52 protein-coding genes (2 of these 52 cut by a window edge) are annotated in these 57,671 nt (G+C 41.9%); 21 read left to right on the forward strand and 31 right to left on the reverse strand.

From position 1 onward, the window contains the following. The 3 genes from TY87_RS09995 to TY87_RS10005 form a co-directional block, all read left to right on the forward strand. Positions 1–408 carry the 3' portion of a helix-turn-helix domain-containing protein gene (locus TY87_RS09995; protein ID WP_100186970.1) on the forward strand. 498 nt of this gene lie to the left of the window's left edge, so 408 of the gene's 906 nt are visible here — the last part of the coding sequence; the start codon falls outside the window, past its left edge; it ends in the stop codon at positions 406–408. Between the two features lie 246 nt (positions 409–654). Beyond that, positions 655–1,077: a GlcG/HbpS family heme-binding protein gene (locus TY87_RS10000; protein WP_100186971.1), complete on the forward strand. Its 423-nt coding sequence runs from the start codon at positions 655–657 to the stop codon at positions 1,075–1,077. Positions 1,078–1,133: 56 nt separating this feature from the next. After that, positions 1,134–2,318 carry a multidrug effflux MFS transporter gene (locus TY87_RS10005; protein WP_100186972.1) on the forward strand — a complete coding sequence of 395 codons (1,185 nt, stop codon included), beginning with the start codon at positions 1,134–1,136 and terminating at the stop codon, positions 2,316–2,318. Between the two features lie 220 nt (positions 2,319–2,538). On the opposite strand, the gene TY87_RS10010 is transcribed toward TY87_RS10005, so the two are convergent. From TY87_RS10010 to TY87_RS10030, 5 genes are read right to left on the reverse strand one after another with little or no spacing between them, the layout of a single operon-like run. Beyond that, positions 2,539–4,023, reverse strand: a complete 1,485-nt coding sequence (locus TY87_RS10010; protein WP_100186973.1) for a tripartite tricarboxylate transporter permease — start codon at positions 4,021–4,023, stop codon at positions 2,539–2,541. Positions 4,024–4,032: 9 nt separating this feature from the next. Then, on the reverse strand, positions 4,033–4,560 hold the full coding sequence (locus TY87_RS10015) for a tripartite tricarboxylate transporter TctB family protein (RefSeq protein ID WP_100186974.1): 528 nt from the start codon (positions 4,558–4,560) through the stop codon (positions 4,033–4,035). After that, positions 4,550–5,062, reverse strand: coding sequence for a universal stress protein (locus tag TY87_RS10020; protein ID WP_100186975.1), 513 nt, complete (start codon positions 5,060–5,062; stop codon positions 4,550–4,552). The genes TY87_RS10015 and TY87_RS10020 overlap by 11 nt, the downstream gene beginning before the upstream one ends. A gap of 56 nt (positions 5,063–5,118) precedes the next feature. Beyond that, a complete protein-coding gene (locus tag TY87_RS10025) occupies positions 5,119–6,477 on the reverse strand; it encodes an aldehyde dehydrogenase family protein (protein WP_100186976.1) in 1,359 nt (452 codons plus the stop codon). Positions 6,478–6,529: 52 nt separating this feature from the next. Beyond that, a complete protein-coding gene (locus TY87_RS10030; RefSeq protein ID WP_100186977.1) occupies positions 6,530–7,486 on the reverse strand; it encodes a tripartite tricarboxylate transporter substrate binding protein in 957 nt (318 codons plus the stop codon). Positions 7,487–7,845: 359 nt separating this feature from the next. On the opposite strand from TY87_RS10030, the gene TY87_RS10035 reads away from it, so the two are divergent. From TY87_RS10035 to hpaR, 3 genes are all read left to right on the forward strand, one after another. Then, positions 7,846–9,015, forward strand: coding sequence for a p-hydroxyphenylacetate 3-hydroxylase oxygenase component (locus TY87_RS10035; protein WP_100186978.1), 1,170 nt, complete (start codon positions 7,846–7,848; stop codon positions 9,013–9,015). Positions 9,016–9,104: 89 nt separating this feature from the next. After that, positions 9,105–10,019 (forward strand): p-hydroxyphenylacetate 3-hydroxylase reductase component, encoded by a 915-nt coding sequence (locus TY87_RS10040; protein WP_100186979.1) that lies wholly within the window; start codon positions 9,105–9,107, stop codon positions 10,017–10,019. Positions 10,020–10,455: 436 nt separating this feature from the next. Beyond that, positions 10,456–10,878 carry a homoprotocatechuate degradation operon regulator HpaR gene (gene hpaR / locus TY87_RS10045; protein ID WP_072838336.1) on the forward strand — a complete coding sequence of 141 codons (423 nt, stop codon included), beginning with the start codon at positions 10,456–10,458 and terminating at the stop codon, positions 10,876–10,878. A gap of 23 nt (positions 10,879–10,901) precedes the next feature. On the opposite strand, the gene TY87_RS10050 is transcribed toward hpaR, so the two are convergent. After that, positions 10,902–11,852, reverse strand: coding sequence for a helix-turn-helix domain-containing protein (locus TY87_RS10050; RefSeq protein WP_100186980.1), 951 nt, complete (start codon positions 11,850–11,852; stop codon positions 10,902–10,904). A gap of 240 nt (positions 11,853–12,092) precedes the next feature. Here TY87_RS10050 and TY87_RS10055 point away from each other — a divergent pair, with 240 nt between their 5' ends. Both TY87_RS10055 and TY87_RS10060 read left to right on the forward strand, forming a co-directional pair. Continuing rightward, positions 12,093–13,679: a GMC family oxidoreductase gene (locus TY87_RS10055; protein WP_100186981.1), complete on the forward strand. Its 1,587-nt coding sequence runs from the start codon at positions 12,093–12,095 to the stop codon at positions 13,677–13,679. Positions 13,680–13,706: 27 nt separating this feature from the next. Continuing rightward, positions 13,707–14,930 carry an MFS transporter gene (locus TY87_RS10060; protein ID WP_100186982.1) on the forward strand — a complete coding sequence of 408 codons (1,224 nt, stop codon included), beginning with the start codon at positions 13,707–13,709 and terminating at the stop codon, positions 14,928–14,930. An 86-nt stretch (positions 14,931–15,016) separates the two neighbouring features. Here the strand turns inward: TY87_RS10060 and TY87_RS10065 are convergent, their stop codons facing one another. After that, positions 15,017–16,024, reverse strand: coding sequence for an MsnO8 family LLM class oxidoreductase (locus TY87_RS10065; protein ID WP_100186983.1), 1,008 nt, complete (start codon positions 16,022–16,024; stop codon positions 15,017–15,019). A gap of 132 nt (positions 16,025–16,156) precedes the next feature. Between TY87_RS10065 and TY87_RS10070 the strand changes: the two genes are divergently transcribed. Then, a complete protein-coding gene (locus TY87_RS10070; RefSeq protein WP_198432071.1) occupies positions 16,157–17,599 on the forward strand; it encodes an NAD-dependent succinate-semialdehyde dehydrogenase in 1,443 nt (480 codons plus the stop codon). A 265-nt stretch (positions 17,600–17,864) separates the two neighbouring features. Here TY87_RS10070 and TY87_RS10075 read toward each other — a convergent pair whose 3' ends face one another. The 15 genes from TY87_RS10075 to TY87_RS10150 form a co-directional block, all read right to left on the reverse strand. Further along, the gene (locus tag TY87_RS10075) at positions 17,865–18,611 is read right to left on the reverse strand and encodes an SDR family NAD(P)-dependent oxidoreductase (RefSeq protein ID WP_100186984.1); all 747 of its coding nucleotides are present in this window, start codon (positions 18,609–18,611) and stop codon (positions 17,865–17,867) included. Beyond that, on the reverse strand, positions 18,608–19,576 hold the full coding sequence (locus TY87_RS10080; protein ID WP_100186985.1) for an NAD-dependent epimerase/dehydratase family protein: 969 nt from the start codon (positions 19,574–19,576) through the stop codon (positions 18,608–18,610). Before TY87_RS10080 ends, TY87_RS10075 begins: the two co-directional genes overlap by 4 nt. A gap of 14 nt (positions 19,577–19,590) precedes the next feature. Next, the gene (locus TY87_RS10085) at positions 19,591–20,574 is read right to left on the reverse strand and encodes a fumarylacetoacetate hydrolase family protein (RefSeq protein WP_100186986.1); all 984 of its coding nucleotides are present in this window, start codon (positions 20,572–20,574) and stop codon (positions 19,591–19,593) included. Positions 20,575–20,585: 11 nt separating this feature from the next. Then, the gene (locus tag TY87_RS10090; RefSeq protein WP_100186987.1) at positions 20,586–21,164 is read right to left on the reverse strand and encodes a cupin domain-containing protein; all 579 of its coding nucleotides are present in this window, start codon (positions 21,162–21,164) and stop codon (positions 20,586–20,588) included. A gap of 89 nt (positions 21,165–21,253) precedes the next feature. Then, the gene (locus TY87_RS10095; protein ID WP_100186988.1) at positions 21,254–22,384 is read right to left on the reverse strand and encodes an FAD-dependent oxidoreductase; all 1,131 of its coding nucleotides are present in this window, start codon (positions 22,382–22,384) and stop codon (positions 21,254–21,256) included. Positions 22,385–22,416: 32 nt separating this feature from the next. Continuing rightward, entirely contained in the window at positions 22,417–22,779 is a 363-nt protein-coding gene (locus TY87_RS10100) for a Rieske (2Fe-2S) protein (RefSeq protein WP_100186989.1), read from the reverse strand. Further along, a complete protein-coding gene (locus TY87_RS10105) occupies positions 22,779–25,178 on the reverse strand; it encodes an efflux RND transporter permease subunit (protein ID WP_100186990.1) in 2,400 nt (799 codons plus the stop codon). Before TY87_RS10105 ends, TY87_RS10100 begins: the two co-directional genes overlap by 1 nt. Then, positions 25,175–26,260, reverse strand: a complete 1,086-nt coding sequence (locus tag TY87_RS10110; protein WP_100186991.1) for a WD40/YVTN/BNR-like repeat-containing protein — start codon at positions 26,258–26,260, stop codon at positions 25,175–25,177. The genes TY87_RS10105 and TY87_RS10110 overlap by 4 nt, the downstream gene beginning before the upstream one ends. 8 nt (positions 26,261–26,268) lie before the next feature. Next, on the reverse strand, positions 26,269–27,432 hold the full coding sequence (locus tag TY87_RS10115) for an MFS transporter (RefSeq protein ID WP_100186992.1): 1,164 nt from the start codon (positions 27,430–27,432) through the stop codon (positions 26,269–26,271). A gap of 237 nt (positions 27,433–27,669) precedes the next feature. Beyond that, a complete protein-coding gene (locus TY87_RS10125) occupies positions 27,670–28,623 on the reverse strand; it encodes a VOC family protein (protein ID WP_100186994.1) in 954 nt (317 codons plus the stop codon). A gap of 20 nt (positions 28,624–28,643) precedes the next feature. Next, entirely contained in the window at positions 28,644–29,801 is a 1,158-nt protein-coding gene (locus TY87_RS10130; protein WP_100186995.1) for an alpha/beta hydrolase family protein, read from the reverse strand. Positions 29,802–29,971: 170 nt separating this feature from the next. Then, complete coding sequence (locus TY87_RS10135; protein ID WP_100186996.1) at positions 29,972–31,333, reverse strand: DUF1329 domain-containing protein; 1,362 nt, start codon at positions 31,331–31,333, stop codon at positions 29,972–29,974. Positions 31,334–31,350: 17 nt separating this feature from the next. Beyond that, a complete protein-coding gene (locus TY87_RS10140; protein WP_100186997.1) occupies positions 31,351–32,961 on the reverse strand; it encodes a DUF1302 domain-containing protein in 1,611 nt (536 codons plus the stop codon). A 412-nt stretch (positions 32,962–33,373) separates the two neighbouring features. Further along, positions 33,374–33,775 carry a MoaF N-terminal domain-containing protein gene (locus tag TY87_RS10145; protein ID WP_157789891.1) on the reverse strand — a complete coding sequence of 134 codons (402 nt, stop codon included), beginning with the start codon at positions 33,773–33,775 and terminating at the stop codon, positions 33,374–33,376. 460 nt (positions 33,776–34,235) lie between these two features. Further along, positions 34,236–35,147, reverse strand: coding sequence for a LysR family transcriptional regulator (locus TY87_RS10150; protein WP_100186999.1), 912 nt, complete (start codon positions 35,145–35,147; stop codon positions 34,236–34,238). Between the two features lie 156 nt (positions 35,148–35,303). Here TY87_RS10150 and TY87_RS10155 point away from each other — a divergent pair, with 156 nt between their 5' ends. From TY87_RS10155 to TY87_RS10200, 10 genes are all read left to right on the forward strand, one after another. After that, complete coding sequence (locus TY87_RS10155; protein ID WP_100187000.1) at positions 35,304–36,410, forward strand: hypothetical protein; 1,107 nt, start codon at positions 35,304–35,306, stop codon at positions 36,408–36,410. A gap of 56 nt (positions 36,411–36,466) precedes the next feature. Further along, positions 36,467–37,672 (forward strand): MFS transporter, encoded by a 1,206-nt coding sequence (locus tag TY87_RS10160; protein WP_100187001.1) that lies wholly within the window; start codon positions 36,467–36,469, stop codon positions 37,670–37,672. Between the two features lie 76 nt (positions 37,673–37,748). After that, positions 37,749–39,209, forward strand: a complete 1,461-nt coding sequence (locus tag TY87_RS10165) for a carotenoid oxygenase family protein (protein ID WP_100187002.1) — start codon at positions 37,749–37,751, stop codon at positions 39,207–39,209. Between the two features lie 69 nt (positions 39,210–39,278). After that, entirely contained in the window at positions 39,279–39,938 is a 660-nt protein-coding gene (locus tag TY87_RS10170) for a glutathione S-transferase family protein (RefSeq protein WP_100187003.1), read from the forward strand. 44 nt (positions 39,939–39,982) lie between these two features. Then, positions 39,983–40,423, forward strand: a complete 441-nt coding sequence (locus TY87_RS10175) for a GlcG/HbpS family heme-binding protein (RefSeq protein WP_100187004.1) — start codon at positions 39,983–39,985, stop codon at positions 40,421–40,423. A 17-nt stretch (positions 40,424–40,440) separates the two neighbouring features. Continuing rightward, a complete protein-coding gene (locus TY87_RS10180; protein ID WP_100187005.1) occupies positions 40,441–41,886 on the forward strand; it encodes an aldehyde dehydrogenase in 1,446 nt (481 codons plus the stop codon). A gap of 91 nt (positions 41,887–41,977) precedes the next feature. Next, the gene (locus tag TY87_RS10185; protein WP_100187006.1) at positions 41,978–43,534 is read left to right on the forward strand and encodes a bifunctional 3-(3-hydroxy-phenyl)propionate/3-hydroxycinnamic acid hydroxylase; all 1,557 of its coding nucleotides are present in this window, start codon (positions 41,978–41,980) and stop codon (positions 43,532–43,534) included. Then, positions 43,531–44,442, forward strand: a complete 912-nt coding sequence (locus tag TY87_RS10190) for a VOC family protein (protein ID WP_100187007.1) — start codon at positions 43,531–43,533, stop codon at positions 44,440–44,442. Before TY87_RS10185 ends, TY87_RS10190 begins: the two co-directional genes overlap by 4 nt. 1 nt (position 44,443) lies before the next feature. Beyond that, the gene (locus TY87_RS10195) at positions 44,444–45,274 is read left to right on the forward strand and encodes a fumarylacetoacetate hydrolase family protein (RefSeq protein ID WP_100187008.1); all 831 of its coding nucleotides are present in this window, start codon (positions 44,444–44,446) and stop codon (positions 45,272–45,274) included. Between the two features lie 196 nt (positions 45,275–45,470). After that, positions 45,471–46,388 (forward strand): LysR family transcriptional regulator, encoded by a 918-nt coding sequence (locus TY87_RS10200; protein WP_100187009.1) that lies wholly within the window; start codon positions 45,471–45,473, stop codon positions 46,386–46,388. A 186-nt stretch (positions 46,389–46,574) separates the two neighbouring features. Here the strand turns inward: TY87_RS10200 and TY87_RS10205 are convergent, their stop codons facing one another. From TY87_RS10205 to TY87_RS10225, 5 genes are all read right to left on the reverse strand, one after another. Beyond that, positions 46,575–47,354: a cyclase family protein gene (locus tag TY87_RS10205; protein ID WP_100187010.1), complete on the reverse strand. Its 780-nt coding sequence runs from the start codon at positions 47,352–47,354 to the stop codon at positions 46,575–46,577. A 7-nt stretch (positions 47,355–47,361) separates the two neighbouring features. After that, the gene (locus TY87_RS10210) at positions 47,362–48,522 is read right to left on the reverse strand and encodes an alpha/beta hydrolase family protein (protein WP_100187011.1); all 1,161 of its coding nucleotides are present in this window, start codon (positions 48,520–48,522) and stop codon (positions 47,362–47,364) included. Between the two features lie 421 nt (positions 48,523–48,943). Then, on the reverse strand, positions 48,944–50,182 hold the full coding sequence (locus TY87_RS10215; RefSeq protein WP_100187012.1) for an anaerobic sulfatase maturase: 1,239 nt from the start codon (positions 50,180–50,182) through the stop codon (positions 48,944–48,946). A 22-nt stretch (positions 50,183–50,204) separates the two neighbouring features. Then, a complete protein-coding gene (locus tag TY87_RS10220; RefSeq protein ID WP_100187013.1) occupies positions 50,205–52,040 on the reverse strand; it encodes an arylsulfatase in 1,836 nt (611 codons plus the stop codon). 250 nt (positions 52,041–52,290) lie between these two features. Continuing rightward, a complete protein-coding gene (locus tag TY87_RS10225) occupies positions 52,291–52,563 on the reverse strand; it encodes a hypothetical protein (protein WP_100187014.1) in 273 nt (90 codons plus the stop codon). 140 nt (positions 52,564–52,703) lie between these two features. Here TY87_RS10225 and TY87_RS10230 point away from each other — a divergent pair, with 140 nt between their 5' ends. Then, positions 52,704–53,165 (forward strand): acyl-CoA thioesterase, encoded by a 462-nt coding sequence (locus tag TY87_RS10230; RefSeq protein ID WP_100187015.1) that lies wholly within the window; start codon positions 52,704–52,706, stop codon positions 53,163–53,165. Between the two features lie 142 nt (positions 53,166–53,307). Here TY87_RS10230 and TY87_RS10235 read toward each other — a convergent pair whose 3' ends face one another. The 4 genes from TY87_RS10235 to TY87_RS10250 all read right to left on the reverse strand — a co-directional run bounded on the left by TY87_RS10235 (position 53,308) and on the right by TY87_RS10250 (position 57,218). Next, entirely contained in the window at positions 53,308–54,228 is a 921-nt protein-coding gene (locus tag TY87_RS10235; protein ID WP_072838361.1) for a LysR family transcriptional regulator, read from the reverse strand. 274 nt (positions 54,229–54,502) lie between these two features. Further along, positions 54,503–54,841 (reverse strand): RidA family protein, encoded by a 339-nt coding sequence (locus tag TY87_RS10240; RefSeq protein ID WP_072838362.1) that lies wholly within the window; start codon positions 54,839–54,841, stop codon positions 54,503–54,505. 25 nt (positions 54,842–54,866) lie between these two features. Then, positions 54,867–56,120: an NAD(P)/FAD-dependent oxidoreductase gene (locus TY87_RS10245; RefSeq protein WP_072838363.1), complete on the reverse strand. Its 1,254-nt coding sequence runs from the start codon at positions 56,118–56,120 to the stop codon at positions 54,867–54,869. A gap of 63 nt (positions 56,121–56,183) precedes the next feature. Beyond that, complete coding sequence (locus TY87_RS10250; RefSeq protein WP_072838364.1) at positions 56,184–57,218, reverse strand: histone deacetylase family protein; 1,035 nt, start codon at positions 57,216–57,218, stop codon at positions 56,184–56,186. 265 nt (positions 57,219–57,483) lie between these two features. On the opposite strand from TY87_RS10250, the gene TY87_RS10255 reads away from it, so the two are divergent. Then, positions 57,484–57,671: the 5' end (the start) of an aminotransferase family protein gene (locus TY87_RS10255; RefSeq protein WP_100187016.1), read on the forward strand. Its footprint extends 1,132 nt past the window's final position; the window shows 188 of its 1,320 coding nt (coding positions 1–188); the start codon lies at positions 57,484–57,486; its stop codon lies off the right edge, out of view.

Consider the following 57,671-nt stretch of genomic DNA (forward strand, 5'->3'; position numbering starts at 1 on the left):
GCCATTGTTAAACTTATCCTAATAAACATGCTAAGACTCTCCGGATCTGAGCAACCCAAAAAACAGCATAATCAGACGGAAATCCTTTGTTTTAGAGAGTTTAGTACCCTACTTGAGCGTCATTTTCTAACAGAAAAACAAATTCAATTTTATTGCGATTCCTTACACATCAATGAAAGCAGATTGAACTATTTGTGCAATAAGATAACCAAACTAAGTCCCAAGAAAATGATAAATGGCCGAATTTTGCTCGAAGCTAAACGCCTGCTATCTCATACCAATAAGAATCTCACCGAGATTGCTTACACTTTAGGCTATATTGATCCTTCTTATTTCTCTCGGTTTTTCATCAAAAATACTGGCATGAGCCCTTCGGATTTTCGCAAACACCACAGAGCCGATGAATAGCCCACTAAGGCTACTCTATAAATAAAACGTTAAAATTTATTACTTTAAAATGTCTCATAAAAACAGGCGGAAAAACATTCAAAATAAAACTTAACATGTTAATCAAATTACTATAAGTTATCTTTATAAAAAAACAGTGCCCAGAAGTTATGCCATTCAGTGTAATTAAAGAGAAAATCATTATCGATTACTTCCCAAGCTCCGGTATAAAACTGGCAAATGCAATATTCCCATATAGGCTGATAAATGCTCATTAACACGATTACCAGACAGGATTTAACCACACAGACAGCACTGCATCTTTGTCGTGTTGCTATTGATAAAGCAGAACAGCTTGGTATCAATATCTGTATAACTATTGTCTGCTCTTCAGGTCGCAGCCTAGCCAGCGTGGCAATGAACAACGCACCACTTTTATCTCAAGCCATTTCCCATAAAAAAGCCTTTACTGCCGTGTCATTTGGCATACCGACCAAAGAATGGCAAACAAGACTCGCAGAAAGAAATAACACCTTACTCGCCTTACAGAGTGAACCTGACTTTACCTTTCTAGGTGGTGGGATTCCTATTTCGCATCAAGGCTCTGTTGTTGGGGCAATAGGTGTCTCTGGTGGCAGTGAGCAACAGGACATTGATTGTGCAACAACCGCCATAAACAGCCTTAGCTAATTAACTAAAAAATTACAAAAAATAAACGCCACAATATTTTTAAATCAGGAGCCTCCATGTCCTCTGCTTTGAGCAAATTAACCATCCCCTTGCTTGGATATTTGGTCGCTTTTGGACCACTTTCTATCGATATGTATTTGCCAAGTTTGCCTACCATAGCCAATAATTTGGGCACCTCGGATCAGCTGATACAAACAACGATTACTGTTTTTTTGCTTGGAATGGCAATAGGAATGCTCATTTTCGGCCCTCTATCCGATATGTTAGGTAGGAAGCGTTTACTGTTAATTGGTATTGGGTTTTATTTTTTTAGCAGCATTGGTTGCGCAATGGCATCGACTGGTGAAAATTTAATTCTGTTTCGTTTCCTACAGTCATTAGGTGGCGCTGCAGCAGCGGTTCTTGGTAGAGCCTTAGTTCGTGATTTGTATGAACTAAAAAGAGCTGCCAATATCCTGTCACACATGCACATCATATCAATGATGGTTATGCTGATATCTCCAATATTAGGCGCTTATATTGTTAGCTATTTTGAATGGCGCTGGATCTTTTACTTCTTAGCACTATTTTCAATGGTGGCTTTTATTGGTAGTGCTCTGTTATTGCCAGACGTAAAACAAAATATGATCGCAAAGCCTAGTGCTAGCCATTACTGTAAAAACTATATTGAATGTTTACGGGCGCCGTTGCTGATCCAATATGTGTTAACGAATGCTTTTTCATTTGCTGGCATGTTTGCCTTTATAGCGACATCAGCATTTGTCTATATCGAGCACTTTCAGCTTTCAGAAACCTATTATGCGGTTCTATTTTCTGCGAATATTTTCGCCATTATTATCGCAACTTTACTCAACTCGTATTTAAGCAAACGCTATAGCGTAAGTGCCGCATTAAGTACGGCTGTCGCTATTTCCTTTGCTGCGACGTTAATCATTTGGGGAATGATTGGCTTCAATAAAACGCCACTCGCCTTATTTGTCGTAGCCACAATGCTTTACATCAGCGTTACTGGTGCAATTGGTGCCAATAGCTTAGCGACGTTATTTGCACAACTACCAGAAAAAGCAGGCACGGTTTCAGGTTTACTAGTGGCAACTCAATTTGCAATGGGGAGCTTCATCAGTTATGTGGCGAGTTTACTGTTTGATGGCACTCCAGCAAGCCTCTTAATCATGATGGCATGCTGCGGCACTCTTTGCTCAATTCTCTATCTGAGCACACGCATAAATAAAGTCATTTAGCTTTCAAAACAATAAATGCAATTTAGAAGGTATTTTTACAGAGCCACAAAATCGGCTTCAATCTCTCTAATTATATTGTTCATATTATCAATGAAAAATTGCACAGCAGCGTACTCATGACTAAGCATTTCATTAAGCAACATTCCAGCGAATTCAAATAAAGCAAGATGTGGCGTGTGAATAGAAGGGCCTCTAATGAGGCCCTTCTATTATGTCTAAATCAAGCTACGCGGTGCTTTTCTCTCATTTTGCTAAAAATAAACACAAGGATGGATAAGATTGTTACGGTAAGCAGTGTCAATGCGATAGGACGCTCGATAAAAATACCAAACTCCCCGTTAGAAACACCCAATGCTTGACGCATACGGTTTAGAAATACTGGCCCTAGCACCAAACCTAAAATAATAGGCACAGCAGGAACATTATTTCGTTTCATAACGTAGCCAATCACAGAGAAACCTAGCGCAATGAAGGCATCACTAAATTGGTAATTCTGACTATAAGCACCCAAGAATCCGAGAACAAAAATCAATGCACCAATAAAACGACCACGAATTCGCGTGATATTAACGATAAATCTAGTCGCAAAAGTCAGATACAAGAAAATAAAGATATTCATCACGAACAGAGCAACATACAAACCAGAAATAAACTCAGGATGTTCAGTAAACAGTCGTGGCCCAGGCGTATAGTTATGAACCATAAATACAGACAACAACATCGCCATCAAGGCATCAGCAGGAATACCAAATGCGAGCAAAGGCACTAATACCGAAGCGGTTACCGCGTTGTTTGAAGTTTCTGACGCCACTATGCCGGCCTCTGCACCTTTACCAAACTCTTCTGGATTTTTAGAAAACTTCTGTGCCAAGGTATAAGAAAAGAATTGTGAGCCGAATTCACCAACCCCAGGTAACAACCCCATTACAACGCCTAATAAAGCTGAGCGAATTGCCGTTACCTTATTACGCAATAGCACTGTAATACCTTCAAAACGGCCAGAGCCTTCTAACTTGGTTTTGAAAGAGTCACCGCTTTTCGTAGAAATCAGCACATAGGCTTGAGACATGGCAAAAAGGCCAATAACAGCAGGCACTAATGGCACACCAGCTAACAACCAGGATTGATCAAAGGTATAAACTTGAGAGTTAAAAGACCGATCAATCCCAATCGAACCTAAAAACATCCCTAAGCCAATCATGGCTGCAGCTTCGAGAGCATACTTATTATGGGCAAGCACCACAAAAACCATCCCAAGTAGTGCCAACATAGCGAATTCAGCGCTGCCAAATAAGGTCGCCACCTGAGACAAGGTTGGCGCAAAAAACACCAAAGAGAGCACACTGACCATACCGCCAAAAAACGAAGAGGTATAAGCGATCGACAATGCCTTTTTCCCTTGTCCTTTTTGCGCCATGGGGTAGCCATCATAAGTCGTGAGTACCGCCACTGGGGTTCCGGGAGTATTCATTAAAATGGCTGGAATAGCGCCACCATACCAAGCACCACCATAGACACCTAGTAATAAAGTCACACCAAAAAGTGGCTCCATTGTGAAGGTCAAAGGCAACAAGATGGCCATAACACCAGCAGGTTCCAGCCCCGGAATGGAACCGATCGTGACACCAATAAGAGCACCTATTATAACGGCCCAAATGACACCGTTACCAAATACTTCGTGGATACCTAATGCAATTAAATCCATACAAAATCTCTAAAAATATTTGTTCATGAACCAAAGGGATTGATCGCTAAATAGCTTTTCATACAAGACCACATCTGGAATCCAGATATTCACCCCGACCCTAAAGATCAGAATAATGAGTGCGACCGCAACGAGGGTATTCAACACCCAGATTGGCGACAATAAACGACTTAACCAGACAATAGATAAGACAAATAGCGTCGTGGATATAGTAAAGCCTACTATCGTAATGATATTGACATACGCAAAAAATAGAGCAGCTGTAATAGCCACCATGCGATAGTCACTTAAGCTATCCACGAAACTATCTAACAAGCCCTTTTCTCCCTCTATTGGCCTAATTACCAACATAAGTTTGATAAAAGAAAAGAACGCCAATAAGCCCAATCCAAACAAAGGCGCAACATAAGGTTGAGTAAACCAACCATGGTCACGCTTAATGTCTACGGTATGGCTTTGATAGGAGAACATTAAATAGCAACTAACGAGGGTCATTACTAAGAAAAACAGCTTGGACTTACGGTTTTCATATTCCATTTTTATCCCCCGCTTTGCTGCTCGCAACAGTATTAGAAATGGGCACGATCAAAACAGGAACTGTGATATTGTGAATGACTTTTTGCGCTGTTGAGCCTAAAAACATTCGTGACAGAGCATTAACACGGCGGTCACCCATCACCACCATACTGGCTTCAACATCTTTAACTGTATCAACAATTTTCTTGGCTGGGTCACCAAAACGAACAACCACTTCAATGCTGTCTTCGTTAAACTCAACATCATTTAATTCTTCAGCAACGAAATTGTGGATTCGTTGTTTCATGTAAGTTCTCAGTTCCTCTTTCAATGACTCTAAGTGCGCATCGTGCGCCTTCTTTAATTTAAAGCCTACGAAAGAGTCATCATTACCACGATGAAACTGATCAGAAACATGTAGGAAAAAGATCTTTCCATTGGACATAGCAGCCTGCTCTAAAGCAGCTCGTAATACGACTCGACTACCCTGCTCTAAATCAGACGCGTATAAAATATTTCGCATTTATGGACTCCAAAAATACAGCCATCTATGAGATGACTGTATTTCAGTATTAGAACTTACTTCGCGCGGTTAATAACCTTACGAACAGTGTTCTCTAACAAGCCTTCCATACCAAACTCAACGCCTAATCCAGAAGACTTATTGCCTCCAAATGGCACGTGAGGTAGCACTTCTGCATGGTTATTAACCCATACTGTTCCTGAATCAAGTTGATCGACAACCCAATCAAGCTCAGCACAAGGCTCGCCCCAAACAGAACCGCCTAAAGCAAATTCTTCATGAATGGCTTTTGACATGACATCGTTAAGATCATCGTAAGGAATAACAGGAAGCACCGGACCAAATTGTTCATGACAAACAACATCAATATTATGCTGTGGGTTTTTGATAATAGTTGGAGCAATAAAGTAACCATCTAAACCAGACGGTAAATCTGCAGCAATCACTTCCGCACCAGATTCGCGAGCATCAATAATCATCGCTTTTACTTTTTCATACTGATTCACGTTTTGTACTGGACCGAACGTCACGCCCTCTTGCATTCCATTACCAACGACCTGCGCAGCTGCTATTTTCACAAGAGCATCGCATAGCGCTTCATATTTAGAACGGTGGACATAGAGACGTTTCAAACAAGCACAGGTTTGACCCATATTGACAAAAGACGTCATAAAAATCTTTTCGGCAATTTTGTCAATATTGGCATTTTCCAAAACGATCCCAGCGTCATTACCACCCAATTCCAAAGTCACTTTTTTAAGATCACCAGCTACCAAAGAAGCAATACGCTTACCAACAGGTGTTGAGCCAGTAAAGACAACTTTCTTAACATCAGGGTGTGACACCAATGGCTCACCTACTTCTCTTTCACCGATAACCGCTTGCACCAAATTCGGTACCGTATGTTCATTAATAATATCGACCAAACGAAGTGTATTAATTGGTGTTAAAGAAGAAGGTTTAATCACGACACTGTTACCAGCACGAAGCGCTGGCATAATGTGCCAAATGGCAATCATTAAAGGCCAGTTCCAAGGTGTGATTGAAGCAACGACACCCACTGGCATACGATGCACTTCAACACGACGCTCTGCGCTATCTTCAAGAACCTCAGGCTCCAGTTTCAAATCGGCATTGTAGTGGGTCCAACCCACCGCCCCGCCCACTTCAAATTGAGCAAGAAACAGGGGTTTCCCCTGTTCAGCAGTAACGATTTCAGCCAATTCTGGACCAGCCTTTTCTATGGCATTAGCCACATTATGTAAAGCCGCTGAGCGCTCTTCATGAGATTTTGCACTCCACTCTTTAAAAGCAACTTTAGCCCTTTCAACAGCGTTATTTACATCATCTAGAGTTGAAACTTGAATCGTTTTATAGGTTTTCTTAGTCGCTGGATTAATAATGTCTAAAGCCATGTTTCCACCATTTATTTTTATTTTGAGCTATACGATTCGCCAAAAAGAATGATTATTTAATTTCTTTCATTAGTTTTTTAGCGTTCTCGAAATCAAGCTCAACCAATTTTTGTGCGTCTTGTGAATTTGTCCAATACACTCCTGCACCTGTTGTCTCTTGCAGTTTCAACACTTCAGGTGCCTGTAGTGCTTGCTCTGCAATAGAAGCAATTTTGTCGATAACAGCTTGAGGTGTCCCTTTTTTAACAAACAAGCCATTCCAAAGCGTTTGGGAAATGCCTGTTTCTTCGTTCAAGGTTGGTACATCGGGATTTGTTACCAAACGTTTGTAAGTGAAAGAAGTTAACAATTTCGCATCTTTTGAATCTAAACAAGGAAGAATTTGTTGAGTAGTCGTATTGATAACTTCAGCATCGCCATTGGCTAAAACAGAACAATCTAAAGCATCAAAGGCAGAATCGGAGGCGAATTTAAAACCTAATTTTTTTGCAGCTTGAAAAGTAATTGCCGTTGGTGTTGCTTGATAACCAAAGTGACCTAGAGAAACATCGTGAGTTTTAGCGTATTCAGCTAACTCTGGGAGTGTGTTGTATGGCGTATCAGATTTAACGGCCAATACAAATGGATAATCGAGAAAAATCCCGACCGGAACAAAGGCATCTTCTGCATATGGCGCATTACCACCAACCACCTGACTTGTTACCAAATCCACAACAAATGAACCAATAACACTGCCATCAGGGCGAGATTGCGCAACCGTTGTTGCTCCTAATACGCCACCTCCGCCAGGTTTATTCACTACAGTGGCAGGTACGCCGGTTTCTTTTGACATTTCTTCAGCAATAACGCGAGTCAAAACATCTTCCAGATCACCAGGAGGCCATGGGACGATGAATTTAACCGGGCGATTTGGGTAGTCAGCTGCGATTGAAGCGGTACTTGCAAACGTAGTAATTAGTAAGGTAGAAGCCGCTAGGACTTTCAAGGTATGAGATATTTGTTTTTTCATTATTATAGCTCCTTTTGAATAATACAGATCAAAATTACACTCTCAAATAGACTCGTTCTATGTCCCTATAGGGATATTTTTCTATCCCTACGAACCGTCTATGTAACGCATCTCATACCTAAAATTTACGATTTACCCTTTTCGACGATCATTTTATTAGCCACTAAATTAGTGAACATGTTAACTAATTTCAAGCATTTTTTATTGCTTAATGTGCTTTTTTAAAATCATTCAAATATCAATCCTTTTAATAATTTCTAGAAAAGTCCTAAGGTTTGCCTGAAAAACACATTCATTAAAGATCACCAAATACCAATACTGTGTGGACTAGATACAAAAAAAATAAGAGGACAGAACACATGAAACGTCAAAACCCATTATTAGAAGAGCTAAAAAAAGTACTTCCTGAAATCGCTAAAAATGCAGACAAAGCGGAAGATCTTAGAAAAGTACCTACTGAAAATATTGAACTGCTTAAAAAAGTGGGATTACACAAAGCCTTTCTACCAAAAGCCTATGGCGGTTACGAAAACTCTCTACCTGAATTCGGTGACTGTATCGCGGCACTAGCTGGAGCCTGCGCAAGTACCGCTTGGGCATTTAGTTTACTTTGTACTCACAGCCATCAAATCGCTTTATTCCCTAAACAAGCACAGGACGATATTTGGCAAGACAATCCGAATATGTTGGCCAGCAGCAGTATTGCCCCTTTCGGTAAATATCAAGAAACCGATGGCGGTGTCATTTTTACGGGGGATATGCGCTGGAGCAGCGGCTGTGATCATGCCCAATGGGCACTTTGTGGTTTTCTAAGAGAAAATAAAGAAGGCAAAAAGGACCATTGTTTTGCACTGATTCCTGCGACGGATTACAGCATCGATGACGACTGGCATGCCGCCGCAATGAAAGGCAGCGGCACGAAGACCTTAGTGATTCGTGACAAATTTGTACCAGAGCACAGAATTCAAAAAGCCAAAGATATGATGGAAGGTAAATCTGGCGGCTTTGGCTTATACCCAGACAGTAAAATTTTTTACGCTCCTTACCGCCCTTACTTTGCTTCAGGTTTCTCTGCGATCAGCTTAGGCATAGCAGAGCGTATGTTGGCAGTATTTAAAGAAGCGACTCAAGGTCGAATTCGTGCCTATACCGGAGCCAAAGTTGGTACTGCCACACCAGCGTTATTACGTATTGCAGAATCAACTCATCAAGTAATGGCGGCTCGAGCTTTTCTAGAGAAAACGTGGGATGAACACGCGGAATACGCCGAAGCTCATCGCTATCCTGATCAAGCAAAGTTGGCCGAATGGCGAACCAATCAAGCTTATGTGGTGAAAATGTGTATTGATGCGGTAGATCGTTTATTCAGTAGCATGGGAGCAAGCCACTGGTATTTGGATAAAGAAGCGCAACGCTTATTCCGTGATAGCCATGTCACAGGCGCTCACGCTTACACAGATTACGACGTTTGCGCACAAATATTTGGACGCGAATTAATGGGCTTAGAACCAGACCCATCTCTACTTTAATAAAAGCGATACGAATATCTAGATACAAGTGTCTAGCCATGGCGATTCATGGCTAGAACAGAATACACATAAGAATAAGAGAGAATACTATGAACTTCGACCCTAAAGAATTCCGCCGTTGCCTTGGCAACTTTGCGACAGGTGTTACTGTTATTACCGCAAAGTCCTCTGATGGAACACAAGTTGGCGTAACGGCTAATAGCTTTAACTCCGTATCTCTTGATCCGCCACTTGTACTGTGGAGCATTGTTAAAACATCAAGCAGTTATACCGTATTTGAAAATTCAGACCATTTTGCTGTCAATATTTTAGCGGCGGATCAAATTGATTTATCCAACAATTTCGCGAAGCCAAGCGACGATAAATTTGCTAATATTGAGAAACTGTCGGGTGTCGGTGGCGCGCCGCTACTCACCAATACCGCAGCCAATTTCCAATGTGAAAAATATCAAATCGTTGATGGTGGCGACCACTGGATCATGATTGGTAAAGTCGTTGAGTTTGCAAACTATGGCCGCTCACCTTTGCTTTATGTACAAGGCAGCTATGCAGGTGCGATCCCTTTTACTGGCGCAAAAACACCTGCTCAAAACGTTGCATCGGACAAAACGCTTGCTCGCTTACATGACAGCGCCATTTACCTTATGCATAAAGTTCTGCAAAAAATTCAAGAGAACTATTTACCAAAACAGTCTTCAACTGGCCTTAGCACCAGTGAAGCTCGCTTATTGCTTGTATTAAGTGACACGACTGGAATAACCATTGAAGATTTAGCCAATCTAGTGACCATCCCATCTGTTGATGTAGTAAGCGGTGTCGAAAGTCTGAAAAGTTTTGGGTTAATTAATAACGATCTAGCCCTAACAGAAAAAGGCCATGACATGGCGGAACGTTTATGGGCAATATCAGACCAGCAGCAGGAAGATATCTTTTCTAATTTAAAAGAAGAAGAGCTGACCAACTTCAAGCAACAGCTACATCGGTTATTGACTCAACTGACTTAGCTCTTAGATAGCAAGAATAACTGCTATTCATTGGCATTTTTGATAAAAGCATAAAAAATCCCCTCGTGGGATTTTTTTATGCATGTATAATAGCCTTTTATTTAACAAGTTAAGTTGTTAATTGTACCTATGAGCCCCATTCTCTACTCTATAAAGTGCTGCGATAGGCACTGCGGATGAATTAGCAGATACCGCTGTAGGGCTGCTTGGCTTTCTTCTGTTCAGTTTCGGCGGGATCTTTACTCAAGCCGTTCCTTTAATAATTGAGCTACGCCTCCATATGATTGCCTTTGCCATCTTAGCCTGTACACTTTTAGCAAATATCACTCACAGAACCATCCTAGCAAAAGATAACAACAGGCCTATACGCTAATATTTCTTTAGAAGGCGTATTTGATATTATCAAAATCATACTTTAAGGAATTATCGAGATTACATGAAAAGACTAGAAGACTCCCTGACACTGCAATTATTAAGAGCCCGTGAATCATCAATGACTTTTTTTAGGCCTGTACTACAAAAAGCAGGCTTTACAGAACAGCAATGGCGAGTCTTACGCGTTTTAAATGATCATAAAGAGTTAGAGGCTAAACAACTGGCTCATCTATGTTGCATTCTTAGCCCAAGTTTGACGCGCATTATTACGCGTTTTGAAGAAGATGGCTTCTTGATACGCAAAAAATCGCCTACAGATCAGCGTATTTCCCTGCTTTCATTAACGCCAAAGGCCAATAAAATTGTTAAAGAATTCCGTCCAGAAGTGGATGCTGCATACCAACGAATCATCGAAAAGCTAGGTGAAGATAAGCTTAAAGAACTGAGCCGACTATTGAGCGATATTATTGCATTAGAAAGCTAAACAAGCTCAATAATAGGCAGCTCTTACACAAGATTCTGCCTTTTTTGTTTTCTAGTTGCTTGAGGCGACTCATTAAAATACTGTTTATAAGCACGACTAAAATGCGAAGAGTGACTGAATCCCCACTTATAAGCGATATCCGTAATACTCAAATTATCTAAATTTAGAATGTCTTCACGACTTTTATTCAATCTTGATTGCCAAACATATCGGCTCATAGTCATACCATGAGCTTCAAATGCTCTGGCTATTTGGCGGCACGACACAAATAAATGACTACTTATCATTTCTGCATTTAAATCTGCTGACGTTAAATGCTGTTCAATGAACGCCTTACATTTAAAAAATAATAAATTCCGATTTTTTTGATTAAATTTTGCGCCATGTAATCCAGACAGTACCTGAATATGGTGTATCACCTCTTCTGCTTTTAGCTGAAAAGTATGATGACTATCGATACTACTCTCTAATAATTTAAAAATCGCACTCGTTGATGAAGTACCACATTGCAAATTACGGTCTATTTTAATGAGGTTATCAACAACCCCTAACTCTCTTTCGGCAATGGATCGAGGAACATCTAAAACATACATTCCCATATTATTAGGAAAACCATGTCCATAGGGTTTAGCTGTGTCATAAATGACCATGTCTCCTGGCATATGACTCGCGCAATCCATACCTTGATATGAATAACCATTTCCCTTTGTCATTAGACAAATAAAAAAACCATCACGACCGTCTTCATCAATATCAATACGGCTACGCTGCACAGAGTGCCTATTCGCCTCTATATGATTCACGCTAATAATATCGCCGTGAGAATGTCGAAGTTCCGCCTCTAACGGTGAATCCGAGGCGATTGGACAATCAATATGAATCACATATTGATTAACCGCCTCTTCCCAATAATACCGTCGAGACATAAGGTCTATATCTCGAGTTGATACTCGAACTTGTCCTGAAAATGACATAAATCCCTCAATATAGTTTTTGTTTTTTTAAGGATGAATATCTAAACGATCTAAGTTTGATCATACCCCTCGCCAAATAATTAGTAAACATGTTAACTATATTCGAAGTTATGATCTCTTTTCAAAATGTCCGGCAGAGTAAAACTGCCAGTCCGATCAAGTCAATTTTCCCTCTCAATAAACCTCTATGCTCATCCATATAAACACCCAAACACAATAATAAGATCGAGAGGTTTACTCATGAAGTCCATTGATTTCATCGTGGTGGGCGGTGGCTCATCAGGTTGCACTGTGACACATAGACTTGTAAAAGCAGGTTTTCACGTAGTTTTACTGGAAGATGGTCCAAAAGACGATTCTATATTCGTTCAAATGCCAGCCACTTTCATTCGTGTTATTGGGTCGAAGCGATCTGTAATTTATGAAAGCGAACCTCAACCAGACGCTGGCGGCCGAAAAACCTACGTGCCGCAAGGTCGAACCCTAGGTGGAGGTAGCTCAATCAATGCTATGCTTTACATCCGTGGCCAGAAAGAAGATTACGATGAATGGGAACGCAATGGCTGCGATGGTTGGGGATGGGACAACGTATTAACTGCTTTTAAACGCTCAGAAAACCATATGCGTCTAAGCGAACCATTTCACGGTACAAATGGCCCTCTGCGTGTCAGCGACACTCGTTTTCGCCACCCCCTCAGCCAAGCTTTTTTAAAAGCCGCGCAACAAACGGGCATCCCTTATAACGACGACTTTAATGGCGACAAACAAGATGGCATTGGCTTCTATCACACAACTACTTTTGATGGTCGTCGTGGTAGTACCGCTGCAACTTATCTCAAAGAAGTAGAGAACGCACCAAATCTAGAAATTCGAACAGGGTGCTACGTTAACAAGATTATATTTGATGGTAATAACAATGCGACAGGTATTGAGTTGCGTAATGAGTCAGGCAAAATAGAAATACTTTCTGTGAAGAAAGAAATCATCTTAACCGCTGGTGCATTATCAACCCCCAAAATATTAATGTTGTCTGGTATTGGTCCAAAAGAGCAATTATCCAAACATGGCATATCAACGCTTTACGATTCTCCAGAAGTGGGTGAAAACTATCAGGATCATCTAGAAGTCAGTATCTATGGTCGTGCGAAACAGCCAATCAGCTTACTAGGCAGTGATAAAGGCCTCAAAGCACTGTCTTATGGTTTCCAGTGGACTTGTTTTAAAACGGGTTTATTGACTTCTAACGTTGTTGAATCAGGTGGCTTTGTTGATACCAGCAATTGTGGTCGCCCTGACATTCAATTCCATGTACTACCTACTTTAGTTGGTGACGTAGACCGCGAGCCTATCGAAGGTCACGGCATTTCCATAAACCCTTGTTTCTTACGACCTAAATCTCGAGGATTCGCTCGCCTACGCAGCGCCGACCCAACAGACTCGATGATTTTCGAAAGCGGTGCGTTATCACACCGTGACGACGTAGATACGCTTATCCGTGGCGTCAAACTAGCCCGCAAGATTATACGGGCACCTGCCATGGCTGAACTGATCAGCGAAGAGCTTCGTCCATCCGCAAAAGAAGATATTTCAGATGCTGAAATAGAAGCGCATATCCGCAGCCACGCTAAGACCGTTTACCACCCGGTTGGCACTTGCCGCATGGGCTCTGATGAACAAGCCGTTGTCGACACTAAGCTCCGTGTTAATGGAGTAAAAGGTGTGCGCATCTGCGATGCCTCTATTATGCCTACCATTGTGTCAGGTAATACCAATGCTCCGACCATCATGATCGCAGAGCGTTGTGCTGAATTTATTCTCAACGACTAATAACAATAACGAACGAGAGATCTAATAATGAAAATAAACTCTTATGAAAATCGCCTACTCGTCATTCTCTTTATAGGGTTTGGCTTTGTCTTTTTTGACCGCTTAGCGCTGTCTTTTTTGTTTCCTTTTATCGCAAAGGATTTGGGCCTAAACAATAGCCATTTAGGAATGCTATCTTCTGCCCTATCTTTAATGTGGGCCTTATCTGGTATGACATTAGGTGCCTATGCAGACCGCAAGGAATCAAAAAAATACATTTTAGTACTGTCTGTTATTGCTTTTACTCTTTGTTCTGCGTTGTCAGGCATGGTAACCAGCTTCATTAGCCTACTAATATTCCGTGGACTAATGGGCGTTGCAGAAGGACCTGTACTCCCCATTTCACAATCTTTATTGGCTTCAGCCTCATCACCAAAACGCCGTGGCTTAAATATGGGCTTGGTCAATGCGTCTGCTCCAGGATTAATTGGAGCGGTTATTGCGCCTCCGATACTTATCTGGATTGCAACAGATTACGGCTGGCGCAGTGCATTTTACGCAACAATTATTCCAGGCTTGGTCATTGCTGCATTAATGATGTTTTTTGTGCGAAATAAACATGTGCATCAAGACTTGCAAAGAAGTCATGCAATTAGCAACAAAGCAGACATCAAAACCTTATTGAAAAACAAAAATATCCTACTGTGCATTTTAATTTCTTGTTTCTACATTTCTTGGTTCATCACCTTAGTGTCTTTTACACCGACTTATCTAATGCAAATAAAAGGTTTCAGTCCAGAAGTCATGGGAGGCATCATGGGTAGCCTTGGCTTTGCTTGGATGGTATGGGGATTCATTGTTTCCGCTTTATCTGACCGATTTGGCCGCAAACCTATGTTAATTTTATTCACCATGATTGCCACTCTGTGCCCAATGGTTTTACTGTTTGTTGATGACGCTAGCACTATGCTTCCGCTAATTTTCCTAACCTATACTGGACTTGGCTGTTTTACTTTGTTTATGGCGACCATTCCGGCTGAAACCGTTCCAGCTACACAAGTGGCAACGGCGCTAGGTTTGATTATGGGAATTGGCGAACTATTCGGTGGCTTCATTACGCCGGTAGTAGCAGGTTTTGCTGCCGATGCTTATGGCCTTCAAATCGTCATGTGGATTGCCGCTGCAGGATCATTAATTGCTCTACTGCTAGCTTTCTTCCTAACAGAAACGGCGCCAATTAAAGTAAACAAAGCTCAATTAAGTGCCGCATAATCCTTAATTTATAGAGTAATTATGAGTTCAAACAGGCTGATGAATCAGCCTGTTTTTTATTTTGGCACATTATGAAATGCCACTTCCTATAAGTTTTTTGCCAACAAACGATAACTATCTAAACGATCCGATTGGCTATGTGTCACAGTAACAAGAGAAATTTCATCAGTGTTAAATGCCTCAGCCAGAGATTCCATTTCAGCCCAACATTGCTCTGGTGTGCCAATCGTATAACTGGCTTCAATACGATCAAACAAAGCTTGATGAGATGCTGGCATCGCATGATATCTATCGCGAACTTGAGCTGGTGTTAAAAAGTCTTCCCGCTCTCCTATATGAGTAGCAAACTTACGATACACTGCGGTTCCTGCTCGAAGTTTCGCTTCACCTTCCGTATCTGCACAAATACAAGCAATCGCCAACATGCGCTGTAATGGGTGCTCATGCCCTGCCTGTTGCCAAGCTTTTTGGTGAGCATCAAAGATACGTGGATGGCAATTTTCAGAATCAATAAATCGCGCTAAAGCCAAATGATAACCTAACTGCCCAGCCAGCTCAGCACTACCACCACTTGATCCAAGCATCCATAAATCCGGTACATCACGTACTTCTGGCATCACATGGATCGAGCTAAAGGGATGGTTGTCTTTAAATGACCCGTGAATAAAGCTTGCTAGCAAATCCGCCTGTTCAGCATAAAACTGACCGTTCGAGGCTTTATTAGGAAAGGCTAAAGCGGCAGATGTCATAGCAGAACCACCAGGAGCACGCCCTACACCAAGATCAATACGTCCAGGAAAGAGTGATGCCAACATAGAAAAGCACTCTGCCACTTTTAATGGACTATAGTTAGACAGCATCACACCGCCACTGCCAACTTTGATACGTTGCGTAATACTGGCCAAATGCGCGACTAAGATCTCAGGGCAAGGATTAGCGAAATGCACGCTGTCATGATGTTCTGCAACCCAATAACGATGGTAATTCCATTCATCACAATGTTTAGCTAATTCAACCGTTAACAAAGGCGCATCTTTTTTACTATGCGATCCATGTACTGGACTTTGGTCAACAACTGATAATTTTATATTCATACGACAGTCTCTTTATCAAAGAAAATTAGTTAACATGTTAACCTATTTACTTTGATCGATGAAGATTTGATAATAGAGATGTGATTAGTACAAGAATAACTTACTTTATTTACCAACAAATAGGTGATACTCATGTTAAAGGATATGTCCCTTCTTAAGTCTCGTTGTTTAGTCAATGGCGAGTGGGTTGAAGCAAAGGCAAAAACCACACACCCTGTTACTAATCCAGCAACAGGTGAAACTATTATAGAGATTCCTCACCTTTCTCCTGAAGAAATCCCTGCGGTGATCGAAGCATCTAAAATCGCACAAAAAAAATGGGCAGCTTTACCCGCGAAAGAACGCTCTGCTATTTTGCGCCGCTGGTTTGAGCTAATGCTTGAGAACTCTGATGACTTAGCCTTACTGATGACGTCTGAGCAAGGTAAACCGTTAGCTGAAGCGAAAGGCGAAATTGCTTATGCTGCTTCTTTTATCGAATGGTTCGCGGAAGAAGCCAAACGCATTTACGGCGACACTATTCCTGCACCACGAGCAGACCAACGACTTACAGTTATTCGTCAACCTATCGGTGTTACCGCGGCGATTACACCTTGGAATTTTCCTGCAGCCATGATCACGCGTAAAGCCGCTCCTGCTTTGGCAGCAGGTTGTTCGATGATTGTTCGCCCTGCCGATTTAACCCCACTTACCGCTCTAGCCATTGCAGAATTAGCCCAACGTGCGGGTATTCCAGCGGGCGTATTCCAAGTTGTAACAGGCTCTGCAAGCAAAATAGGTAAAGTGCTAACTGACAGCCATGTTGTAAGCAAACTGTCTTTTACAGGTTCCACTGAAGTGGGTCGTTTATTGATGGCACAATGTGCAGACACCATCAAAAAAGTGTCCCTTGAATTAGGCGGTAACGCGCCATTCATCGTCTTTGACGATGCTGACCTTGATAAAGCAGTTGAAGGAGCAATGGCCTCTAAATACCGTAATGCCGGTCAGACTTGTGTATGCGCAAACCGAATTCTGGTTCAACGTGGCGTTTACGATGCGTTTGCCGCCAAGCTAACGGAAAAAGTCAAAGCCCTAAAAGTGGGTAATGGCGCCGAAGCAGGCACAGATATTGGCCCTATGATCGAAGAAAAAGCTATTCTAAAAGTAGAAGAACACATCAAGGATGCTGTTAGCAAAGGCGCGACTTTGATTCATGGAGGCGATCGTTTGGGTGGATTATTTATCACGCCAGCGATCCTAACGGGTGTAACTCCTGAAATGAATGTGGCTCAAGAAGAGACCTTTGGCCCTCTCGCTCCTCTTTTCTCATTCGATACGGAAGAAGAAGCCATCGCGATGGCCAATGACACTATTTTTGGTCTAGCAGCGTACTTCTTTACTCGTGATCATGCTCGCATGATTCGTGTATCAGAGGCCTTAGAATATGGCATGGTTGGTCATAATACTGGCTTAATTTCAAATGAAGTCGCGCCTTTTGGCGGTGTTAAACAATCGGGCCTTGGTCGCGAAGGCTCTAAGTACGGAATCGAAGATTATTTAGAAATGAAATACATCTGTAGTTCCATTGCTTAATATCTCAATACCAGTAGAGCATAGGCATTTCATGACGAAGCGCTTATGCTCTACTTAACACTATTTGTAGAGAAAACATCAAAATCAATCAGACACACTTTGTTATTTTCTCCCATGAGACTCTCTAGAACAAAGTCAGCATGGATCAAAATATAAGCTTTGACGTGATTAACTAATATTCCTTACGGATTTCTGCCGCTATTGTGTGAATTTCTTCTAACTTTCAAGCAACCCGCCTACTCTTATAAAAACATGACAATATCTACTAATTGCCATCGCTGATAATAGTACCGCCATCAACAACGATATTTTGTCCAGAAATAAAGCCACCCGCCCTACTTGCCAGCATCACCGCCACGCTGGCGATTTCTTCTGGTTCACCGACTCGACGAAGTGGTGTGGCGAGTAATCGGCGTTGCATAAATTGCTCGTTTTCAAGTAATTCAGTCGCCAAAGGCGTTCGGATCAAACCGGGAGAAATGGCGTTCACTCGAACCCCTCTAGGTCCCCACTCAACAGCTAAGTTCCGCGCTAGCTGCGCCAACCCGGCCTTAGATAAACCATAGAGACCAATGGCTTTATTACCTCTTAATCCGGCAATACTAGACATTAAAATTACGGACCCTTGCCCTCGTTCAGCCATATCAGGAATCAACGCAGAGCAAAGTCGTAATGCACTTTTTAGATTGATCGACATGACCAAATCCCAGTCGTCATCGCTGATTAACTCTATTGGCCCAGCCGGTCCTTGTACGCCAGCATTCGACACAAAAACATCAATACGGCCGTAAACCGCCTTGGCTTGTTCAACCAGTTTATCGATGCCCTCGTTACGACTTAGATCACAAGCAATAAAAACCACGCCATTTTTCGCGACATACTGATTTGTCCGATCGGAAGCAATAACCTTAGCACCATAAGCGGCCATGGTATCAACAATGGCTGAACCCAATCCACCGGATGCGCCAGTAACCAATACCACCTTATCTTGTAGTGAAAATAGTGTGTTCATTTTAATAAAGCCCGTTCTACTAGCTTATTAAGATCGCCATCATGCTTAAAACCCACTTCATCGGCAGAAGGGGTTTCTAGCGATGGAAAGCACCCAAACAAGTCTTCAATCATTGGATTTGGCTCATAGCTAACGAGTTCTTTCGTGTTCTGCTTATAAACCAAGCCAATAGCATCGACCATTTCTGCCATGCTGAAACAGAGAGTGGGCAAGGTAAAGGTTCTAGTCACCTTTAGTTTGCTTTCTTCTACTGCTGCACCATGGATAAGGTTTTCAATAATGTTTGGCAAAGACGATGCCCATGTTTTTGCTTGTGCCGACATAGGGCAAACGAAAGCATAGCCTTGGGATAACTCACGAATAATATCACTTAAAAAAGCCGAAAGTTGACCCGTTTCTGCTGGCGGACGAGCCAACACACCGGGTAAACGCAATGAGCGGCCATCGACCCAGCCACGGCGACTAAAGTCATTAATCATCACCTCACCAACGATTTTATGGGCGCCATAACTCATCTGAGGTTTCAGCGGAGTATCATCGTTGACCAAATCTGGCATGATGCCAAAGACCGCAATGCTACTAGCGAACACCAATACAGGTTTGTGCCCTATCGATTCCGTTTGAGTTTTGCAGAGATCCAGTAAGGCCATCGTGGCATCAATATTCACACTGCGGCCGAGCTGATCATTTTTTTCCGCCATGCCACCGGGAATACTGGCCAGATGGTAAATAACATCCATGGGGAAACGCCCCAGTGTGTCTTTCAGCCATTGATCGTCTGCAAGGTCACCACTATGTTGCTCAACCACTAAACCAAGTGACGAGCTATCAACAGCATTATCAAACTGACGATCTAACAAGGTCAAACGCAAGACCTTGCTTTCTCCAACACAGCCTTGGGACAGGATATGGTTTGCCAGCGCTTGTCCAACAAAGCCATTTGCGCCCGTAATTAATACATGCATCTGACAGCCCTTATTTATTTGTTCGCTATGATTTTTTGCTCGATCACGCCAAATGGGCCATCGCGACCATCATCAAATTTCGCCTGCATACGGACACTGTCACCAAAACGCATATACTGAGTTTTAATCTCACCTAGATCGATTTTTTCGATCACTCGTCGCTCGGCAATACACGCCGATCCAGCATCTCGAGATTTATTAGAAACGGTACCCGATCCTATGATACAGCCTGCATTTAATTTGCGAGTTCGTGCCGCATGAGCGATCAATTCAGGGAAAGAAAAATTCATTTCACTGCCATGAGGTTCACCAAAACGCTCACCATTCCATGTGATGTTAAGATGCAAATTAAAACGTCCATTTTTCCAAGCATCACCCATTTCATCAGGAGTAACCGCAACTGGTGCAAAACTTGATGAAGGCTTGGCTTGTATAAAACCAAATCCCGTTGCCATTTCACGAGGCCCAAACGATCGCAGACTCCAATCGTTTATTTGTACCAACAAACAAATCGCTTGAGCTGCTTCGTCCAGAGTTGCCGCCATAGGTACTGGCCCTGTAATCACACCAAACTCACCTTCAAAGTCGATACCATCCTCTTCATTTGGCATCAGAATATCTGCAGTTGGACCTTGAAAATCATCGCTCGCGCCTTGGTACATCACCGGAATGGTGTCAAAGTCAGGAATAGGCTTAGTATTAAACGCCTCTTCCATCAATTTACCATGATTGATGAACGCAGAGCCGTCTAACCACTGCGGGCTTCTTGGCAATGGCGCAAGACAAGCCGATGGGTCAAAATCAAAGGTATAATCTGCTTTTCCTGCGTTTAATAAGTCGTACAAAGCCTGAAGATCGGCGGCTTTTTCTTGCCAATTTTGTACTACTGATAATAAGTTAGGCGCAATAACTGTGGCGTCGACAGCTTTGGTTAAATCTTTTGAAACAACGACTAGACGACCATCTAAGGTGCCATTCGGTAGAGTTGCGAATTTCATTTTATGACTCCTTATTTAGTTAAGGCATTAGCCAATTGATCGTCGTACTGTCCACCGATTAGGATGAATAAAATACGGCACATTTTTCCTGAGCGATTCGCCCACGCATGGTTAGTACCACGCTGAATAACGACACTACCAGGCTTTAAAATAGCTTCGCCATTATCAACAATCAAGGTCAACTCACCTTCAATAACAATGCCGTAATCCACTGATTCAGTGCGATGCATCAAAGGATGAGGGGAATCTTCTTTTACTGTGGAGGCATCTTCATCACCAACTTTTGAAAACATTTCCTTCATATTGCCTTTACCATGAGTCAAAAACTCCTCAGTGTCTGGCGGAATATCAACAAAGCGAATTCGGGTGCCCGCTTTCATCGGTGGTAAAACCACAGGCCCTATAGTTGGATCGGTTTGAGCATTGGTGATGGGGGCCGGTGTATCGCTGGTATTCCATACTTCATGAAACTTAGTACCTGGAACGGCTTCAAGATCCATCACAGTATTAAGTGGACCGTTTTCTAAAATAATCGCGTTACCATTTTCATCATGGCCCGTCACAACACGGTAAATATCGGGAAAACTCATGGAGTAACCTCTCTAATGTTAAAAAGCACACATATCGGTAAATAAAAAATGGCAGTGAACACAAACGTGTCACACTGCCCAAGGGAGTTTTAAATCGGCTGACTTAACGCTATTAGTGACTGTCCCATAATTTTTGAGTGTTCGGCTTTATCGCCACCATTAATCTCGATATGGCACAAGCGAGCGGAGTTTTCGACCACCATGCGACAACGATCCCAACGACGATCATGAAACTTATCAAGCGCCACTTGGACATCATCATTAGCCGCCAACTCATCCGCTAATACGATTCCACTTTCGATACCAATTCCTGCGCCAGACGCAAGATGAGGCGTCGTCGCCGCTACTGTGTCGCCTATCATCACTAGACGACCTTTGTTCCAAGGCGTTTTGACTAACAAATTAGCAAGCGGACGGTAGTCAATGTTTGCCTCTTCTTTTAATGCATGTGGAATCAACGCTTTTATGGTTGGATTAGGAAAATGTTCCATCAATCCTGCGAAAATTTGCGGCCAAGTTTCTTTATCAATGTGTTCTTTCGTTGGACGGTCTTCTGTAATAAACATATACATATGAGTATCAGATACTGGGTTTACACCAAGTTTAAGGTGATCTCCCATCCACATGGTCACACGATTGATCTCAGCGGTACGTGGCATAATCGCACGCCACACGCCCTGACCTATGTATTCAGGATCAGCCACTTCAGGGAAGAATTCTTTGCGTATTTTTGAGTGCACACCGTCTGCACCAACAACAAGGTCATAGTCGTGCGTACTTCCATCTGTAAAAGTCACAACTGCGCCAGATTCAGTCTGTTGAATGTCTGTATAGGTGCAGCCCAAGCGGACATTGACACCAGACTCAAGTGTCGCAGTAGACATAATGCGAGCGAGAGTAGGACGAAAAATACCGCCACTGCCTCCCACAGAGGAACCAACTGGGCTTGGTGTTGGCAGCTCCATAATTAAAGGACCATGAGCTAAGTGAATAGCGACGCCATCAGTAACACAACCTTGTTCAACAACTTGCTGATAAAGCCCAAGGTTTTCTAATGCACGCATAGATGCGCCATTGATACTGATACCAGCTCCCAATTCACACCATTCAGGATCAATCTCAACAAGATCAACTTGAATGCCATGACTGCGCATTTTAATTGCTGTGGCCATACCGGAGAAACCACCACCAATGACCAATACTTTATTTACTGCAGCCATTTAATGACTCCTTATTTTTGTTGTTAGTAGAATTAATTAATGTCTGTTAATAAAATTGAGACCATGCCCATCGAATTAACATAAACAGGTACTTTTTCTAGCGTCTTGCCAAGGCAAGGCCCCTGAATACACAACCCAGAATCAGGCTCAAATAAGGCACCATGGGCATGACAAGCAACATGTTGCTTTTTAGCATCCATATAAGCATCTTTACGCCATGCCATCGGTGCATCATTTACATGAGGACAAGCATTTCGCCAGCCATAAAATTCGTCGTTAAATTTCACCACGAACAGCAGGTCCTGCCCGGCCTCATTTTCTAAAAAGCCTTTCGTGTCGCCTTCTTTAAGATCATCAATGTGACAAAGCACAACGCTGTTTTCTGTCAACATCATCACAACACCTCACTTTTGGAGTCGCCACCATTAGCGTATTTTGGCTTAAGCAGAAAATGCGCAAGAGCAGGTAATAAAATCAGTGCACCTAACATGTTCCAAATGAACATAAACGCCAGTAATAACCCCATGTCAGCTTGGAACTTAATCGGGCTAGCAATCCAAGTTATCACCCCAACAGACAAGGTTACACCGGTTAACATCACGACTTTGCCGGTGAAATTAAGCGCTCTTAAATAAGACTGAGATAAACTAGTACCTTGACGTAATCCAACCAAAGTTATGGACAAAATATACAAGGCGTAATCGATACCAATACCGACCCCCAAGGCGATAACTGGCAAAGTGGCGACTTTCACGCCCATGCCTAATTGCACCATCAAAGCTTCGACCATAATGGAGGTCAGCATCAAAGGAAGCAGCGCCACAATAACGGCTTTAAAGGAACGGAAAGTAATAAGAGACAGTAAAGCTACAGCACCATAAACCAGGAACAACATCTGATACCAAGCGGCTTTTACGGAGATATTGGTCGCCGCTTGAATCCCTGCACTACCCGCAGCCAATAGGAACTGCACATCATCGGTATTATTGTCTTTAGCAAAAGCTTCCACATGATTAACAATGTTACTCAAGGTGTCTGCTTTGTGATCTTGCAGATAAACATAAACCGTCAATAGATTACAGCTGCTGTTGTACAGACCTCGTGGCGCACCCGCAGTGATGTAATTCAACATACTTTGGTTTGGTAGAAACTCGTACCATTTAGGATTGCCTTCATTTAAACCAGACAACACACGACGAGATAATAGAGCCAAAGAGTTCGTTGATTCCACGCTAGGAAGCTGACGTAATTGCCACTCAAGCGTGTCTATTTTTTTCAGGGTATCGTATTGAGAACATTGACCATCAGGGGTTTTGACCATGATCGCCACCACATCACTGGAAGCGCCATAATACTGATTCATAAAGGCGATATCTTGATTGTAACGGCTGTCTTGACGTAACTCAGGAGCCCCTTGATCGAGATCGCCTATCTTCAATTGAGTACTTAACGAGAAGGCTCCAACTGCCAACAATACACCTGCTATCAAGGCCCCAGTTGCCCATTTTCGCTGGGTAAACTTATCTAAGAACACCCATAATGCAGGCATCTTTTTCGCACTGGTTTGATCAATGTCATTTATCACGCTGCGTTGTGCTGCTTTTTCACCAACACCAACATAAGAAAGCATGATGGGCAAAAGAATAAGGTTAGTGAAGATCAGTACAGCAACCCCGATAGAAGCAGCAATAGCTAACTCTTGAATCACCTTAATATCGATCACTAACAGCACAGCAAAACCAACGGCGTCTGCCAACAATGCGGTTAAACCAGCCATGAACAAACGTCTAAAGGTAAAACGTGCCGCGACCAGTTTGTCAAAACCACGGCCAACATCCTGCATAATGCCATTCATTTTCTGTGCGCCATGGCTCATGCCAATAGCGAACACTAGAAAAGGTACTAGGATAGAATACGGGTCTAATACATAACCTAGCGTAGGCAAAATACCCAATTGCCATACCACAGCTAACATAGAAGCGAATACCACTAAGAAGGTTGAACGCACACAACGGGTATACCAAAACACCATAATGGTCGCGATCACAACCGCCAATGCGAAAAACCACAAAACTGCTTGAACACCTTCGATCAAGTCACCCATTACCTTGGTAAAACCGGTAATATGGATTTCCAAACCTTCTGCTTGATACTTAGTCCGTAGGTCTTCAAGCACCTTGGAATACTTTGCGTAATCTAAGGTTTCCCCAGTTGCATCTTGATTTAGCAATGGCATGTAGATAATAGTGGATTCTTCATCTGCCGCGATCAATTGACCAATTTGCCCAGAACGCGCCACGTTGGCTTTCAATGTTAGCAAACTAGTAGGAGAGCCATCGTAACCTTCTGGAATGACTGGACCGCCATCTAAACCTTCTTCGGTTACCCCAATCCAACGCGTTGAAGGCGTCCAAAGTGATGTCATTTGCACTCTGTCTACACCAGGCAATAAAAACACTTCATCACTGAGTTGACGTAATAACTCTAGATAATGAGCATCATAAATACTGCCATTAGGGTTCACCACTGCAATCCGTAACGCATTGCCTAAACCGGTTAACTCGTTTTCATATTTCAAATAGTTTTGAATATAAACTTGATGCGTTGGTAAGGTTTTTTCAAAACTTGCATTAATAGTTAGCTTAGTCGCTTGCCAACCTAATAACCCCGTTACTAAAGCACAAATGATAATAACGACTAAACGATGATTGAATAACGCTCGCTCGATAAAGGAGCCAGAATTCGGGTCAAACTTATCCTCGGGTGAAGTGGTAGTAGACGTATGATGTTTCATTTGAAATCTCCTACATCAATAGAGACAGGCCCATTGATGCTTAAAGCAAGTACACTACCGTTCGCTTTTTCTAGAATATTGGTTAAAGGTGGAAGGCGCTTACGGGTAAGTGGAACCAGTCGGTTTTCTCTCAGACCAAGCAAGGTTCCCGCTTGATTCGCCATGATTACTTGACCGTCAGAGTGAACAAAAGAGGCCATAATCGACGAACTAACAGGATTTTTAATGTCTTTCCAGTGCTGACCATTATCATCGGATAGCAAGGTATTACCTCGTAAACCAGCCAGCACTATTTCATCGTGACCCAGCAACTGAGCAGTAAAAAAACTGCCTTCATATGGTGTTTCGATGGTTTCAAACGACTGACCATCATCCATAGAAAGTGCAAAAAAACCTTGTTCACCAGCCACCAGTATGCGCTCACCTTGTTTACGGATACTGTATAAGTGCAACCCAAATGGATTATCAATTCGGTCCATCCAAGATGCCCAAGTCTGGCCACCATCGATACTTTCAAAGGCAAAACCATAAGCACCAACAACTACAAGGTGATCTCGTCCAAGTACCAACAAATCTAAAAAAGGTTTGTCTGGGCCATCGGCAATCAGCAATTTGGCCTGACGAATCGATTCTTCGTCTTTAGATTCTTCAGCTTGTTGTAATAGCTTTTCTGCTAGCTGTTGACCATTAAGCTGTACTTTCCAATCATTGCCACCATTTTTAGTACGCAAAACAATGCCGCCGTGACCAATGGCATAGCCATTTTCATCATCAAAAAAACTTACTCCAGTCAGAGTCACACTGGCTGGAGAAGACAACTGATGCCAACTTTTGCCATCGTCATCGGAGCGCAAAATCAAACCACGTTCACCAACAGCAACAAAATGATCACCGACAGATGTCACCGACAACAAAACAGAATGCGCACCCAAACTAGACTCAATAGCTGGACGATCAATAGCATCAGCAACGGCAGCAATAACCCCTTCAACTCGACAAAGTAAAAAAGCCATCAGAGTGAACACAGCAAGCTTACGTATGAAACTCGCTATGTTCGGTCTCTCTTTCTTCTGCTTAGACATTATCCACCTCACGCCACAGACTCAGATTGAATAACATCTGAGCTGCGCTGAAAGACACGTATAAAACACACAAGTGAAATCGTACCGAACACCAAAGCGGCTATACCAATACCTTGATAACCAACAAATTTAATGATGGTTCCACCCAAAATTGGGCCAACCGCCGCCCCAATCATTAGCATCGCAGGCGTTGCTGCCAGGGCACGACCAGACTCATCTAAACGAGCCAATAAGCCAAAAACAAAGGTATGAGTGAATATCATCAGAGACACAAAACAAGATGCTGAAGCGGCATAAAAAGCGAAGCTACTTGCATTCATCATAATATTGGACAAGATAATTTGTAGAACAGGGCCTGTGCATAAAACAACACGGGCAGAAAGGCGCTTTTCAAAAATACCAGCGGATGCCGCTGCGATAATGTTAATCACAGTAAGCACTATTAAAACTAACGTCACAGAATCGGCGGAAAAACCTCGGTCGTTCCCAACTCGTTCCATAAAGCTAAACGTCATGGCTTGAGTCACTGCCATTAAGCTAATGCCCACAATACCGTACCAAACACTAGACGGGATTTTCGTTACAACCTGTTTGGCATTCTCACTGTCTTCTTCACCTAGAACCAAAGAAGGAAAGGCAACAGCACATACAAAAGCAGCAAACGTCATAATGCCACCAAAGATAATAAACAATGAATGTCCACCCACTGTCTTGGTAATATTTGGTGTTGCGCCCATAAAGACGAACGCCATAATACCCAAGGTAAGTCCGGCAATAGCGAATAATCTGTGCGGATTTTCTCCTCGAGCGAACGTACCATGCGCCATGCTTAGTGCAGCGCTTGAACTGATGCCCGCCACAAGATGCAAGAGAGCCAATTGAACATAGTCATTGGTTTGAGAAGCAGCAAAAAAACATAAACCTGAAGCAAAAAAACCAACGCTGGCAACCACACGTCGATTTAGCTTTTTGAAGCGCGGGGCAATTAATATGCTGGAGCCTACCGCACCAATTAAAAATAAGGTAACTAGACCACCCGCTTGCTGGCTATCAAAGTGATATGTGGCCACTAAAACCCCAACCCATAAAGGTAGCGCCACTAGATCTAACATACCGGCACTATGGGAAACCATCAAAGCAAGATTGCCTTTAAATCCAAAACGATGGCTCATCGTACACCTCCCATCAGAAAGGTCGGCTCTCTTCGATCCGTACAGCAAAAAATCCCGTATCTCACAGATATCATCAACATACTCTTACCATCCACTTTGTTTATTGTTATTTCGTGGTAGCGACGTATCGTCGCTTTCAGTTTTTTATGGGGCAGTAATAAATTATCACTGCTCCTCCCCATAAAAACTTTTCTTTTATATCAAATACTTGATCAACTTTCTTTTACTTAAATAAATCTACTCATAATCACCATTGTGTGAGGTATCTTTTCCTGGTGACCATTTACTTCGGTAACGCATAAGAAACGCTTGCGAGTTATCGGCGCCCATTGGTAGCGCACGAGGACTCCAATTTTGATCATGCAAATCCATATCCGCATCCATCTCGATATGACATGCGAAAGGACTATTGAAATACCAGAACCAGTTTGATCCCATAATATGGCGACCCGGCCCCCAAAACGCTTGATAACCTTTTTCTATAAACTGAGAACCGTTTTGCATCACTTCAGTAGGACCACCAAAATGGAACGTGAAATGCTCGACACCTTGCATAAACGGCGGCGCACCAATCAAGAAATGTGTGTGGTGATCTAACGTACCTGCTGGTTGTAAAAACGGGCCAGCACCTTCAAATCTATCAGTGCAGCGGAAGCCCAAACGCTCAACATAAAACGCTTCAGCTTTAACGGGATCAGGTACAAAATACACAATATGAGACAAGGTTCTAGGACGTATTGGACCTGCGTCTAGCTGAACGGCTCGATGGTTAACAGGTCGTTGAAATGGTGAGCCTGGTACATTTGAAATTTCACCCGCCAAATTCAACTCTTTGCGAGTGGTTACCTGAAAGCCAATCACAAAACCGGAATCATCTGTAGACTCAATAGAGCCATCCGCTAATTGACGAACTTCTCGGTCTTTACTCAGCTCTTCGGTAATAGCCTGAATCGTTGCAGTATCAGCCACACCCATGACTGTTTTACGCATCATGCAGCCATTACCAATGCTTGCAGGAATGCTTTCATCTGAGGCATGAGCCAAAACCACGGCAGTGCCATCTAATGCTTCAAAACGCCCGCCTGTTTCAGTTACATCAACAGGAAACAAACCGTAATCTGTTAAAAAGGTTGCACAAGAGGCAACATCCTCAACACCAAAAATGATGGTTTCTAAACCGACTATCTTCATTATTTATTACCTCTTTACGATTAGGCCGTATGACCATTCAATGTCTCTGCAACCCAATCGGCGATATAAGCCCCTGCATTGGCAGAATTATCAAAACTAGAGTGCTGAACGCCCCCTTCACGATCTGTGAAAACCTTAAGCTCTCTTTTAGGGCTATTAATCAACTGCTCGTAGGTTCGAAGAGCCCATTTCAACGGAATTTGAGAGTCTTTTTCTCCGTGTGTCACAAGAAATGGCACCTTGATGCGATCTAATACGTCATCTAGATGAACTTTTTCCGCAATCTCCATAAACTCATCCATGTCTTTTGCTCCCCATACCCAACGCACGTGTTCCCAATAATGTGGAACAGGAAAACTGCCTTCTTTTTCTAAGCGTCGTTTTTGTACATCTCGCCAATCATGATTCGCTCCCCATACCACACCACAAGCAAATCTAGGCTCAAACGCCACAGCACGAGGACAGTAATAACCACCTAGAGAAACGCCTTCCATACCAATGCGTTTGGCATCAATTTCTTCACGAGTTTCCAACCAATCAACAATACGGCTTGCCCAATGTTCGCTATCAAAACGAGCCGTAAGGCCTTGTAAACGAAGCGCCTCACCGGTGCCCGGCTGATCAACAATAAGAGAAGAAACACCTCGTTTAGCTAACCAAGCAGGTAAACCAACGCGATACTTCATTTCTTTTGTAGAGTCCAAGCCGTTAACTTGAACCAAAATTGGCGCTTTACCTTCCTCACCTTCGGCACGTACATAAAGGGCAGAAAGATGCTTACCTTCATATGGAATCTCAACTCGTTCACAATTTTCTTTTGCTAGCTCTAATCCTCGAGCAAATATTTCTTGAAAACGCTGGTACAAGGCTTCTCGACCTTGCGATCCATGTGCCTGTAAACGTTCAGCTGTAAGGTAATACGTCGCCGCGCGGCCATATTTGTCACCGGCAGAAATCAAACGACCACGCTCTTCATCCTCTTTAGCCAATTCACACAACTTATCTGCCATGCGCTCCCAGCTTTCACGAAAAGCCTTGGAGCCAGCCGCGTCTTTTGCTTTTGCTGCTTCCTGAAGAGGTGCACACATTTCTTCAATTTCACCAATACGCGCACCCATTTCCAAGGCAAGATTGATAGAAAGATCCCATGGATAATTAGTGGGAAAATAACGAAACATAAATACTCCAACGTCTTTTATTTGAAAGCTTACAAACTATTTGGTTTGTAAAACAAAGCCCTCTCAAGCAAACCAAAACCTGTATCAAAGGACGAGCGAAGCCAAAAGGGGTAAGGCTACGCCCTCCCTTTGATACAAAGGTAATCGGATTAACTGAGTATTAAATAAAGCTATCGTGTGCCCTGACGCGCTAAGCCTTGACCAGTAAAAGTACTGGTAGGAAAACGCTCTACAGGCCTATTTTGGGAAGGCTTATCATTCATGACATTGGCCACATATGCCTCACTTGACAACAAGTTATAAAAACCAAAGGTTTGCGGAATCGTTCCTGGGAACTCAGGCATGATGTAGTTAAACTGCCATAGTGTTTTCCATAACTCGCCATTAGAGTCCCAACGATCAGCCAAAGATGCTTGCCAAGTATCTTCATCTAGATAGTATTTACTTCGTACTGCTTGATGGCGTTTGCCCTCTGCAAGCGTTGCTTCAACAACCCAAACGCGATGTAATTCCCAACGTACAGCATCTGGATTCAAGTGATTTCCAGTAATGGCTTGTGCATCGCTGTATTGTAAAAAGCGGTTCTCGTTATAAGGAATGAGTATTTCTTTCTTGCCCAATAACTTCCAATCAAACACTTCAGTAGTACCAGAAAATACGCTCAACTCATCGAAAGACATTAAACCAGCCGTCGCAGGAGTTGGCGTGTCACAGCAAGCATTTGGAAGTTTACGTACACGACGCTGACCCGTTAAATACACATAAGATTGAGTTTTATCTTCATCGACGTTGTTTCTCCCAGCAATACGTTCTCCGGCACGAATTGGCGGTCCGTAGTTTTCAAGGTTTACTTCCCAGAAATAGCCATCAAATTCTTCGCTTGAGCCTTCCTGAAAGTAATAAGGCATTTGGTTCTTCAATAGACCATCCGTTGTCAAAACAACTTTGCCACTTGATGTAATTTGATACTGGTTGATATCCGCTTCCCAGCTCACACCACGCCAAGACAAACGGTGGTTGTTAATAGCTTCTAGACCATTTTGAGGGATCGGAAATGGGATACCTGCATAAGCACCACTAATCTTGTGACCATCCATTTTTGCCTTCAAAGCATTTTGTACTGTGTAGTTGTATACCCACTCTGGTGCTGTCGCCGTTCTATGAGTTTGGTAAACATCTAGACGATAAGTATCTGGATACTTTTGTAGCATCGCCTTTACACCATCGGTTAACTTATCAGCATATTTATCCATATTCGCTGCAGTAACTGTATATAACGGCTTCTCACTAGCGAAAGGATCTAAGCGCTTGCCACCCAATATTTCACCTTTTATTGGATCATTAAAACCGCCGGTCCAAGCAGGGATAGAGCCATCACTGTTGCCTGCTTTTTCACCACCAAAAGGGGTCAAATCTGCACCCAATCGAGCTGCTTGCTCTGGGCTAACAGCGGCATAAGAAGCCAGTGAAAAACAACCTAGTACTGCAGAGGTAACTAAAATACTAAGAGAGTGTTTTTTATTGTTATACATCATCATTCTCCAAAAAATTAAAAGGTGGTGCTTACAGAAGCAGAGATAAAATCTCGATCTTTTTGCGACTGCTTGTACGTTGCGTTATTTGAACTATCATTGAATAGCCCTTCATCTCCTAAATATTTGATATAGCTCAAAGAGGCATTCCAACGATTTAAATAAACAGCATTAACGCCAACGTTAATATCACCACCATCATCAACACCAAAAGACGAACCTAACGCTGAAGATTTACCCCAAGTATGGCCAATACCAATAGAAGGACTTAGATCAACTCCGTCGAAAGCTTGACGATACATCGGCGAATAAACCATTTTTATGCCAACAGCAGATTTGTCGGCGTTAGGGTTTAACTTGTCTTCATTTTGAGTAGTTTTTACGCGAGTGTTCCAAGCAATTTCACCAACAAAACTGGACTCTTTAGATAGGAAATTCGACCCTAAACTCGCCAACCAAGAGAATTGAGCATGAGCTGTCTCACCGATGGCATATCCAGGATTTTTATCGTTGTCGTATTGCACACCTGACGTTGTTATCGATGTAGAAGCACTCGCAAGAGGTGCATTTACACGATATGAAATTTCACCGGCCAAGCTCCAAATCCCAACGGTTTTTGCCATACTGGCACCATAGGCTTCAATGCCTTTGGCATAAGCCCATTTGTATTGACTAGGATGGAAAGAAGCATCCAAAATGGTGTACATATTACTTGGGGAGCTAGAATCAAAACGAATTGCGTACAAACCAAAGTCCGCATCAAGGTCATAATCACTCCATTTAAGTTGTAGACCGTATTGACCGGAGTCAGAACCTTCATCATCAGAGGTGTGTGTTGCTGTGTATGGTCCAGCAAGTAGTTTTTCACCTTCTAATGTATCTCCAGTAGAAAGATAAGAACCTGCGGGAAGGAAGCGAGATTTCTCCCACTCATAACCAACATAAGCCCCTAAAGAAGCCGTTTCAGAAATAGGAATATCGATAGAGACTTTGCCTGTCGGTCTCATTGTTTCTTTAAAAGTAGAGTTAGGCACAGATGATAACTTCACCACATCAACAGGCCCTTGACCTCCGGCAATACCGTTAGAGCCAAAAAACAAACTTTCGCCCCACAACAAGCTATGGCGCCCAACACGAATCGTGCCTTCCATTCCATTCATCACAGGGAATCGTGAATAAACAAAAGCATCAAGGATTTCGGCATCTCCACCCATGGTTTTTTTGGTGGTGTCTGAGAATTCACTGGCAGGGGTGTGGTTTGAACTTGTGCTGGTATTGTCCGTATCTTGATGATAAACATCGTCGTACCAAGCAGCACCACTAATACGAACACCGGCATTTTTATAAGACAGGTCAAATTCGGAAAATAGATCTAAACGACTTGAAACCAACCCTTTATCAAAGTTGTTATCACCATCGTTATAATTAGCTGCACCACTTCCTTGAGTTAAACCTGAAGAGGCATCCTTGGTACGAAAAGCGGTACTGTATTTGATGGTATTACCTAGACTGACCCTTAAGTCAGAATTATCTGTTTCTATTTCAAATCCATAGGCAGTAGAAGTACTAGAAACAATGGCAATAGCCAATGCTTTTAGCCGAAATGGCGTCGAGTTGATTATTTTCACTTGTTCTTCCTCTCAAATTTTATTTTTATGTTTTTAAGAACAAACTAAATGTAAATCACCACAACCTTTCGGAAAAACCCTTTAAACAGAATCAATCATTCGACGCCATCGAATGATTAATAAGACAATAAAAAACATTCAATAGAAGCATCATAAAAGACACAAAGAAGCTCAATATAAATGACCTATCAGATGCAACTCACAATCGAGACTTGGACATTATTTTGAAGAGGATTTTCTGACGTAAGTAGAGATGAGAATGGCGACAAAACCACTCGAAGTATTTTTTAAACAGAAAAGTAAACTGACCTTTTCAGGCCAGTATTACAGGAGATATGGCTAATTTATGGTAGTAAAAATGATAACGCCTACCGAGCGTTTGTTACTCGTTTGGCCTATTTCTAGCCATTTTCTATTGCGTATATTTACCTTGTTTCACATCAACAATAGGACCTTCATCAAAGAGCTCCATTTGCCCAGGCATAAGTGCTGATGCATGGATAACCTTATTACCTAAATCCAAAATTAGAGTAACGTGACCAACTCTTCCGGGTACAAGCCAATGGACTAAAAACATATCCTTACCAATTTTTCTAGCTCGATACGGTACTGTCAGAGTAGGAATATGACCTGCATCAAGTTGAGTAAAAGAAACTCGATCATCATAAAATTTTAACTTATAAGCTCGACCTGAACTGTAAGTATACTGAACTTCTAACTCGTCTAAGTTAACGGTATTGGATACATTGACCTCATCTGGAATAACGCCGGGAGGAATATTTGGCGCCTCGGTCAAAATAGTAGGTTTATTCATATTCATCTCCGTATTTTTTGATGACTGAGGATCAACAGCATTAGAACTTGCACAACCCGCTATCATAGTTAAAGCTAGAGCAACGCCTGATATTTTAAGTTTATTCATAAATCTACTCCCAACTAGTGGTCACATTGCCACTAACAATATCGATCTTTTTATTCGTGTCGTCTTTTTAGCATGGCGACTAATCTGAGAATAAGGGAAAACACACTTTCGATTAAGTTGATAATAATCAATCCACACCTTGATACTATCAACTTGATTTTGTATCTATTTTGTTCACAAGTGTGTCTTCACGCTCACAACCATTCTAAGAAACACTTCAAATAGCTTTAATCATTCGATATAACCGAATGATTATAAAAACATAGCCACCATTCATGCTCGATTAGCACATAAAATGGCCAAAGTATGGCCACTTAAAATATTTCTATCGCTGCTAGACCTTAATACCTCGCTATTTACCAAGAATACTTTTCGCTTGTGCTAAAACCGTATTTCTTAACCACATATGTGCTGGATCGTCGTTGAGGTAACGTGGCCATATCATAATTTCAGTCACAGGTTCCATTTCAAATGGCGCTGGCAGCAATTTAACCGGGAAGCGTTGAGCCATCTCTTCCGCAATAAGTCTATGTAAGGTGACAATGCGATTTGTTCCTACTACTAATAAAGGAACGGAACTAAAATGGTCTACCGTACATTCGATTCTGCGTTGTTTACCATAACGTGGTAAAAACCATTCTTCATGGGTAATACTGTGTTCATCACCTAAACGAATGGCAACATGCCCCATATCCAAATATTGTTCCATGCTAAGTTCATTGAGTTCACTGTGTTCACACACCATGCATGTTTGAATATCGGTTAATACCTCTGTTTGAGGGTGTTGAAATCGATCTGAATACTGCTTTGGTAAAAATAATAAATCAATTCCACCTCGCTCAAATGCATCAAATACATCCTTTGGTGGGATAATCATATCTAGTCGCATACTAGGCGCACTTTTAGCAAGTTCTCTAGAAGACTGAGCGATCAATATATCGATCATGTAGTCTGATGCAGCAACGGTAAAATTACGCACAATGTTTTCTGGTTCGAAAACGGGACGTAAAGAAATGGTTGCTCGCGCCCTCATCAAGGTATCTCTAACCGGTCCTACCAAGCTTTTTGCTAGTGGTGTGAGTTCCATCGTGCGTCCAACGGGCACCAGTAAGCTGTCATCAAAATACTCTCGTAATCGCCCCAATGCGGCACTCGTAGCAGACTGCCCAATATGCAAGTGCTCGCTTGCTCTCGTGACATTGCGCTTCTCAAGCAATACATCAAGCACAATCAATAAATTCAAATCAAATTTATCTAGACGCATAGGGGCTCCTTAACTTCCAACTATAGGTATTAATAATATCAATGGAAATCATTAATACAATCTGTTTTATAACTTTAATTCAAACGCATTATAGTGATGCGGTGATTAATAACTAATCACAACTCAAATAATAAAAATAAAAATGCAGGTGAAATTATGAAAGTAAAACAGACGTTGCTCGCTCATTACATGGCCGCTACTGCCGCACTATTTTTCATGCCCTATGCGGTCGCTGATGAGGCAGAAACATCCCTAGGTATTAATCCGCTACCCCTTTCGATACAGGCTCAAATGAACCTTGGGCAGGCTGGTTTGATGAGTTCCTTTAGTAGTGGCGATACCTTTGGTGGCGTGCAGTGGCGTATAGGACAAGCGAGAACAACTATAGGCAAAGCCAAATCCACTTCATCTAGTGCAGACTATAAAGATGATACCTCTGACATTGTTGCGCCTCTTACCGTTCAACACATGTTGTCGGATGGAAGATCTCTTCTGCGTTTAAATGTTACCGGCACTTTATCCAATGGTGGCGATAATGAAGTGCAACTAGATGGTGATATTGGAAGGATGGATGCTCAGTACATACGCTTTCTTGATGTCAATACCATGTTGAGCTTTGGTGTATTTGGTGAACAAACGGATTTAGATATTGTGGACGCAGGAACCATCAAGCGACATGGTGCTGGTTTACGTTTTGACGTGATAAATAAGTTCAGCGATCACTGGGGAGCCACCTTACGTACAGAATATTCGTGGGGGAAACAAGAACTGAAGGTGGCCGCTGGCCCATTCATACGGACACATAAACCTGGCGATGATCACTTTTATCTACAGTCGGAACTCGTTGGTAATTACCACAATAATGATTTCGACAAAATCCCAGAAGGCTGGGTATTACATCCTGTTTTAGGCATGCAATTCCAACGCAATTTCCTTGAAGCAACAGCGGACAGTTTTGGCACGGTCTCTTCCGGTGAAGTGGGTAGTACTGAAAATTATGGCACGGTTTGGGGGCATTTACGTTTTGAAAAAGAAGCTCGACCAAACACCTTATCGCCAAGTGTTGTTATCGGCATAGAGCAAGAATACGTCAACGACTTAGACGAATACGTTGATGAGCCAACTTATGCTGTCTTCGGTGGTGGGATATCCATCATGCAACAATCTGGCAATCGATATGAATTGTCTTATTTACGTCATCAAGGTCTTAAACAAAACCGCTCAATTGAAGCCGTTGTCTTAACAGCCACTTGGAATTTATAAGCTAGGTGCGGCAACGATTTTAACATTTCAAATAACAATAATAAGAGAGAATAAAAATGATCAAATTAAATAGTACACAAAGCAAAATAGTACTGGGGATAGGGCATATGGCTGGTATGGTGGATTTAGCCGCGCTCCCCCTTTGGATAAGTGTGTTAATGCAAGATTACCACCTACTTCCACAGCAAGCTGGGCTTACTGTGACTTTGTTTCTTGTCGGTATCGTGATCTCAAGTATTATTTTGTCGCCTAAATATACTCGGCTCAACCATCGCTATGTTGCCGCCTTTGGTTTTGCAGTTGCATCGGCTTCATTCTTTACGGCATCAAAACTGTCTGTAGTTTCAGAAAGCTTTTCGATGCTCATAATATTACATGTCATTGCGGGGTTGGGGGCGGGGGCAGCCCTTTCATCCGTTCATGGAACCATAGGAAAAACAGAGAATCCTCATCGCTTATTTGGCTTAGTAAATGTTGCTTTAGGGGTTTTAGCCATTGTGCTATTTGCACTGCTTCCTCAGGCAACAAAACAAATTGGTGGCATAGCTATTTTTATTGCCTTTTTTGCCCTAATGGCATGCGCTGCGATCGTTATGTTTTTCTTCTTCCCCAAGGTTTCTGACGAAACAACAAAGCATAATAAAGACGAAAATCAGGCGAATAAAGTCACCGCGAAAATTTTATCCAAACCCGCAGTATGGATGTTTATTTGTGTTGTTAGCTGTCTAACATTGAATCAAGCAATGGTGTTTTCATTTGTTGACAGGATTGGCGACTTGCACAATTTTGATAGAAAGCAAGTGGAAACCGTTTTAATTGTCATGAGTTTCATCAACTTAACCCCTGGGATAGTTGCCTCATTACTGCAAAAGAGGTTATCACCTATCAAGGTTGCTATTGCTGGCCCTTGTTTACAAGCCTTGTTTGCCTTGTCTATTACGCATGCATCATCCAATTTTTTGTTGTATGCCATTCCCGTCGCGTTTTACGTCACGCTCGTAATTTTTACCCACACTTTTGTGTTTGGCCTATTGGCCAAAATAGACCCGACAGGCCGTGCCGTGGCGGCCACTCCAGCCATGATGATGATTGGGTCCGCAATAGGGCCTCTACTGGGTGGCGTTATCGTTGCGACGGTTGGCTATCAGGGACTAGCTTGGGCAACTGTCATCATTAGCTGTATCGCAGTGGCTTTGGTAATAAAAGCGCAAAGTTTATTAAAAAAGAAGGACGTAAACGTAAGCGAGCCAAGAATGGCTTGACACTTAAAACATTAGATTTTCACTGATTGGTAAAAAGTCATGGGTCACTGTGACATTTAAAGTAGGAAGAAAAATAATGAATAATAATAGAGTAGGAATGCAATTTCCTAATGAATTGACCTTCAAAGGTTACGCAGCACCTGTTCGTATTGAAGGACATGTGCATGACCTTGAAATCATAGGCAGTATCCCTCCAGAGTTGGAAGGAACCTATTACAGAAACAGCGCTGATCACACATATAGCCCTCTTCATCCTAATGATATTTTTTTAAATGGGGATGGAATGGTACATATGGTGAGATTTGAGCAAGGCCATGCAGACCTAACCACTCGCTTTGTGCGCACTAAAAAGTTTGAGCTTGAAAGACAGGCTCGCCGTGCGCTTTTTGGTTCATATCGTAACCCTTTTACCAGTTCAGAAGCGGTTAGAGAAGAAGACCACAACACGGCTAACACGTCAGTGATGTTGCTCAACAAAAAATTGTACGCACTGAAAGAGTCGGGTCGTCCTTATGAAATTCATCCAGATGATTTAACCACTCTTGGTGAAACCGATTTTGATGGGCAGCTAACTAGCCAGACCTTCACAGCGCACCCAAAATTTGATCCAAAAACAGGCGAATGTATTGCCTTTGCTTATAACTGCGAAGGGGTAGCGAGTGATGAAATAGAAGTTTACATCATCAACAAAGAAGGCAAATTTACCCGCTCTGAAAGGTTCAAAGCGCCTTACTGTTCCATGGTGCACGACTTTTTAGTCTCAGAAAACTACATCGCTTTCGTCATTTGTCCGATGGTGTGTGATTGGGACAGAGTCAAACAAGGTGAACCTTACTGGCATTGGGACAGCTCCAAAACAACCCATGTCGGAGTGATACCTCGAGATCGTGGTGTAAAAGCAATTCGCTGGTTTAATGTCAATAAATCTGTCATGCAAACTCATACATTTAATGCTTGGGAAGACGGTTCTAAACTGATACTGGACCAATTTGTCACCGAGTCCGGCTGGTTAAGCCAATTTCCTGACATTCATAATCCCGATGCTCATGAATTACCCCCTTTCGGTGAACGCTGGATTGTAGACCTCAGTAGTGATAGCGATTCCGTTGAAATCAAACGCTTCATTAATCACATTGGCGAAATGCCCGTTATCGATGCCCGTTTTGCCATGCGCAGAACACGTCATTTTTGGTTTGGCACCAGTAACAAAGAATTAGGACCAATGTTAGAACCTGGTCCAAAGGGACCTCCATTTACATGCCTTGGGCATTTCGATGAGCAAGAAAACAAACTCGATTTCTACTATGCCGGGCCAAACTCTGCACCAGAAGAGCCCTGTTTCGTACCACGCAGCCTAGATGCAGAAGAAGGCGATGGTTGGCTGTTATCCATGGTCGGCCGACGCGATGAGAACCGTACTGATTTGGTGATTTTAGACGCTCGAAATCTTAGCCAAGGCCCCGTTGCCATCGTGAAATTTCCCTGTCGTGTTCATGAAGGTTTCCATGGTATTTGGGTGCCTTCCTCATATAAGTAAATATAACAATTAACGGCGTTATTGCTTCTATTTTAAGGACGCAATAACGCCATTTTAGCGGAGTTTCTTATGATAACGTTATATGGATCCATGCATTCTAGAGCCAACCGTTGTGCTTGGATGTTAAAAGAGTTAGGCATCGACTTTCATCATGAACCAACCAATTTTTTAGATGGCAGTACCCATAGTCCTGAATTTTTGCAAATAAACCCAAATGGTCGTATTCCTGCGCTTGAAGATCAGGGTTTTACCCTGTTCGAATCGCTGGCTATCAATTTATATTTGGCCAAAAAAGCCGGCGGTGAGCTAGCGCCCCAAAACTTGCAAGAAGACGCATTCATGATGCAGTGGACCATTTGGGCCATCACTGAAATTGAAAAACCTTTGTTACTGGCGTCGGCCAATAATTTACTGTTTGCGCCAGAATCACGCAATGTTGAAGAGTTTAACCTAGCCGTGAAAAAACTCTCGCGTCCATGGGATGTATTAAATAACCACCTAGAAAATAAAGAATACATACTGGGCGATCGCTTTACTGCAGCGGATTTAAATGTCGCGGCAGTAATGACATTGGTTCCTACGGCCAATATTGATATTTCTGCTTGGCCTAATATGCAAGCTTGGCTACACAAATGTCTAGAACGCCCCGCCGCAGATGATTGGAAACACGTTAATTTTACTATCCCTCGCCCTGACTCCCACTTAGGCATGCTTGCCATGTTTGTGTAGATGAAAATTAGAACGCTTACTTTTCTATTAAATAGGGGCCCAAAATGAATTCACTGACACTGGTTAATGCTTCAAACATCATAGATTCCGCTTTAAAAGAAGCGAGAAAAAATAAATTCGCCCCATTAGCAGTTGCCGTTTTAGACGCTGGTGGACACTTGATTGCCTTTAAACGCGAAGATGATGCCGGGATTGCGAGATTTGATATTGCCTTTGGTAAAGCATGGGGATCCCTTGGAATGGGGTTTGGTTCTAGTGAATTAACCAGACGCAGCCAGAAGAACCCACAATTTATTAATACATTAACCACCATCAGCCAGGGTCGAATGGTGCCTTCTCCTGGCGGGGTTTTAATTCTGGATCATGAAAAAGCCATTATCGGTGCGATTGGAATTTCCGGTGATATCGGTGAAAACGACGAAATATGCGCCATCTGTGGTATTGAGGAAAACGGATTTATCGCTGTAAACGGCGTAATTGAATAACCAATTTGGAGACAACAATGATCACTCAGTTAATGATTAATGGCGATTTGAGAGCATCTGCTGACGGTAAGACCTACGAAAGAATTGACCCAGTAACAGAAAAAAGTGCCACCGTTGCGGCAGCGGCAACAATAGAAGATTGTTATACGGCCCTTGAATCTGCAGAGAATGCATATAAAACTTGGTCAAAAGTAGGTCCTGATGCGCGCCGCAAATTATTAATGAAAGCGGCTGATATTATGGAGAGTAAAATAGCCGAATTTACGGAGACCATTAATTCCGAAACTGGCTCCACTGCCAATTGGGCAGGGTTTAATGTCCATTTGGCTGCTGGTGTTATCCGTGAAGCCGCAGCAATGACAACTCAAATAGGCGGAGAAGTCATTCCATCCAACAAACCCAACACCTTGGCAATGGGAGTATACAAACCTAAAGGAGTTTGTTTGGGCATTGCCCCATGGAATGCTCCCGTTATTTTAGGCACCAGAGCAGTAGCAATGCCAATTGCCTGCGGAAACAGTGTCATATTAAAAGCATCAGAAATGTGCCCCGCAACACACCTACTGATTGGCAAATGCTTTCTTGAAGCAGGATTTCCAAAGGGCGTCTTAAATGTACTCACCAACGCCCCAGAAAACGCAGCGGCCATTGTCGAGTCTCTTGTTAAGAGTCCCATTGTTAAGCATGTTAATTTCACTGGCTCATCTCAAGTAGGACGCATTATTGGTCATTTGGCTGGTGAAAATTTAAAACCAGCGTTACTTGAGTTAGGTGGCAAAGCCCCTTTAGTTATTCTTGCTGATGCTGACATTGATGCTGCCGTTAATGCCGCAATTTTTGGCGCTTTTATGAACCAAGGACAAATATGTATGTCGACCGAACGCCTAATTGTCGATGACCAAATTGCCGATGAGTTTGTGTCAAAGTTAGCAAAACGAGCCGCAAACTTATCCGTTGGCAATCCACGTGAACAAGTTGCACTAGGCAGCTTAATCACACGACAAGCCGCAGAAAAGATGGATAGTATTATTGCCGATGCCATCGAAAAAGGTGCCAATATTATAGTGGGGGGCCAACGAGAAGGTTCCATTGTTCAAGCGACACTCATTGATCATGTAAAACCCAATATGGTTATTTACCAAGAAGAATCTTTTGGCCCAGTCAAACCGATAATCCGCGTAAACGGTATAGAAGAAGCCATTCGTGTAGCGAATGATACAGAATACGGCTTATCTTCCGCTGTATTTAGTCGCGACATTAAGCAGGCAATGAACGTAGCAGAACAAATCCAATCTGGCATTTGCCACATTAATGGCCCAACGGTTAGTGACGAACCCCAAATGCCATTTGGTGGTGTAAAAGCATCAGGTTATGGCCGCTTTGGCGGTAAAGCGGCGATTGCTGAATTTACCGATCTACGCTGGGTCACCATTGAAGACCCAAATCAACATTATCCATTTTAGAGAAAACAAAGACATTAACTAGGCACAGCTATCTTTAATCAATAAAAAGACATGCAAATGTGCCCTTTTTTATTTTTCAAAAGGTTCTTTTATGTTCGATGTAGCGATTATTGGTTGTGGACCAGTAGGTGCTTTAGCTGCCAATTTACTCGGTAAATATGGCTTAAATGTATTGGTTTTAGAAAAAGAAGCCAACCCATTTCCCTTACCTAGAGCGGTTCATCTTGACCATGAGATGATGCGTTTATTTCAGTCCGCGGGAGTCATCAATGATGTTCTAAATGACATGCGTGATACTCAGGGTCATCTGCATATCGGTGCAGACTACGGCGTTATGCGTTATATGGGGACGGTGGGTAAACCTCGTCCGTATGGTTGGTCTAATGATTATTTTTTCTACCAGCCAGAGCTTGAAAACCATTTACGTCAAGCGCTTAAGCAATACTCTAATGTTGAGTTACGGTTAGGCTCTGAATTTGACAGTCTGACACAGACAGATTTAAACGCAGTGCTCACGATAAAGACAACACAAGGCACAATAAACGAAAAAACGCGCTGGGTGATTGCCTGTGATGGAGCAAGCAGTAAGGTGCGCAAATCCTTAGGCATCAAACTTGAGGATTTACAATTCGAAGAACCTTGGTTAGTGGTGGATGCGCAAGTAGACGGAGACGTGCAGTTTCCCAATTTTACTGGCGTGCCAGACGAAGCAGATTTACAACAACTTTCAGTCATGTTGTGTGATCCCAAACGCCCTACCACGATTGTCCCAGGTCGTGGTAACCATCGCCGCTGGGAAATGATGCTGCTGCCTGGGGAAAATGATCAATCAATGATGCAACCAGATAAAGTTCTAGAGCTCGTAGGACCGTATTTAAACGCTGTACCACATAAGATTGTTCGTGCTGCAACCTACCGTTTTCATGGTCTGATTGCAGAACAATGGAGGCTTGGTCAGGTATTTTTGGCGGGTGACGCAGCCCATCAAACTCCGCCTTTCTTCGGTCAAGGAATGTGCCATGGATTGCGAGATGTCGCTAATCTGGCCTGGAAAATGTCAGCGATTAAACAGGGGGTATGTGACGAAGCCTTATTGGATACTTACCAAATAGAGCGGGATCCCCACGTTCGATCCGTTATCTCCTCTGCCATAGAGGCTGGCAAATATATCTGCATTTTAGATCCCCAAAAAGCGGCTGAACGTGACGCGACAGTGCGAAGAAAAGTAGCGCAAAACGAACTACCTAATACTGCGGCAGAGCTAATACCAGCGATTCAGTCAGGGGTAATTGCAACAGAAACGACGAAAGCCGGAGTGCGTTTTATCCAGCCTCACATTAATGGGGATTTAATGGACAACGTGATCAAAGAAAAATGGCGATTATTTATGACAGGCAAAAAAGCAGTAAAGGCCGCCAAGCACTTCATAGACCAAAACATGCCCAGTTATGACATTAGCATTACTGACGTCACCACACTGGACGACAAGGGCGCCATTTTAAATTGGCTGAAAGAAGCAGAAGTCGATAGCGTACTTATTCGCCCTGATTTCTATGTTTACGGAACGGCACTGAATGATGTATCGGGTTTGCTCACTTCTTTATTAGACCATATGCAGATGAATGTTAACTTGGAGAAAAGTGCATGAAATTACGCAGTGTTGAACTCGTTTTACCCAAAGCCAAAGAGGCCCATGACTTTCTAATAGACATCTGGGGAGCTGCTTCTGGAGGCCAAAAAGGCAACACCTATTATATTCGGGGCGCTGGCACCTTCCCGTACTTGGTCGCCTTAGAAGAAGATGAAGATCGCTTTGTACGCTCAACGACCTTTGTTTGTAATGAAGAAGAACTGCAGCACATTGTGACAAAGTCTCATGAGCGTGGTTTGAAAACAAAGCGTGAAGTATCAACTGACTTAGGTGGCGGTGAAGGCGTCATTGTCGAGCTGCCAGAAGGGGAATTATTTCGCTTTCTCGTTGGGGCAACGGATGTTCCAGCCATGCAAGGGCAGGATCTTCCCGTTAAATTAACCCATGTCGTATTCAATTCAACAGATGCAGAAAAAACCGCAGACATTGCAGAGGAAGTACTTAACTTCCGTGTTTCAGATCGTACCAAAGGCATGGTGTTTGTACGCTGTAACGACTCACATCACAGCACCGCTTTTGCTCGAGCAGGCTTTAGCTCGCTAAACCATATTGCTTTTGAAATGGCTGACCTAGATGGCGTAATGCGCGGCATAGGCCGACTCAGAGATCATCAAATGACACCTGCTTGGGGTCCAGGTCGCCACGGCCCTGGTGCCAATGTATTCGCTTATTTTATTGCGCCATTTGGCGCTGTCATTGAGTTTTCCACTGCCGTGGAAAAAATAACTGAAGACTACCCTGTGGGAGCGCCTGAAGATTGGACCTGGCCGGCAAACCGAATCGACCAATGGGGAACATCTGACAAAGACTTCCAAGGCTTGAGACAAGCAGAAGAGAACTTCAGATTTCGCCGCCAATGGGAACCCGAACAACGTATTAACAACACAAATAAAGAGAGCCAATAATATGAAATATCTTAGCTTTTTACGCCCAAATGGCACCGCGAGTTACGGTCGTTTAGAAAACGATATCGTATACGACCTAAAAACAGCAGACGCTCCCAGGGATCTGAAAACAGCGATAGCCAACAATGCACTGACAACGCTAGAAGTGCACGAAACGTTTGCCTATTCACAAGTCACCTTACTTCCTGTGATTCCCAATCCGAATAAAATATTTTGCGTTGGCCATAATTATGAATCACATCGCAAAGAAACCGGACGCGATGAAGTGGCTAATCCATCTATATTTATACGCTTTGCCGACAGCCTAACGGCACACAAGTCAGAAATATTGATACCTAACGTATCCACAAGCTTAGACTATGAAGGAGAACTTGCCGTGATCATTGGCAAAGGTGGCCGTGCGATTGCCGAAGCGGAAGCAATGAATCATGTGGCAGGATATGCCTGTTTTAACGATGCCTCTATACGAGATTGGCAATGGCACACAAGACAGTTCACACCGGGAAAAAACTTCCCAACAACTGGGCCATTTGGCCCTTACATGGTGACTCCAGATGAGGCAGGCAACCTAGAACACGTCCATGTTATTACACGCTTAAACGGTGAAGTCATGCAAGATCAACCGATTGGCGACATGATTTTCCCTATTGCTGAGATTATTGCTTATGTCTCAGCCTTTACTCCGTTATCCCCTGGAGATGTCATCGTCAGTGGCACACCCGGCGGCGTTGGCGCCAAACGTACTCCTCCCGTCTGGATGAAACCCGGAGATATTGTTGAGGTTGAAATTGGTCCAATGGGTACTCTCACCAATACGATTGGCCAAGAATAATCAGCAAAATAAAAATACTGATTAAGGTGACTGATAAAAATATCTCCCCCCTAATCAGTAAATTTATAACAACTTCTAAATACTCACCACCCTGACCGATAAAAATCGCCATAACCATTCGAAAAAAACCTTCTATTAGGCAAGACCATTCGATATGATCGAAAGATCATAAAAACAAGAAATCATGAGAATATTTATGCGATTTAAAAAACTCGACCTCAATCTATTGGTAGCGTTAGACACTCTGCTCACCGAACAAAGCATCACCAAAGGCGCAGAAAAGCTCAACATGAGCCCCTCAGCCTTAAGTAATTCCCTGTCCAGATTACGAGATTATTTTGAAGACGACCTGTTAACACAAATCGGTCGAAGAATGGTTATTACTCCTTTAGGAGAAAACCTAAAAGTCAGTGTTCGTAACGCCTTAAACAACATCGAAAGCACTATTCTTGTACAGCCTAGCTTTGAGCCTCAAACTACGGATCGGATCTTTAGCATTTTCTGCTCAGATTACACACAGACAGTACTTGTACCTCACGCGTTAGAAATAGTGGGCAAACAAAAAAGCACGGCTCGCTTTCAGCTTTTAGCACAAGTAGCAAATAACCCACATGAGCAGCTTGAACAAGGTAAAGCCGATTTACTCATCATTCCATCCGACTTCATGTCCACTGAGCATCCCTGTGACATACTCTATGAAGAAGAATTTGTTTGTGTCGTATGGGAACACAGCAAGATTGCATCAGGGGAATTGACCGCAGAAAAATACGCAGCAGCAGGCCACGTCCTAATGCGACCAGAGGCAACTAAAAAAGATTTTTTTGGGACCTCATTCGCCCAAAAATACGGCATTAAACGAAACGTAATCGCCACTACCTTTAGTTTTGCTTCTTTACCAGCCTTGGTCATAGGTTCAGAAAATATCGCCACTATTCATGCGAGATTGGCAACAAAAATGGCCAAAGTATGGCCACTCAAAATACTGCCTTTACCTTTTGATATTCCCCCAATGAAGCAATGCGTTCAGTGGCATCAATACAGGAATAATGATGAAGGGCTTATTTGGTTACGAAATACATTAAAAGAAGCGGCGATCAACATGGATGTAGAATAAACAAAGCTCTGTCATTCGAAAGAGTTCGTTTATAGAAAGGTTTTATTCACTATTCGCATAAACTACTATACAGCAGTGCGTTTCATTTTATTCTAGGGCAAGGGAGCAAAACATGCGCTTTACTCCCTATCTAGAGTGTTGGACACTTTTCATAGTTTTATTGATGAAAAATGCCATGCCGGGCACTCAGTTTTCGATAATAGCAACAGCGCGAGTCCAGCCAGCGGAACCACCGCGCACTTTATGAGGAAAACAGGATACGGTATAACCAAAAGCAGGCAAAGCTTCGAGGTTATGCAGTTTTTCCAAATGACAATAGCCTATGTCTCTACCAGCTTTATGCCCTTCCCAGATAAGAGAGTTATCACCAGTTTCCGCAACTCGTTTAGCAGTATGGCTAAAAGGTGCATCCCAAGACCAAGCATCAGTACCAGTTACTCGTACACCGCGCTCTAATAAATACATAGTGGCTTCATAGCCCATACCACAACCGATATTACAAAAATCTGGATCTCCTACAGCACTTCCTGCAGCAGTATTGATCAATACGATATCCATAGGTTGCAGCTCATATCCAATGCGTTTCAGTTCCGCCTCGACATCAGCAGCGGTTACTACATAACCGTTTTCAAAATGACGAAAATCCAGTTTTACTCCCGGACGAAAGCACCAATCCAATGGCACTTCATCAATGGTAATCGCCCTTTCACCGTTGTTCATTGTAGGATGAAAGTGCCAAGGAGCATCCAAATGTGTGCCATTATGTGTCGTGAGCTTCACTGTTTCAGCAGCAGCAAACCCGTGACCACCTGGGAATTCATCTGCCGCCACACCAGGAAAAAAGTGATTCGCTTCAGGGACTGTTTCTGCGTGCGTCTGATATGTGATCTCTGGGCGCATAAACGGTGGATCTGTAATAACATCGTTTTCAAGATAGATAGATAGATCAATAAATTGACGTGACATAACTCTCTTACCCCTGTTTTCCACCCAATGTTTTAGCGAACCAATCTGCAATATAATCGCAGCCAAAACTCATATTATCTGCGCCAACATGCTCGACACCGCCTTCACGCTCGGTAAAGATTTTAAATTCACGATTTGGTGAGTTGACGAGCTGGTCGTAACTTTGATAAGCGTAGTCAAGATTGATCTGACGATCTTTTTCACCATGAGTAACTAGGAAAGGAACCTTTATTTTTTCCATAACGCCATTCAGATTCATACCTTCCGCTTTGGCAAAAAAATCTTCCATATCCGTCGCGCCAAATACCCACATAACATGTGCCCAGTAATGCGGAACTGGGTTTTCACCCTCGCGCTTTAGACGTTTTTGCTGTACTTCTGCCCAGTTGTGGTTAGCTCCCCACACTGCACCCGCAGCAAATCTAGGTTCGAAAGCAACAGCTCGCGGCGCAAAATGACCACCTAGCGATATCCCCGTCATGCCGATACGAGCTGTATCAACATCATCTTGCTGTTCTAACCAATCAATTGCCTTCGACGCCCAGACTTCGCTATTAGCAACAGCAGGCAGCCCATACGTACGCAAGGTTTCACCAGTGCCAGGCTGATCAACACAAAGGGTTGATATGCCTCGCTTAGCCAATGCTTGTGGTAGGTTTGACCAATAGAGCATCTCTTTACAGCTATCCAAACCGTTACAATAAACCACGGTAGGATGAGGACCATCACCAGGAGCTCGAACATACAGAGCTGGCATCGTGCCACCATTTTCCAGCGGAACCTCTACGTATTCACAATTGTCTTTACTAAATTGGATGCTTTTTCGGAAAGTAGCCTGCGCCTTGTCCCATGTTGCCATGCGATTGGGATGACCCTGCCCCTGCATTCTTTCGGCAACCATGAGGTACAGTGCGGCTCTTTTTAATTTACTACCCGCAGAAAAATAACAACCTTTCGCTTCATCTTCATCGGCTAGACCAATCAGTTTGTCCGCCATTTTCACCCACTGCAGGAGAAACTCATCAGTACCTGCGTCGTCTCCTTTCTCTGCAGCTTCGCGAAGTGGCTTGCACATATCGATGATTTCGCCAATTCTAGCTCCGCTTTCTACTGCAATAGAAACAGATAAGTTCCATACATAATTTGGAAAATATTCAAATAACGCCATGCTTACACCTCTAATTTTTATAATAGTGCCAGATCATTTATCGAACAAAAAAAATACTTATAATTTATAAATGGTAATTTTATAATTAATAAATTTTCATCTGAATTTAATTAAAAAATATTAAAGCCAAAATCAAATTAGATAGCCCCATAAAAACCATTTTATATTTATTTATATTTAATCAATGAACTAACATAAGTAACAAAATAAACAATCTATTAACATTTAAAAAAACACATTAAATATAGACCACTACAGCTTTTCATAAAAAACCTTTAAACAGAATCAACCATTCGATCTGATCGAAAGGTCTTAAAAAAATTTTATGAATCTTTAGACAACGTAAGAAACCAGATCTCAATTTGTAAGTACTATTTGGCACGCTACTAACTGAAAAAAGCATCTTTAGTAACGCCTTACGCTATGAATAAAACCTTCGCTTTATCTCTTGCTTTACCTTTTTCATTGGCAACTGGTGGCTCAACAAGCTTATGGTTTCAGACATTTTCGGTACGGCATGAGAAAAATGCGATTTAAAGCCATCACAAAGATAATTACGATTAAATAGTCCATCACTAGAAGACTCAAATCGGTGTTTTGGACAGCCACCATGACACACGGAACGTACTTCACATTGATGACAATCGACACTGATACTACTGAGTTTATCTTGACCAAATTTAAGGTTTTTCGGCAAATTAACCAGTTCAATCAACGATGTTTCATTAACGTTACCTAACTTATGCTCAGGGTAAACATAGTGATCGCATGAATACACATCTCCGTTAGACTCCATTGCTAAGCCATTACCGCACGTTTCACTAAACACACAAGCCCCCGGACGACCAACAAGCTGACTCATGGTTTGCTCAAAGTTCATCACGAAGACTTCGCCCAAATCGTTTTGTATCCAATGATCAAAAATCGTATTCAAAAACTTGCCATACGCTTTAGCTGGGACAGACCATTCAGCAAGATTTGATTCGCCAGCAAATGTCGGTTGAATCAAGGTTAAGCCATGGCTATCTGGGACAATGGCTTTACGCTCAACCAAGGGAATGAATTGCATATATCGACTACCAATACGTTTTAGAAACGCATATACATTCAATGGCCGCTTAACGTTTTCTGCATTCACGACCGTTAGCGTATTAAAATCCACATTATGTTTTTTAAGTAACGCAAGGCCGTTCAGCGTTTCGTCAAAGGTGCTTTTACCTTTACGGGAAAGACGATAGGTATCGTTGCTAATTCGATCACCATCGATAGAAACACCAATTAAAAAGTGGTGTTCTTTGAAAAATAAAGCCCACTCCTTATCAAGCAAAGTCGCATTGGTTTGCAAGGAATTAGTCACTGTTTTATAACCGCGATATTGCTCTTGAAAAGCTATTGCCTGGCGAAAGAAGTCCACCCCTAACAACGTGGGCTCGCCTCCCTGCCATACAAAGTCAATAACATCTCCTTGCTGAGACTGAATTTGCTCACGTATGTAATTTTCTAGCGTGGTATTGTTCATACGCCACTGTTTTTTTCTATCCGGATAAAGGTGCTCTTTCTCTAGATAGAAACAGTAGGTACAGTCAATATTGCAGACCGAACTACTCGGCTTTGCCATGACACCGAAGTTACTTATTCGCTCTATTACCTTGTGATTCATAGTATCTCCAACAACGAATATGTTATCTACCATTGTAGGAAGCAGCATGCTCCACGACGTTATTTTGGCGAATGTATTCGCGGAACTCTTCTTTCATATCAGCCAACACATCAGGATATTCAGCTGACAAGTCTTTCGTCTCCCCACGATCTTTAGAGATATCATACAAGGCAAAAGGAACATCCTTTGTGAACACTGGCGTACTACTTAAAGGCGCTTGCTGACTCAACTTCCAGTTATCACGAACCAGATAACTGGCTCCCATCAACTCATCTGCCAACACACTTCCTTTCGGATGAACGTCAGTAAAACTTCCTGATTTTTGTAAGGCAGATAAAAATGACACGCCTTTAGGTGGGTAAATCTCTTTATCCTTATAGCGTGTACTCGGTAGATCGACGCCAGCAACATCTAATACGGTAGGTAAAATATCTACAACCTGCAGGCGAGCATTCGAATTGGGTCTATGCTCATTTTGACCGTTTAACTTCACAATAAAAGGTGAGGCTGTCGCCCCTTCTGCACCAGTAAAACCTTTAAATAAACGAAATGGTGCAGCACTCACTTCAGCCCAACGAGGCCCATACGCCACAACGGAACCTTGCTTACCCATATTATCTAATGAGTTATCTACCTTGGTACCAGGAATTGGCAACATGAAAGCTGGCGCGCCTTCTGCCCCATTGTCAGACATAAATAGGATCAAGGTATTATCGTATTCATTAATGTCTTTCAGATGAGCGACTAGCTTTCCTATATGGCGGTCTAGATTGCTTACCATAGCCGCATAAATTTCCATGTTTTTGGCTTCTTTAAGCTTCTCTTCTTCCGTTAGTTCTTTCCAACGTTTTGGACCAATAGACTCTGCGGCAACTTGGTTAACATCCTTAATTAAACCTAAGGCCTTCATTCTGGAAATCCGCTTTTCTCTGATGGCATCATAGCCTTCATCATATCGACCTTTTTGAGCATCAATATCCACTTGCGGCGCTTGTAATGGCCAATGAGGAGCCGTATAGGCTGCGTAGGCAAAGAAAGGTTTACCATCGCCACGACTCGAATCAATATAATCAATTAGCTTATTGGTATAGAACTCAGTGGAATAAAAGTCTTTTGGTAATTGCGTGGCAGGAAATAAACGATCATTTTCAGCATACATGGTTAGATCAAGCGGAGTAGGCACGGCTGGTGGAGCAAAATGTGACCCGCCACCATCCACTAAGGTATAGCTTTTCTCAAACCCTCTCACGTAAGGCAGTGCACTTTTATTAACACGATACCAGCGTTTGTGATCTTTATCGGGGGCTTTCACGTCGTAAGCTAAATGCCATTTCCCTACCATATAAGTATGATAACCAGCATCAGAGAGCAACTCTGGCATAGTGGCTGTTTTTTCACTTATATGACCATGATAGCCTTCAGGAATATTATCAAAATCATAGCTATTCGATGCTCCCCAAGGCGCATTGATTGGCTTATTCTGAACAATATTCAGCCCTACAACCTCACCCATATTACCGATACCCGCTAGATGATGATCAACCCCTGTCATCAGACTTGCCCGAGTAGGCGAACACACAGCTGCGGTGTGAAAATTAGTTAGAATACGACCATGTGCTGCCAAAGCATCAATATTTGGGGTGTTTATTTCACTACCAAAAGCGCTCAGATCTGAATAGCCCAAATCATCTGCCATAATCAACAATATATTAGGGCGACTAAGGCTGGAGGATACAGTTTCAGCCTGAATAGCAACCGACGTGGTCAATAAAGAAACGGCAACAAGACCAAGACGTAAGTGAGGAATTTTGAATTTCAACAAGGCACTCATGCCATTGTCATGAAAGCGATCAATCATAGATACATCCACTAACTAGCTGTGTTTTATTTTTATTAGAAACAAAGCTATCAGTAACTAGCCTTTGATCAAGCCCTTAAAAGTGAACCCATGTATTGATGAAATCGAATGATGATGGCGCGACAAGCAATAAAGAGGTACCAAACAATATCTACTCTTCATCTTCAGTGGCAGAATAATAAAAAGACCAAACGTTATGTTCGGTCTTTTTGTGCATTCATATCGATTGAATATCGTTCATATATTAGCCTTACTCAATAACACCCGATTGTTTCTCAATTTCATGTAACTCATCGGAAACAACTTTTTCTTGAGTAGGAATATATTTTTTCAGAGTCTCATGATAAGGACAGCCGGAGAACTTTGGATCCCCTTTGTATAGTGACGCGAAATGCTCAGGGAATGCCTTATCAAGCTTGCGAATTTCTTCGCGAACTTCGGCTTTTTCTTCCCCAGTCATTTTATCTCTAGCATCAATATAGGCTTCCGTAGGATCATCCTCGTAGTTAAGAAAAACACACATAGAGTTAAACCTAGTGTAGCAGCGTAGTTAATTTGGCTATCTAATGAGAGATGTTAATATGCACAAATAGGCGAACACTAAAAATTTTTACTCTAAAATGAATTTATTGCAACTAACGCTTTACCCTACAGAGATCAACTATGTTTCATACTACAATAATAAAACCTAGATTTTCTGAAACAGATAAATTAGGACATATAAGCAATACCGTTTTTCCTGTTTGGATGGCCGAATCACGCTCCGATTTCTGCCGATCAGCCCTTGAAATAATACAGCCTTGGGTGGTTGCTAATATTTCTATCGATTTCAAAAAAGAAGTACTTCATGGTGATGATGTCATCGTCAATACTTATGTGGAACGCACTGGCAACAAGTCGATTACTTTTTATCAAGAAATGTTTCAATACGAGAAACTTTGCGTAGTAGGACGTACAACAGTTGTATGTATAGACAAAGCCACAAAACAATCTTGTTCATTAAATAGCAATGACAAGGAAAAGCTCCAACCATATCTAGTAATACTTGAAAGTGATGGTAACAACACATCCTTACAGTACAAGCAGCCGAACAGTTTCGATGAGCAAAAAAAATCACCGGCTTAATGTAAGCAACCCTGCTTTTAGCTTACCCACGTATTCAAGTTCTCCGCATGCAGACAAAGTAATATCAGAGCAATGGGCCACAACAGACGCCTATATCAATACATTAACAAGAACGTTATAAGGTTAAATTGGCGTTTGTAGATCAAGAGCCATAAAACGCTACTATTTCTTCAATAAACTTAGACTCTATAAGTGACAAGGCTCGGGTTTTATGCCAATAAATATGAACAGGGATATCAGCCACGCCGTCTTCAGGAGGTAAGCGTCTAAGCTTGGATTCTAGATGGGTCGCTTCAATAAATTGATCAGGCAATGCTCCAATACCATATCCAGTATAAATGAGGCGGACAGCTTCATCTAGATTATTAGTATAAGCACTAATACGACCATTTAAACCATGGGCTTCCTTGAATAAAGTAATTGGTGAAAGAACATCGCCAATATCTTCACACAATAAAGCAATAAACTCTTCTTTTAATAAACTATCTAGACTCAAATCAATAGCATCAAATAGAGGATGATGATACCCACAATACAAATAATATCGCTGTTCAAACAATAGTTTATGGTTAATTACTTCAGGGGTATATCTTCCTAAACAAATACCAATTGCAGGATTTTTTTGCTCAATATCACTTAAAATATCCAGACTAGATTTAACGTTCATATTCAACGTTATATTAGGATACTTTCTTTTAAAATAGACTAAAAAATTATTATATTTTGGATTGTGAATTCGACTAGCCACCAAAATCTTAATCTCACCTTCTAATAAATGTGAGTTAATTCCTTTCATCGCCTCAATGGAAGTAATTTCTGTGAAAATTGTTTGAGCAACTTTCAAACAATAGTGACCCATTGGAGTAAGCTTTAAAGGTTTGGTATTGCGGATAACAAGTTGACTGTCAATTTTCTCTTCAAGCTTCTTTAAGCTTTGACTGACAGCCGATTGAGTGATGTTCAAACGATTAGCAGCAGCACTAACACTCCCTTCTTCATATATAACAATAAGCACATGAAGTAGTGTCCAATTCAAATTATCTGCTAATTTCTGTTGTATCATAATAATCAAAGCACTTATATTATCGTGTTTTTATAACTGAAAAATGCAAATCGAAGGCTATGGTTTTTACACCGACAATCACACAGCACGATACATTTTTTCACCCTATTGTAACGGATACTACAATATAGTTAGATACTACACAGATTTTTATTTTATTATTTATACTATTCTTTAAAATTTAAGAAATTTGTCTTCTTTTCAAGTAGAAATGCATGATCATTAGCAGACTGTTTGTCATCAGCCAATGATCACACAGCGTATACGCAACTTCTTATTCAGCAGCAATCACTGTGATTTCTACCAACAAATCAGGATGGGCTAGAACCGACTCGCCACATGCTCTAGCTGGCGGTAAAGTACCATCAAACCACTTGTCCCAAACTGCATTCATTGCTTGAAAATCGGTCATACTTTTCAACCATACCGTTGCTGACAATATTTTCGATTTGTCACTACCCATTTCTTCTAATAGCGCTTGTATTTTTTTCAAACAAGTTAATGTTTGTTCTGACACATCCTCATCAATAGCACCAACTTGACCTGATAAATATATCGTATGATTATGGGTCACTATTTGGCTCATACGCTGATTGCTATGAAACTTTTGCATTATTCTTCCTCTAGGTAGTAAAAAATCATTCTATTTTAGAAAATCGCTGAGCATTAAATGGACTAACGTCAACTATTGTCGGTTTATTATGAATTAACTCTTCAATAATACGACCTGTAATCGGCCCTAATGTGAAGCCTTGGTGGCCATGTCCAAATGCGAGCCATAAATTAGCATGCTTACCAGCAGCACCAATTACAGGTTTCATATCTGGCATACAAGGTCTAGAGCCACACCATGGTTCATTTTCAACGCTATCATTTAAAGGTAAGATTTTTTTTGCGAAAGCCACTACATCAGACAGTTGTCCTACATTTTTTTTCGCGTCTATTAAGGTCATCTCAGCCCCAGTAGTAATACGAATGCCTTGTTGCATAGGCCCCATAACAAATCCTTTGTCGACTTCGACCAAGCTGTGATTAATTGTGTTTTCGTTTTGAACTTTAAAGTGTTGGTGATAACCACGCATTGGAAATAAAGGAAAATCATACCCTAAAGGCTTTATCAGCTGATTCGACCAAGGCCCGGCAGCAACAACTATGTGATTACAGTAAAAAATACCGTCATCCGTTATTATCTGCCACCCATCGCCATCTGGAAGAATTTTTTTAACATCACTATCTCTTATCTCTCCTCCCATGTTTTGGAAGCTTTTAGCATAGGCTTTAACCAATGCTCCAGGGTTTGAAACCTGCCAAGAATTTAACCAATGTATTGCTCCAACTACCCCTTTAAAGTTGCAATGAGGCTCTAATTTTTGCAATTCTTTCAAAGAAAGAATCTGATGATTAACACCTTGATCACAACTTTTTTTAGCAACTTCAACAGCCGCTTTAAATTTAGTCTCGGTTCTATGGATCTCAATCCAACCATCACGCCGAATGAGGTTTTCAACATTGGCGGCTGTAATCATCTTTTGATGTTCACATGTGCAATGCTCAATTAGAGTCTGCCATTCTTTTTCTATTTTTTGGACTAAATGTTGAGATGAAAATTGCCAGTACTGGAGTAGAGCTTGTCGATAATGTAGAAGTGCAGGCCAACGATAACGAATACTGGTATTGTTGTTAGGCACTATTTTCAACAGTTCAAATAGCTGTCTTGGAAAAGGATGTATGTGGATCGCCTCTCGCTGAATCAGACCGGCGTTACCATATGATGTTTCTGATCCTGGTGACTTTCTATCTATTAATAGAACCTTAGTTTTTTTTTCCTGAAGGTGCCAAGCTATAGACGTTCCAACCATACCTGCACCAACAACAATAACCTCATAGCGCATAACATATCCTTTTCCCAATCTGTGTATAAATTCACATATACCTAGACATAAAAATGCAAAGTGTTATTCATCTAAGGTGAAACCAGATATAAATGCTTGAAGGTTTTCATTCAGCTTTTCAATACAGTAACCACCTTCTACCAAAATAATAATGGGCTTATTAAGTGCCTTTAGTTTTTTTGACAATCTAAAAAAACCATTTGTACTAACATTACATTTAGCTTGCGGATCATCTTTATAAACATCAAAACCTAGAACGTGAATAACAACGTCTGGATTAAATAATTTTACTTTATCAATTGCTTTATCAACATAGTTGAAAAATCCGTCTTCATCTGTTCCATGAGGCATTGGAAAGTTATTGTTATACCCATAACCCTCTCCTTCTCCTTTTTCGTGCTCATGCCCAGAAACTATCGGATAAAAATTGATAGGGCTACCATGTACTGAAGCATATAAAACGTCTTTACGGTTATAAAAAATCTCCTGTATTCCCTGTCCATGGTGCATATCTGTATCTATGATGGCAATTTTTTTAAATTTTGGTTTTAAATACTCAGCAATAATTGCAGCATTATTCAAATAACAAAAACCACCTGCTGCACTTTTTCGCGCATGATGTCCAGCAGGCCTTGTTAGACATATCTGTACTTTATTTGACGGCTCTCCCTCTTTTAATAATGCATCAGCTGCATTTAATGCAGTTTGAGCAGACCAATAAATAGATGTCCATGTGTATTTTCCTATAGGAGCACTACCATCCGCTTGATATTTAGCCGCTTTAGCTAAAATACCAAGCCCAAAGTTATTATGTGGCATATAGATTGATGTCTGAACCTCTTCTCCTACCTCATCCTCTAAAGCAATCCATTCATCATAGCCATTTTTTAGAAACTCCACATAACCAAAGTCATGTACTGCTAGAATTGGATCAATGCCAATTTCTTTAGCATCTATTACGTTTAAACCCATGGCTTCAGGAGCTCTTAATAAAGCAGTTAATCTCTCTGGCTTTTCTTGAGGTTGATGTATTTTACCCCGAGAATAAAAGCTTTTAGGCTTATGTAACTTTTGATTTTCATGACTGTATATTTTCATATTACGCACTCTTATTTAACGCTTAAATTCTCGGTTAAAGACATTTTTACATTTGATCGATCAAATGTATTTCCCACAGAATGAAAGGTCAAATTATATAAAATAATATAAGGTATAAGTACAGCTAATATATTTTCAGATAAATGGCAAAATAATCCAAAATCAAACAAATTAACTAATATATTTCATTGAAATAAATTTTTACTTGTACATATAATGAATTCAGTCGAAAAACACCGTCATGCACCTGACAATAGGAAATGTAATGACTAATAACGCTTTATTCTACTTGACCAATAACGATATGCCGGTTGTCAGTCATGCAAATGGTATTTATATCTGGGATACACAAGGACATCGCTACATAGATGGTTGCTCAGGTGCTATTACTTGTAATATTGGACACAACCATCCGACCGTAATACAGGCAATGTCTGAACAACTAAATAAAAT

Source organism: Marinomonas sp. BSi20584 (assembly GCF_002792415.1).
GTDB classification, from domain to species: domain Bacteria; phylum Pseudomonadota; class Gammaproteobacteria; order Pseudomonadales; family Marinomonadaceae; genus Marinomonas; species Marinomonas polaris.

Bases quoted from the DNA above. Each gene is read 5' to 3' on its own strand.
- TY87_RS10210 (WP_100187011.1), bottom strand. From the start codon at position 48,522: ATGGCGTTATTTGAATATTTTCCAAATTATGTATGGAACTTATCTGTT.
- TY87_RS10150 (WP_100186999.1), bottom strand. From the start codon at position 35,147: ATGCGTCTAGATAAATTTGATTTGAATTTATTGATTGTGCTTGATGTA.
- TY87_RS10230 (WP_100187015.1), top strand. From the start codon at position 52,704: ATGTTTCATACTACAATAATAAAACCTAGATTTTCTGAAACAGATAAA.
- TY87_RS10245 (WP_072838363.1), bottom strand. From the start codon at position 56,120: ATGCGCTATGAGGTTATTGTTGTTGGTGCAGGTATGGTTGGAACGTCT.
- TY87_RS10000 (WP_100186971.1), top strand. From the start codon at position 655: ATGCTCATTAACACGATTACCAGACAGGATTTAACCACACAGACAGCA.
- TY87_RS10130 (WP_100186995.1), bottom strand. From the start codon at position 29,801: ATGTTTCGTTATTTTCCCACTAATTATCCATGGGATCTTTCTATCAAT.
- TY87_RS10105 (WP_100186990.1), bottom strand. From the start codon at position 25,178: ATGAAACATCATACGTCTACTACCACTTCACCCGAGGATAAGTTTGAC.
- TY87_RS10115 (WP_100186992.1), bottom strand. From the start codon at position 27,432: ATGAGCCATCGTTTTGGATTTAAAGGCAATCTTGCTTTGATGGTTTCC.
- TY87_RS10180 (WP_100187005.1), top strand. From the start codon at position 40,441: ATGATCACTCAGTTAATGATTAATGGCGATTTGAGAGCATCTGCTGAC.
- TY87_RS10060 (WP_100186982.1), top strand. From the start codon at position 13,707: ATGAAAATAAACTCTTATGAAAATCGCCTACTCGTCATTCTCTTTATA.
- TY87_RS10055 (WP_100186981.1), top strand. From the start codon at position 12,093: ATGAAGTCCATTGATTTCATCGTGGTGGGCGGTGGCTCATCAGGTTGC.
- TY87_RS10080 (WP_100186985.1), bottom strand. From the start codon at position 19,576: ATGCATGTATTAATTACGGGCGCAAATGGCTTTGTTGGACAAGCGCTG.
- TY87_RS10185 (WP_100187006.1), top strand. From the start codon at position 41,978: ATGTTCGATGTAGCGATTATTGGTTGTGGACCAGTAGGTGCTTTAGCT.
- TY87_RS10110 (WP_100186991.1), bottom strand. From the start codon at position 26,260: ATGTCTAAGCAGAAGAAAGAGAGACCGAACATAGCGAGTTTCATACGT.
- TY87_RS10035 (WP_100186978.1), top strand. From the start codon at position 7,846: ATGAAACGTCAAAACCCATTATTAGAAGAGCTAAAAAAAGTACTTCCT.
- TY87_RS10030 (WP_100186977.1), bottom strand. From the start codon at position 7,486: ATGAAAAAACAAATATCTCATACCTTGAAAGTCCTAGCGGCTTCTACC.
- TY87_RS10135 (WP_100186996.1), bottom strand. From the start codon at position 31,333: ATGTATAACAATAAAAAACACTCTCTTAGTATTTTAGTTACCTCTGCA.
- TY87_RS10025 (WP_100186976.1), bottom strand. From the start codon at position 6,477: ATGGCTTTAGACATTATTAATCCAGCGACTAAGAAAACCTATAAAACG.
- TY87_RS10195 (WP_100187008.1), top strand. From the start codon at position 44,444: ATGAAATATCTTAGCTTTTTACGCCCAAATGGCACCGCGAGTTACGGT.
- TY87_RS10090 (WP_100186987.1), bottom strand. From the start codon at position 21,164: ATGAGTTTTCCCGATATTTACCGTGTTGTGACGGGCCATGATGAAAAT.
- TY87_RS10190 (WP_100187007.1), top strand. From the start codon at position 43,531: ATGAAATTACGCAGTGTTGAACTCGTTTTACCCAAAGCCAAAGAGGCC.
- TY87_RS10010 (WP_100186973.1), bottom strand. From the start codon at position 4,023: ATGGATTTAATTGCATTAGGTATCCACGAAGTATTTGGTAACGGTGTC.
- TY87_RS10075 (WP_100186984.1), bottom strand. From the start codon at position 18,611: ATGAACACACTATTTTCACTACAAGATAAGGTGGTATTGGTTACTGGC.
- TY87_RS10160 (WP_100187001.1), top strand. From the start codon at position 36,467: ATGATCAAATTAAATAGTACACAAAGCAAAATAGTACTGGGGATAGGG.
- TY87_RS10085 (WP_100186986.1), bottom strand. From the start codon at position 20,574: ATGAAATTCGCAACTCTACCGAATGGCACCTTAGATGGTCGTCTAGTC.
- TY87_RS10100 (WP_100186989.1), bottom strand. From the start codon at position 22,779: ATGATGTTGACAGAAAACAGCGTTGTGCTTTGTCACATTGATGATCTT.
- TY87_RS10235 (WP_072838361.1), bottom strand. From the start codon at position 54,228: ATGATACAACAGAAATTAGCAGATAATTTGAATTGGACACTACTTCAT.
- TY87_RS10005 (WP_100186972.1), top strand. From the start codon at position 1,134: ATGTCCTCTGCTTTGAGCAAATTAACCATCCCCTTGCTTGGATATTTG.
- TY87_RS10200 (WP_100187009.1), top strand. From the start codon at position 45,471: ATGCGATTTAAAAAACTCGACCTCAATCTATTGGTAGCGTTAGACACT.
- TY87_RS10165 (WP_100187002.1), top strand. From the start codon at position 37,749: ATGAATAATAATAGAGTAGGAATGCAATTTCCTAATGAATTGACCTTC.
- TY87_RS10225 (WP_100187014.1), bottom strand. From the start codon at position 52,563: ATGTGTGTTTTTCTTAACTACGAGGATGATCCTACGGAAGCCTATATT.
- TY87_RS10070 (WP_198432071.1), top strand. From the start codon at position 16,157: ATGTTAAAGGATATGTCCCTTCTTAAGTCTCGTTGTTTAGTCAATGGC.
- TY87_RS10170 (WP_100187003.1), top strand. From the start codon at position 39,279: ATGATAACGTTATATGGATCCATGCATTCTAGAGCCAACCGTTGTGCT.
- TY87_RS10040 (WP_100186979.1), top strand. From the start codon at position 9,105: ATGAACTTCGACCCTAAAGAATTCCGCCGTTGCCTTGGCAACTTTGCG.
- TY87_RS10205 (WP_100187010.1), bottom strand. From the start codon at position 47,354: ATGTCACGTCAATTTATTGATCTATCTATCTATCTTGAAAACGATGTT.
- TY87_RS10065 (WP_100186983.1), bottom strand. From the start codon at position 16,024: ATGAATATAAAATTATCAGTTGTTGACCAAAGTCCAGTACATGGATCG.
- TY87_RS10050 (WP_100186980.1), bottom strand. From the start codon at position 11,852: ATGTCATTTTCAGGACAAGTTCGAGTATCAACTCGAGATATAGACCTT.
- TY87_RS10125 (WP_100186994.1), bottom strand. From the start codon at position 28,623: ATGAAGATAGTCGGTTTAGAAACCATCATTTTTGGTGTTGAGGATGTT.
- TY87_RS10145 (WP_157789891.1), bottom strand. From the start codon at position 33,775: ATGAATAAACCTACTATTTTGACCGAGGCGCCAAATATTCCTCCCGGC.
- TY87_RS10095 (WP_100186988.1), bottom strand. From the start codon at position 22,384: ATGGCTGCAGTAAATAAAGTATTGGTCATTGGTGGTGGTTTCTCCGGT.
- TY87_RS10240 (WP_072838362.1), bottom strand. From the start codon at position 54,841: ATGCAAAAGTTTCATAGCAATCAGCGTATGAGCCAAATAGTGACCCAT.
- TY87_RS10250 (WP_072838364.1), bottom strand. From the start codon at position 57,218: ATGAAAATATACAGTCATGAAAATCAAAAGTTACATAAGCCTAAAAGC.
- TY87_RS10175 (WP_100187004.1), top strand. From the start codon at position 39,983: ATGAATTCACTGACACTGGTTAATGCTTCAAACATCATAGATTCCGCT.
- hpaR (WP_072838336.1), top strand. From the start codon at position 10,456: ATGAAAAGACTAGAAGACTCCCTGACACTGCAATTATTAAGAGCCCGT.
- TY87_RS10015 (WP_100186974.1), bottom strand. From the start codon at position 4,560: ATGGAATATGAAAACCGTAAGTCCAAGCTGTTTTTCTTAGTAATGACC.
- TY87_RS10155 (WP_100187000.1), top strand. From the start codon at position 35,304: ATGAAAGTAAAACAGACGTTGCTCGCTCATTACATGGCCGCTACTGCC.
- TY87_RS10220 (WP_100187013.1), bottom strand. From the start codon at position 52,040: ATGATTGATCGCTTTCATGACAATGGCATGAGTGCCTTGTTGAAATTC.
- TY87_RS10215 (WP_100187012.1), bottom strand. From the start codon at position 50,182: ATGAATCACAAGGTAATAGAGCGAATAAGTAACTTCGGTGTCATGGCA.
- TY87_RS10020 (WP_100186975.1), bottom strand. From the start codon at position 5,062: ATGCGAAATATTTTATACGCGTCTGATTTAGAGCAGGGTAGTCGAGTC.